Here is a 55,918-nt window from a genome sequence, read left to right on the forward strand (position 1 = left end):
GAAGGTCACCGCCCGCACTCCGCGGGCCGCGTTCCGCCTGATCTCCTCCGCCGCCAGCTCGATGTCCCACAGCGGGATCAGGCACAGCGGGATGAGCCGGCCGCCGCTGTCCCCGCACCACTCCTCGACCATCCAGTCGTTGTAGGCGCGCACACAGGCCAGTGCGACCTCCTTGTCGTGCGCCTCGGCGAAGGTCTGTCCGCAGAAGCGCGGGAAGGTCGGGAAGCAGAGGGACGCCTCGACGTGGTTGAGGTCCATGTCCCTGAGCCGTTCGGCGGGGTCCCAGCAGCCCGGCCGCATCTCCGCGCGCGTGATGCCCTCCAGGGTCATCTCGTCGCGGTCGAAGCCGACGGCGGCGATGTTGCGCTTGTACGGGAACTTCAGGTCCTCGTAGATCCACCAGTCGGTGGGCGGGCCGTCCGGGTCCATGGTGATCTGGTACTTGCCGCCGACGTAGGCGAGTTCGCCGATCCCGGCGGTGAGGGGCTTGGGGCCGCGGTCGCGGTACTTCTTCGGCAGCCAGGTCTCGAAGAGGTGCGCGGGTTCGATCACATGGTCGTCGACGCTGATGATGCGGGGCAGTTCGGTCATGGGTCCCCTCCGCGGAGATACGGATCTGATGCTCCGTCAGATAGCGCGCTGAGGGAAGGCTAGTCCCGCACCCCTGGACCGACAAGGCACCGAGCCCTACGCTCACCCCATTATCTGACTGACCGTCAGCTGAACAGGGGGCCGACGTGAACGACACCGCGCACGCGCTCAGCACCTCCCGCACCCTCTGGGACCTGCTCGTCCGCCGCGCCGACCACACCCCCGAGCGCCCCGTCCTGCTCCAGGACGACCGCTCGGTGAGCTTCGGCGCGCTGCGCGAGGGCGCCGAGCGGGCGGCGGCCGGTCTGTACGGCATGGGGGTGCGCCCCGGCACGGTCGTCGCCTGGCAGCTGCCCACCCGCATCGAGACGGCGGTGCTGTCCTTCGCGCTGGCCCGCCTGGGGGCCGTACAGACGCCGCTCATCCCGTTCCTGAGGGACCGCGAGGTCGGCTTCGCGCTGCGGGAGTCGCGGGCCGAGTACCTCGCCGTACCGGGCGAGTGGCGCGGCTTCGACCACACGGAGATGGCCCGCCGGCTCGGCGCGAAGGGGATCTTCGAGGCGTACGACGACCTGCCCGACGGCGATCCGTCCGTGCTGCCCCCGCCGCCGGCGCAGGGCACGGAGGTCCGCTGGATCTACTGGACCTCCGGCACTACCTCGGAGCCCAAGGGCGTCCTGCATACGGACCGTTCGCTGATCGCGGGCGGCTCCTGCCTGGCACACGCCCTGCGGCCCACCGCCGAAGACGTGGGGTCGATCGCGTTCCCGTACGCGCACATCGGCGGCCCCGACTACATGGTGATGCTGCTGCTGTACGGCTTCCCCGCGGTGCTGGTCGAGCAGTTCGCGCTGCCTCAGGCGCTGGCGGTGTACCGCAGGCACGGAGTGACGCTGGCCGGCGGGTCGACGGCGTTCTACTCGATGTTCCTGGCCGAGCAGCGGGGGCAGCCGGACACACCGGTCGTGCCCACCCTGCGGCTGCTCGCCGGCGGCGGGGCACCGAAACCGCCGGAGGTCTACCACGCCGTCGTACGCGAGATGGGGGTGCAGCTCACCCACGGCTACGGGATGACCGAGGTCCCGATGATCACGATGGGGGCGCCGGACGACACGCCCGAGAACCTGGCCACCACGGAGGGCCGCCCGCCGGACGGCATGGAGATACGGATCGTGGACGGGGAGGTGCGGCTGCGCGGGGAGGCCGTGTGCCAGGGCTATCTGGATCCGGCGCAGACGGCGGAGGCCTTCGACGCGGAGGGCTTTCTGCGCACCGGCGACCTCGGGCATCTGACGGAGAGCGGGCATCTGGTGCTCACCGGCCGCCTCAAGGACGTGATCATCCGCAAGGGCGAGAACATCTCGGCCAAGGAGATCGAGGACCTGCTGCACCGGCATCCGGCGGTCGCGGACGCGGCGGTGATCGGGCTGCCGGACGCCGAACGCGGTGAGCGGGTCTGCGCGGTGGTCGAACAGCCGCCGGGGGCCGACGCGCTGACCCTGGAGGCAGTGACGTCGCATCTGCGCGCGGAAGGGCTGTCCGTGCACAAGCTGCCGGAGCAGCTGGAGGTGGTGGACGCCCTTCCGCGGGGCGAGACGCTGCGCAAGGTGCTGAAGTACAAGCTGCGGGAACGCTATTCAGGCACGGTGAAGTAACGGGCGAAAGCGGGCACGATCTCCACCTCGCTCACCTTGCCGTCACCGTCCGTGTCGAGGGCGGCGGCCGCGGAGTGCGCGATGTTCTCCGGCACGCCGAGCACCTTCAGAACACGTGCGGTGTCCGTGACGGTGGCGGCTCCGTCGCCGTCGGTGTCCGCCACGGCGACGGCGGCGTGCAGGAACGGGCGGGCGATCTCGGCGAACCGGTCCGGGTTGTCGCGCAGTCGCTTGACCGCGCCGTTCACGAACTCCTCGCGGGTGATCCGCTGGTCACCGTCCCGGTCCGCAATCCCGGCCATGCCCTGCCAGAAGGCCTCGGCGCCGACGTACAGCGCCTGCCCCTTGTCGGACCGGGCCGCGGTGCCGAACTCCGCGAGCAGCGCCTTGGCCGCACCGCTGAAGTCCTCGCGGTCGATGTAACCGTTGCCGTCCTGGTCGAAGGTGGCGAACCGGGCCGCAATCCTGCGCTCGTACTCGCTGCTGACCATGTCTTTTCGGGCCGCCTCACGTCATCTCGGGGTGTATCTCGCACGGAGCGTACGACGTCGGGGGCGGTCCCGGAGCGGGAAACCGACGGTTGTGCCAAGACCGGGGGAATTCTGGAACAACGATGTGAACGACGTGGCAGAGGTCACGCCGAGAGGGGACGCGCCTCGTCGGACGTCGCGGACGGCAGATCCGCGTGCACGTCGAACAGCCTGCGCACACCCAGCGCACCGAGGACGCGGTTGACATGAGAGCCGTCGGCCGCCCCCTGAGCCGGAAGTATCAGACGGAGCCGTCCCTGGCAGGAGCGCAGCAGACGGCGGGCGGCGATGAGCACGCCGACACCACTGGAATCGCAGAACCAGACCTCGGAGAGGTCGAGGACGAGACTGTGGCGGCCCTCGGCCACCAGATCGTGCACCCGCTGACGCAGCACGGGTGACGTCACCAGGTCCAGCTCGCCCGACACCTGGAGCACGGCCCATCGGCCCTGCTCGCCGCCGGTCACATTGAACGCCACCACCATGCCCTTCGCTCGCCGAAACGGAAGCAACCCCTACGCTTCCTCGCAGCGCGGCTGCCCAGCGGCCGTTCCCTGAAACACCTCACTGAAAACGAAATCCGAACGAAAAAGGCTTGTTTCAGTCGCAATCGATCCTGTTCGATCAGGCCTGAGCGCATGGTGACGGGGTAGACGCGGCGTAAGTCCACTATCACCAGCGGCTTGTCGGGGAGCGCACATTGCCACAAAGGGGCGTGCGCTGTCGGACGTGCCGACTACATTCGAGGTGGCGACGGACACACGCTGGACACCGGGACGGAGCACGGGGAGGGGCCGTATGGCGAAGAAGGACGCACCGCCCCGCTGGGACCGCAAGATGCAGCAGCGCCTCGCCCGCGGTGAGGCCGCGGCCCTCGGTGAGCTCTACGACCGGTTCGCCTCCCTCGTGCACGGCCAGGCCCACCGCGTACTCGGCGACGAGCACGCCGCCGACGGCATCACCCGTGAGGTCTTCGCCCACCTCTGGGAGCACCCGGAGGCCTACGACCCCAAGCAGGGCCCCCTGCGCTCCTGGGTCGCCGCGCTGACCCACCGGCTCGCCGTGCAGCGGCTGCGTGCCACCGAGGCCGCCGTGCTCGCCGAGAGCGGCCACGACTCCTCCGAGGACCTGGAGCGCAAGGTCCGCCAGGCCTACGTCGCCGCCCGCGCCGACTACATCGTCCAGTCCATGCCGGCCCCGCTGCGCGCAGCCCTGGAGCGTGCCTACTTCCAGCGCCGCGACTACCGCCAGACCGCGACCGACCTCGGCGTCACCGAGGACGAGGCCCGCCGCAGGCTCCGCCTCGGCCTGCAACTGCTCTCCACGGCCCACGACGCCGGCACGCCCGGGGCGCCGCCGGGATACGGGGGTGCGGTGTGACGGAGGCGGACCGCTTCGGGGCGTACGACGAGCATGAGGGGTTCGGGGAGCAGGAGGACGACGGGAAGTACGAGGAGTACGGCGGACACGAGAGGTACGGCGGACACGAGGAACACGGCGAGCACGGCGATTCCGGCAACGGAAAGAAGGACGACCCGGACCCGCCCCACGGCACCCGGGACGGCGGCGCGCCCGAGGGGCCGGACGGCCCCGGCGACGGCGACGACCACACCCCCGGACCCGGCCGGCAGCCGCCCCGCATACCCATGCCGCGCGCCTCGGTCGAGGACAGCGGACGGCCGCTGCCCGCCCTCGACGACCTGCGGGCGGCCATGCCGGACCCCGCGCCCCTCGTACTGGAACACCACGTCCTGAAGTCCCTCCTCGGAGCGTGGGCGCTGGCCGCTTGCTCGGCCGAGGAGACAGCGGCCGTCGAGGACCACCTCGGCACCTGCGGAAGCTGCGCGGACGAGGCACGACGGCTGCGCGAGGCGGTCGGCCTGCTGCAGCGCCCGGACAGCCTCGACCTCGACCCCGGCCTGCGCACCCGCGTCCTGGCCGCCTGCCTCGACCGGCGGCCACCGCGCATCCCGGTTCCCGAGTGGGCGAGGCCGTACGACGCCGAGAGTGCGCGGCTCGACGCCCTGCTGCAGGACTTCGGGGACTCCGAGTGGCATGCGCCGGTACGGCTGCGCTGGTTCGACGGTGCGCAGGCCCTGAGCCGCCGCACCACCGTCGCGGGAGTCATCGCGCACCTGCTGGCGGTCGACGGGATCGTCGCGCTCGCCCTCGGGCTCGACGACCCGCTCGGCGACACCGACGCCGATGCTCCGACGCCCGCCGGCCGCACGGAGGCGTACTGGCGTGCCTCGCACTTCCCGCCGACCCGCTCGGTGCGGGGGCCCTGGCGGGAGCAGAGCCACGGCATCGTGCGGACGGTGTCCTTCACCGGCGGCGGCGCGGGGAAGCTGGCGGTGTCGTACGGCGACTTCGAGCTGCCGCTGCACGACGCGATGATCGACCGGGCGTTCGAGTGCTGGGTGCATGCGGAGGACATCGCGGACGCGGTGGACTACCCGTACGAGCCGCCGTCCCCGCGCCATCTCCACCGCATGATCGACCTCGCGGCGCGTGCGCTGCCGGGTGTGCTGGCCGAGCGGCGTCGGTCCGGTCTCGCCGCGCCCGCCCGCACGCCGCGGCGGCTCGTACCGGCCGGTGAGCCCGGCCGGACCCTGCGCCTGGAGATCGAGGGCTCCGGGGGCGGGGAGTGGCTGATTCCGCTCGACTCGCCGGCGGCGGTGGGCTCTGGGGAACACGAGGTGGCCCATGTCGCTCTGGACGGCGTCGAGTTCTGCCGACTGGCCGCGGGCCGTGTTCCTCCGGAGGAGGCGGCAGCGGGGCAGGTCGGTGACCGGGAGGCGATCAGGGACGTGCTGCTTGCGGCGGCGGCGTTGAGCCGGATGTAGGCGTCAGTCCGCGGGCAGTCGTGCCGCTGGGGCGGCACGGGTGGGCGCGGGCGGCACCCCGTCAACGCCGGGCTGCGCGACCACCCCCCGGCACGACTGCCCGCAGCTGAGTGCCTACGCGAACACCACCGTCCGCCGCCCGTTCAGCAGAATCCTCCGCTCCGCGTGCCACTTCACGGCCCGCGCCAGCGCCTGGCACTCCACATCCCGCCCGATACCGACCAGTTGCTCCGGCGTGACGCCATGGCCGACCCGCTCGACCTCCTGCTCGATGATCGGCCCCTCGTCGAGGTCGGCGGTGACGTAGTGCGCGGTCGCACCGATCAGCTTCACGCCCCGCGCATGCGCCTGGTGGTACGGCTTCGCGCCCTTGAAGCTCGGCAGGAAGGAATGATGGATGTTGATGATCCGCCCGCTCAGCTGCTTGCACAGGTCGTCGGAGAGGACCTGCATGTAGCGGGCCAGCACGACCAGCTCCACACCCTCCTCGCGCACGATCTGCAGCAGCCGCGCCTCGGCCTCGGCCTTGTTGTCCTTCGACACCGGAATGTGGTGGAAGGGAATGTCATAGGAAGCCACGAGCTCGGCGAAATCGGTGTGATTGGACACCACCGCCGCGATCTCCACCGGCAGCGCCCCGATCCGCGCCCGGAACAGCAGGTCGTTCAGGCAGTGCCCGAACTTGCTGACCATCAGCAGGACCCGCATCTTCTCCTCGGCCCGGTGGAGCTGCCAGTCCATCCGGAAGGAGTCACCGATCGCCGCGAAGCTGGCCCGCAGCTTGTCCACCGTCACCGGAGCGTCCGCCGAGAAGTGGACGCGCATGAAGAACAGTCCCGTGTCGTGGTCACCGAACTGCTGGCTGTCCTCGATGTTGCAGCCGGTCATGAACAGGTAGCTCGACACGGCGTGCACGATGCCCTGCTTGTCGGGGCAGGACAGCGTGAGGACGTACTGGTCGGCCGGGGCCGCGGCTCGGTTGGACTGCTCGTTCATGCAGGACAGGGTCCCACACCGGGCTCGGCACCAGGCAAGTCGTCCGGCGGCCGGACGAGCTACGCCGACCGCGTGAGTATCCGCAGCACCTCGAGCGTGCGCGGCGGCGCGTCCGGGTCCTCGCCGTCGCTCACCGCCATCCGCACATGGGCGTCCCGCGCGGCCCGCACCGCCTCCGGCCACGCCGGGTGCTCGACGTAGGAGGACACCGGCGCGTCCGGCCCGACCTGGTGCATGATCCGCAGCACCCGCAGTACGGCGGTGTCGACGAGCGCCGCCTCCTGCGAGTCGCGGAAGATCGTGCCGACGTACTTCTCGGCGGACCAGTGGTCGAGCCAGGTGTCCTCGACGAGCCGGTACACGGCGTCGGTGACGTCCCCGTACCCCTCGACGCCCGCCAGCCAGACGTCCCGCTGGAACGCCGGATCGGAAAGCATGTGCAGCGCGGAGCGCACATTGCTGCGCCAGCGCCACCACGGCATGTCGTTCAGAGGCATGTCGCCCATGGTGGATGAGCGACGCCCGCGGCGGGAAGAGTTCGCCGAACCTTGTACACCTTGCACACCTTGCACGGTCATCGATCGTACGTTCCTCGCCACGCGCCGTTCACCACCCCCCGCAATTCACCTTTACGTCACCAGGCGTTGACCAAGGGTCACTCCTGGGTTAGCAATGTGTCGGAATCGTGCGGGTGCATGACCGGCAGGCGACGCATCCGCAGCACCTTCCTCCCCGCCCTCCTCAGGCGGCCCGCCAGAGCCATCCGCACAGCGGGCGCCCTGGTGGTGTGCGCGTCGCTCGCCGCCGGTTGCGGGATCATCCCCGGCACCGGGGGAGCCGGGGACGACCCGATCACCGTCATGACGTGGGCGCCGCAGAAGACCAACGCCACCAACAAGCCCGGCATGCCGGCCCTCGCGCTCGCCTACGCCCGCCACGTCAACTCCCACGGCGGCATCAACGGCCGCAAGCTCCGGGTCCTGCTCTGCAACGACCACAACGACAGCGTGGACGCCGCCAAGTGCGCCCGCCGTGCGGTCAAGGAGAAGGCCGTCGCGGTCGTCGGCTCCTACAGCCAGTACGCCGACTCCTTCTTCCCGATCCTGGAAGGCGCGGGCATACCGTACATAGGGGGCTACGGCATCACGAACGGTGAGTTCACCAGCCCCCTGTCCTACCCCGTCAACGGGGGCCAGCCCGCGCTGCTGGCCGGCCTCGGCAGGGAGCTCGCCAGGACCTGCGGTCCGGTCGCGCTGGTCCGGCCCGACACCATCGCGGGCGACGAACTGCCCACCCTGATCAACTCGGGCCTGCAGGCGGGCGGCCACAGCACGGCGAGCGACCTGCGCGCCGCGGAGGACGCCACCGAGTACTCGACGCCCTCCGAGCGGGCGCTGGACCAGGTCACGACGGACCTGACGGAGACGGGCTGCGTGGTGCCCGCGCTCGGCGACCGCACCAGCACCTTCATGGACTCCTTCCGGCGCGCCCGTGAGAACTACCCCGAGGTGCGCACCGGCACCGTCCTCGGCAGCGTCGACCAGACGGTCATCGACGCGACCGGCGGCGCGTCGAGCCCGTACGAGGGGGCGTACATCACCGGCTGGTACCCGGTGGAGACCGACAAGCGCTGGGACGAGATGAAGAAGGTGATCCGCGAGCAGGCCTTCACCGACACCCGTATCGACCCCGCGGACGCCGGAGTGCAGACCACCTGGATCGCGTACACCGTCCTGGAGGCCGTGGTGAAGTCGCTCGGCGACAGCGACGTGACCGCCGACTCCGTACGACGCACCCTGGACGACGGTTTCAAGGTCACCACGGGCGGGCTCACGCCGACGCTGCAGTGGCAGTTCCAGGACGTGCTGGCCTCGGTGGGCTTCCCGCGCCTGGTCAACACCGACGTGACCCTGCAGGTCGTGCGGGAGGGCCAGCTGGTCGCGGCCAGGAAGGGCTTCATCGACGTGACGAAGACCCTGCAGGGCGCCGACGCGAACACCTGAGCCCGCGGTGGCGCCCCGCGCCGGTCTCACAGCTGGGTCGGGCGACGCTCGGTCAGGCCGTACGTCTTCGCGATCGCGTTCCACAGCTTGGCCGCCTCCGCCTTCTGTGTGCTGGCGGTGCCGCTCTCCCGGTTGCCGGCGGCGGTCTGGCCGGTGTTGCGGGCCTGGCCCTTCTTGCAGAGCTTGCCCCGCTGGCCGGCGACCTGGTCGGCCCACGCGGCGTAGTGGTTGTCGGCGGCGGCCGACGCCTTCCACGCCTCGTTGAGGGCGGTGGTCAGCGCTGCGTGGTTGGGCAGCTTGTCGACGGACAGCTCGGACAGCTGGGTGACCAGGCCGTTGCGTTGCCCGGCCGCGTCCCGCAGGTCCTTGGCCGCCTGGGCCAGGTTGCTGCAGGACTTCACGTCGTTGACCGCGTTGATCACCGTGGTCCGGCTGTCGCCGCTGTCGGCGAGCAGCTTGTCCAGGGCGATGGCCTGCTGTTCGGCGGGATCGACGGACGGCGAGGCGGATGTCTCGCCGGTCGCGGGCGCCGTGGCGGAGACGGTTTTGGGGTCCTTGTCCTCTTCGCCGCTCCCGGTGGCCAGCAGCGCGCCGGCGCCGATGCCCACCACGGCGATGCCGATGCCGCAGGCCGCGATGAGCGGCACGCGCGAGCCGGTACGGCCACCGCGGCCGCCGCCGTCCCGGGCCGCACGCCGGCCACCGGCCGGGCCGGGACCGTCGTACGACGGCTGCGCGACGTGGCCCGCCGGCTGCGGTTCCGGGAAGCGGGGCAGCTGCTGCGTCGCCGCGGCCGGGCTGTCGCCGCCCGGCCCGCTGCGGAAGAGGTTGTCGAACTCGGCGGGCGGCTGCCGGTCCCCGGACGGGGCACCGGGCGTCTGACCGGGCACGGGCGCGATGTACTGCGTGGCCTCGGCGTCCGGACCGGACGCCGACGGCAGCGGACCGGGCGCATTCCGGGCCCGCCCGAGGTACTGGGTCGTCTCGGACACCCCCTCGCCAGACCCTCCGGCCGGCATCTCCGGCGGCAACGCCCCCGGCCCGACCGGCGGCAGGTACTGCGTCGCCCCCTCGTTCCCGCCCGCGGCGACGGGCGGCAGATACTGCGTGGTCCCTTCGTTCCCGGGCGCGGACGCGACGGGCGGTATGTACTGGGTGGCGCCTTCGTCGGGGCCGGAGGCGGGCGGCAGGGGGGTGCGGGGGCCTGCGGGGGGCAGAGGGGCGCTCTGGCCCTGCGAAAGGGCGGGGCCGCCGGGGTTGGTGGGGGGCATGGGGGTGCCCTGACTTGCGGGTGGCAGCGAGGCGCCTGTGCCGCTCGTCGGCGTGGGGTACGCGTCCCCTCCGGCGCCGGGGGTCGGGTACGTGCCGTACGCACCCTGTGCGTCGGTGCCGTACGCCTGGCCCGGTGCCCCCTCGGGTGGGAGCGGGCCCGGCTGGGACGGTACGGCGGGCGAGGTGTCCGGTGTGGTCCAAGGGGCCGGCTCCGGTGCGCCCCACGGCTCCGCGGGCGGCGTCTGCCAGCCCTGGCCCGGCGGCGGGGCCGGGGCCTGGTGCTGGTCGGGGCCCCACGGCTGGCCCCAGGCCTGGCCGCCGGGCGGGGCCGACGCCGGGATCCGACCGCCGGGGGCAGCCTGCTGCGGGCCGGCAGGCCGGTCGGCGGGTCCGCCCGTCATGCCCGGCAGCAGCGGCTCGCCACCGTCGGAGGGCAGCACGATGCCTTCGTGCGCGGGCCGCGCCGAGGGCTCCTCGCCCTGTCCACTCTGCGTCACCGGGACTCCTACGAATGGGGGACCTTCGGAATCGTCGGCTCACGCTACCGGGTCCCCGGAGCCCGGTGCCACGCACCACAGGACCTGACCTCCTGCCCTGTGACCGCGGTAACAAAACCGGCCCGCGGCACGCTGCTTATGTCACCTCCTGCTCGCCGCCCCCTCGTTTCCCGCACGTTCACGCATGCGCAGGGCTCTTGTTCACGCTGCCGCCTGCAGCTCCAGCCGTGCCCCGAACTCCCGCACCACTGCCTCCTCCTGGAACGGCTCCAGCCGTTGCTGGAAGTCCTCCAGGTACTCGGCGCCCCGGTTGGAGCGCAGGGTCTCCAGGAGGTCCACGGCCTTCAGTCCCGTATGGCAGGCCTGCTCGATCTCACGCTGCTGCACCTGCGCTGCGGCGAGCAGCACATAGCCGATGGCGCGCCTGCGGGCCCGGGACTCGGGGTGCCCGTCGAGGGACTCCTGCGCGTAGCGCGCCGCCGCCTCGGCCTGGCCCAGGTCGCGGTGGCAGTGCGCCAGCTCGTCGGCGAGGTAGGCCTCGTCGAAGTGCGCGATCCACGCCGGGTCGTCCCCGGAGGCGGCGTCCGCCTGCTCCATGGCGCTCACCGCGCGCCCGGCCGCCGACTCGGCGGCCCGCGCATCGCCCATCAGTGCGTGCCCGCGTGCCTCCGCCGCGTGGAACATCGCCTCCGCGCGCGGGGTCACGCGCCCGCGCGCCCCCTCCTGCGCCGCACGCGCCAACTGCGCGATCTCGCGCGGGTTCCCGAGCTGCGCGGCGAGGTGGCTCATGGACGCGGCGAGCACATACCCGCCGTATCCACGGTCGCCGGCGGCCTGCGCCAGCCGCAGCGCCTGGATGTAGTAGCGCTGGGCGAGCCCGGGTTGCCCGGTGTCGACGGCCATGTACCCGGCGAGCTCCGTCAACCGCGCGACGGATGCGAAGAGTTCACGCCCGACGGCCTCCCGGTAGGAGCCGGCGAGCAGCCCGGAGACCACGCTGTTGAGGTAGTGCACGACGACCGGGCGTACATGCCCGCTGCCGTACTGGTGGTCCAGGTCGACCAGCGCCTGCGTCATCGCACGCACCGCGGCGACGTCGGACCGGCCCACGCGCGGTCCCGCCGCACGCGCCACCTGCGCGTCGGGCGCGGAGATCAGCCAGTCACGGCTCGGCTCGACCAGCGCGGAGGCGGCGACGGAGGAGCCGGACAGGAAGTCCCGGCGGCCCACGTCACTGCGCCACAGCTCACACACCTGCTCGATGGCTCCCAGTACCGTCGGCGAGAACTGGAGGCCGACGCCCGAGGCGAGGTTCTTGCCGTTGGCCATGCCGATCTCGTCGATCGTGACCGTACGGCCGAGTTTGCGGCCGAGCGCCTCGGCGATGATCGCCGGGGCCCGTCCGCGCGGCTGCTGTCCGCGCAGCCAACGGGCCACGGACGTCTTGTCGTAGCGCAGGTCGAGACCGTGCTCGGCGCCGCACATGTTGACCCGGCGGGCCAGCCCGGCGTTCGAGCAGCCCGCTTCCTGGATGAGCGCCTGCAGCCGTTCGTTCGGCTGCCGCGCAACGAGAGGCCTTGCGGCCATTGGCGTACCCCCTGTGGCTGCGGTGCCTGCCCACGCACCGAGTTGGTCGGTCTTCCCTGACCGGAACCGCCGTCTTCGTCAGAGACGGCACATTCCGGGCCGTGAAGATCAATGCCCCGCGGACATGCGCACAATGCGAGTCATGCGGGGAATACTGAGGATTGCCGGGGAACGGCGGATGCCATCCCCACCCCTGGCTACCCAGCTCCCACCGCGGATCCTCCCGCGCGCCCCCACACGTGCATCCATGCGCCCCGAACGCCGAACCAATGCTCCTCCCCCGCGCGCGGACTGGCCGTAACCCCAGGTTGGTACGGGAGTTGAGTGGAGCGTGGAAAAGACGATCCCGGCCACCGAAGCCGCCCAGATTCCGAAGCAGCGCGGGGAATCGCTGCTGGACACCGCCGTTCGCTACGCCGAGGAGCGCCACTGGGACGTGTTCCCGGGTACCTGGCTGGAAGCCGTCGACGGGGTGCAGCGCTGCTCCTGCGGTGACGTCGCGTGCGGTGCGCCCGGAGCGCATCCGACGCGCCCGGACTGGGAGACGCTGGCGACGGGCAGCGCGACCGTCGCACGCCGGATGTGGCAGAAGCAGCCGTATGCGTCGATCCTGCTGCCGACGGGCCGTACGTTCGACGCGATCTGCGTGCCGGAGACGGCCGGGTTTCTCGCGCTGGCCCGGATGGAGCGGATGGAGCTGACGCTCGGGCCGGTGACGTTGACGCCGGATCGGCGGATGCAGTTCTTTGTGCTGCCGGGTGCGTCGGTGAAGGTTCCGGACCTGGTGCGCAAGCTGGGGTGGTCGGTTTCCTCGCTCGATCTCGTGGCGTTGGGCGAGGGAGCGTGGGTGGCTGCGCCGCCTACGCGGTTCGGGTCGCGGGGGGCCGTGCAGTGGGCCTGCCGGCCTACGGCTGCGAATCGGTGGTTGCCGGATGCGGAAGAGTTGGTTTCGCCGTTGGCCTATGCGTGCGGTAGGGATCGGTAGCGGTTCGCCCAAGGAGCTGCTTGGTTGGTCTTTGTTCGGCGGCTGCGGGTTGTCTTTGGCTGGTCGCGCCCACGCGGCGGAGCCGCATATCGGCAGAGCCCCGCGCCCCTTGGGGCGTTGGTCCGCCGTAGGGTTTCTGCATGACCGAGGGAGCAAAGACGGGGACGGCCGCCGTGCGGGTGCGGGGGCTTTGGAAGCGGTTCGGGGAGCAGGTTGCTGTCGGGGGGATCGATCTGGAGCTGCCTGCGGGACGGTTCATCGGGCTTGTCGGGCCCAACGGGGCCGGAAAGACCACCACGCTGTCGATGGTGACCGGGCTGCTGCGGCCCGATCAGGGGAGCGTCGAGGTCGTGGGGCACGACGTGTGGCGGGACCCGGTGGAGGTGAAGGCCCGGATCGGGGTGCTGCCCGAGGGGCTGCGGCTGTTCGAGCGGCTGTCGGGGCGGGAACTCCTGGCGTACACGGGCCGGCTGCGCGGGCTGCCCGGCGCCGAGGTCGACAAGCGGGCCACCCAGCTGCTGGACGTCCTCGACCTGGCGGGCGCCCAGCACAAGCTGGTCGTCGACTACTCGACCGGTATGCGCAAGAAGATCGGGCTGGCGTCCGCGCTGCTGCACAATCCCGAAGTGCTCTTCCTCGACGAGCCGTTCGAGGGCGTCGACCCGGTGTCCGCGCAGACCATCCGGGGCGTGCTGGAGCGGTACACGGCCTCCGGCGCCACCGTCGTCTTCTCCTCGCATGTGATGGAGCTCGTGGAGTCGCTGTGCGACTGGGTGGCTGTCATGGCCGCCGGGCGGATCCGTGCCCACGGGCCGCTCGCCGAGGTCCGCGGCGATGCCGCCACCCTCCAGCAGGCCTTCCTCGAACTCGTCGGCGCGGGCGTTCGCGATGCCGGCTCCGACCTCGACTGGCTCGGCGGCGGCGCGCGATGAGCACCGTCACCGGCACTCTGGTCCAGCTGAAACTGTCCCTGCTGCGCAACGGGCTCCGGCAGTCCGCCGGCCGGCGCGCCGCCTACATCGCTTCGGCGGTCGTCACGCTGCTCTTCGCCGCGCTGCAACTGCTCGGTCTGGTCCTGCTGCGCGGCAACGCGCACGCCGACGCCGTGGTCGTCCTGCTGGTGGTGGTGCTGGCGCTGGGCTGGGCGGTGATGCCGCTGTTCTTCCCGGGCGGCGACGAGACCCTCGACCCGACCCGGCTGGTGATGCTGCCGCTGCGGCCCCGGCCGCTGGTGCGGGCGCTGCTGGCGGCCTCGCTGGTGGGGATCGGGCCGCTGTTCACGGTGTGCCTGTTCGCCGGTTCAGTGATCGCCGTGGCGCGGGGGGCGGCGGCGTACATCGTCGGTGTGGTCGCCGTCGGGCTGGCGCTGCTGGTGTGCGTGGCCCTCGCGCGGGCCGTCGCCACCGCCAACATCCGGCTGCTGACCAGCCGCAAGGGCCGCGATCTGGCGGTGCTGAGCGGGCTGGTCATCGCGGTCGGGGCGCAGGTCGTCAACTTCGGGGCGCAGCGCCTGGGTTCGTCCGGGCTCGGACAGCTCGCCCCGGCAGCCGACGTGCTGCGCTGGGTACCGCCCGCCTCGGCGATCGGGGCGGTGGACGCGGTCAGCGAGGGCTCGTACGGGATCGCGGCAGCCCAACTCGCGCTGTCCGTCGTGGCGTTGGTGGCACTGCTGGCGATGTGGGCGCAGCATCTGACCCGGCTGATGACCTCACCGGACGGGTCCACCCTCCAGGCCGCCGGCGACGCCACCGTCCGCGACCGGCCGTCGACGGGCCTCGCCCGGCTGCTGCCCGCCGGACGCACCGGCACCGCCATGGAGCGCAGCCTGCGCTATGTGTGGCGCGACCCCAAGACCAAGGCGGCCTGGGTGACCTCGCTGGCCATCGGGCTGATCGTGCCGGTGTTCAACGCGTTGCAGGGCACCGGCTCCATCTACTTCGCCTGCTTCGCCGCCGGCATGCTCGGCATCCAGATGTACAACCAGTTCGGCCAGGACACGTCCGCGTTCTGGATGGTGGCGATGACCATCTCCTCGACGCGTGACGCCTACGTCGAACTGCGCGCGCGGGCCCTCGCCCTGCTGGTGATCACGCTTCCGTACGCCGCGCTCGTCACCGTCCTGACGACGGCGATGCTCGGCGACTGGGCCCGGCTGCCCGAGGTGCTGGGGCTGTCCTTCGCCCTGCTCGGCGCGATGCTGGCGACCGGCGCCTGGACGTCGGCGCGCTTCCCGTACTCCATCCCGCAGGAGGGCTACAAGAACGTCGCCCCCGGGCAGGCCGGGCTCGCCTGGATCGCGATCTTCGGCGGGATGGTGGCCGCGGCCCTGCTGTGCGCCCCTGTCATCGCCGTGACGATCTGGATCAACACCAGCGCGGGCGGGGACGCGTGGAGCCGGCTGCTGCTGCCGGTGGGCACCGCCTACGGTGCGGCGATCGCGTATCTGGGGCTACGCCTGGCGGCGCCGCGTACGGCAGAACGGCTGCCGGAGATCCTGACGGCGGTCAGCAAGGGGTGACGGACCGGGGGTGCCCGACGCCGGGCACCCCCTGGCGAGCACCGTGCGCGTCAGGTGCCGAGTACGTCGTCCAGGAACGGCTCGATCGCTGCGCGCCATGCGTCCGGCTGGTCGTAGTGCACGAGGTGGCCGGCGTCGGCCACCTCCGCGTACTCGCCGCGGGGCAGGACGCGGACCATTTCCTGCGCCTCGGCCCGGCCGAGTTCGCCGTCGAGGCCGCGGACGACCAGGGCGGGGCACTGGACCTGGGCGAGTTCCTCCCAGTGCGCGTCGTAGACCCAGGTCTCGCGGGACTTCAGCATCTGGTCGGGTTCGAAGACGGGCCGCCAGCCGTCGGGCGACTCGTGCATCACCTCGGCGTAGAACTCGCCGCGGGCCGGGTTCGGCCGCTCCACCCAAGGGTCGTCCTCGCCGAACCACTTGCGGACGTCGGCGAGGGTGGCGAAGGGCACGGGCCAGGCCTTGAACCAGGCGGCCCACTCACGCTGCGAGGCCGCGCCCAGCGCGGAGGCCCGCATGTCGCAGATGATCAGCCCGCGCACCAGGTCGGGGCGTTTTGCGGCCAGCTGCCAGGCGGTCAGGGCGCCCATGGCGTGGCCGATGAGGACGGCCGGGGTGAGACCGAGCTGTTCGAGCGCGGCCTCGGCGTCGTCCACGTACGCCTCACGGGTGAAGGAGACCTGCGGGGACTTGTCGCTCTGGCCGTGGCCGCGCTGGTCGAGTGCGACGGCGCGGTGACGTTCGGAGAGCCAGCGGGCGGTGGAGGCCCAGTGCGAGGCGCGGGCCATCAGTCCGTGGAGTAAGAGCACTCCTGGTGAGGGGTCGCCGTCGGACGGTGCCGGATCGGGATCGGCCCCGGCCGGATCGAGGTCCGCCCTGGCCCGGTCCGGGTCCGCTTTGGGCGGGTCGCCGAACTCCCAGGCCGCGAGTCGTACGCCGCCCGCCCCGGTCACGTCGATGCGTCGCGCCATTGATGCTGGCACCCCCCAAGCTTCGCTCGGCCTGCCTGCCGTCGTAGGTACCGCCCGTGCCTGCCTGTCCTACCGGTACTGCTTGTACTACCGCACTCCTCGCGGCTCGCGCCGCCCATCCCCCCATGGGCTTCACCCGCACCCGAAGACTATCGAATAGCTTTTCGAGAACGGGCTTTCTGCGAGCAACACCCCTCCTTCGAGTGACGCCGCTCAAGGAATGATCCCCGCCGTCGAGGGGAGATGTTCTGCGGGGGGCGGACCGCTCGGGGAAACCGGTCCGTGAGGAATGACCCTGAGAGCTCGGGGCTCCGGGTCAGCACAGGGGAGGACAGGCCCCGGCGCCGCACGGCGCCGGGGCTCTCCACTCGACTCCGGCACATCCACCCGCCCCCTCCGGCCATACGCCCGGTCATATGCCTCACGCGACAGCCTCGCACGCGGAACGCCCGTGCGCTGCAATTCGGCACAGGGAGACCCGGATTCGACGAGATCGACGGCGCGAGGACCCAACTCCCCGCAAATTCCCGGTAGTTGAACGGTTGCCGCTCAGCGCTTGGCGACGAAGACGTGGGAGGCGACGTCCGACTCCAGTTCGGCAGCCTCGCCGCCGCTGCCCACCAGCACACCGCCGGCCGACTCCGTCACGCTCACCACCGAACCGGGCTGCACACCCGCCCGGCGCAGCGTGTACATCAGCTGCGCGTCCGTCTGGATCGGCTCACCGATCCGGCGGACGACCACGGTCTTGCCCTCCACGCCCGGGTCGAGGTCGGCCAGCGACACCATCCCCTCGTCCAGGAACGGGTCGGCGCCGTCCTTCTCGCCCAGCTCCTCCAGGCCCGGGATCGGGTTGCCGTACGGCGACTCGGTGGGGTGGCGCAGCAGCTCGAGCACCCGCCGCTCCACCGCCTCGCTCATCACGTGCTCCCAGCGACAGGCCTCCGCGTGCACCTGCTCCCACTCCAGGCCGATCACGTCGACGAGCAGACACTCGGCAAGCCGGTGCTTGCGCATCACGCGAGTCGCCAGCCGGCGGCCCTCGTCGGTGAGCTCCAGGTGCCGGTCGCTGGCCACGGACACCAGACCGTCACGCTCCATCCGCGCCACCGTCTGGCTCACCGTCGGCCCGCTCTGGTCGAGCCGCTCGGCGATCCGGGCGCGCATGGGGACCACGCCTTCCTCCTCGAGCTCGAGGATGGTGCGGAGATACATCTCCGTGGTGTCGATCAGTCCGGACATACGTGCCCCTCGATGAGATCTGCCGAAGGCTCGACGGCTCTCCGGCGCGTGCGCTGGCCCTGGCTTCAATTCTGCCGGATACCACCGACAACCGTGCCGCGCCGTTCAAACCAGACGGTTACATGCTGGTATGCGACGGCCGTGAGCACACCGTCGACGCCGCCGTCACCCCCGTATTGACATCCCACTGGTCCAGACCGCACCGTGATCCGCGACACCGGCACGCACAGCAGCGCAGCGAAGGAGCTCGCATGGGCGACAGCAAGCTGGCCGACCAGTACCTCGACGCCGCGATCGGCCTGCTGCACCGCATCCGCGACGAGGAGGCCGAGCCGATCGCGGCCGCCGGCACGCTCCTCGCCGACACCGTCGCCGCCGGCGGCCGCCTCTTCGCCTTCGGCGCCGGGCACTCCTCCCTCGCCGCCCAGGACATCGTCTACCGAGCCGGCGGACTCGCCCTGATGAACCTACTGGCCGTACCCGGAGTCGTCGGCGTCGACGTCATGCCCGCCACCCTCGGCTCCGCCCTCGAGCGCGTCGACGGCCTCGCCACCGCCGTCCTCGACTCCTCCCCGCTCCGCGCCGGTGACGCCCTGGTGATCATCTCCCTGTCCGGCCGCAACGCCCTCCCCGTGGAGATGGCCATGCACGCCCGCACCCTCGGCGCGAAGGTCATCGGCGTGACCTCCGTGGCCTACACCGCCCGGACGACGTCCCGCCACGCGTCCGGCACCTACCTGAAGGACCACTGCGACATCGTGCTGGACTCGAAGATCGCGGTCGGCGACGCCGAACTCACCCTCGACACCGTCCCCGCCCCCTTCGCCCCCGCCTCCACCGTCGTGACCACCGCCCTCCTCCAGGCCGTCATGGCCACGGCAGCCGGCACCCTCGCCGACCGCGGCATCGAACCCCCACTGCTGCGCTCCGGCAACGTCGACGGCGGCCACGACTGGAACGCCCGCGTGCTGGAGCAGTACGGGGACCGGATCTTCTACCAGCACTAGGACAGCACTAGGGCCTGTCGTCCGGCGGCAGCAGCCCCGCCAGGTCCAGCGCCGTCGCGATCCGTACAGCTACATCCTCGGCGTACGCCGTGTCCGACCGCTCGAACGCGCTCCGCCCGCTCCCCCGCAGGAACGTCACGACACCCAGCGTCCGCGCCCGGCTGCGCAACACCGCGCACAACGCGTGCACCGCATCGGCCGGCCACTGCCGGGACACCGCCCACGCGCGCGCCTGCTCGGCCGCCACACTGCCGACACTGGCCCGCACCGTGCCGATCCGCTCCACACACTGCAACGCCGGATGCCCCTCGGCATACCGCACCGGCAACCCCGCCGCACCGGCCGGCAGACTCGGCCCCGGCGCACCCGACGGCGTGGCGGCCACCCGCACCAGCCGCACCTGCCCCGCGGGCTCCGTGTCGGACAGCGCACCGCCCGCCACCCGGTCGATCAACGCATGGTCGGCGAAACCGGCCAGCGCGAAATCGAGATGGACGGTCGCCGCCTCCGCCGGGTCCTCACACTCGGCGGCCGCACGGACCGCCCGGTGCAGCTGATTGCTGCGGAACCGCAGCAGCGCCGCCTCCTGCTCACCCTGCTTCGCCTCCGTCACGTCCTGGAACAGCCAACCCACCCCGAGCGGCACCGGCTCCTCCGCGAGCGGCGAGGCCAGCCGCAGAAACCCACTGCGCCAGCAGCGCCGCTTGTCGCCCTCCGGCGTGCGCACGCTCACCCAGATCTCGGCCGGCGCCGGCGGCGCACCCTCCGCCAGGACGTGCGTGAAGGCACTCTCCAACTCCTCCACACCCTGCGCGAGCAACTCACCGAGCGGCCGCCCCAGCACGGACGTACGCCCCGTGCCCAGCGCGCGGGCCGCATGCGCGTTCACCACCGCCGGCCGCAGATCGGCGTCGACGAGGACCACACCCCAGCTCGCATCCTCGAACAGGGCCTCGCTCAGCGCGATGGACCGCTCCAGGTCGATCTGCGCGTGCACCTCACTGAACGCGCAGTACACCCCCGCGGGCTTCCCGTCCGGCCCGCGGACGGCCGCGGACTGCGTCCGGACGAGCACCCGCCCGCCGTCCTTCGTCAGCAGCGCGAACTCGTGCACCTGACGGCCGGGCGCGTCCATGGCGGACATCAGCCGCCCCTCGACCTCCTCGGCGTCGGCGCTGCGCACCGCCCACCCGGCGAAGCCCTGCCGCCCGACGGCCTCCTCCGCCGACCACCCGAGAATCCGCTCGGCCTCACGGTTCCAGTGCGTCACGACCCCGTCGGCGTCGAAAGCGCACAGCGCCGCATCCATGCCGTCCAGCAGGGCGGCAAGCAGATCCGAACCACCCGAACCCTCCGGGCCGTCCGGGCCGTCCGGCCCGGGCTCGTCCGGTCCCAGTTCGTCCGTGGTCCCACTACGCCGGGAAGCACTCACCTGGACCCCCTGCAGGCTGCGTCCGCACGTACGGCACGTCGCTTCGCTCACTTGCAATCATTCAACTCGAACGTGATGCAGCCCACACCTGGTTCCCGCAAGATTGCAGGAATCGTTGTGCGGCGGAAACCGGACGACAACCCACCGCTAACACCCGGTGACCGACAGTCGAAGATCGACCCACTCGTCCCGCTCACCGTCCAGCACATACCGCTCGACCTCGACGAACCCACGAGCCCCCGCGAACCGCAACCCGTCCTCATTGACCGCCAGCACGCACGTCTCGACCGCATCGGCACCCAGGACGCGCGCGTGCGCCAGCCCGTTCTCGTAGAGCAACGTCCCGATCCCCCGCCCCCGCCACTCGGGCAGCACCCGCGCGATCACGGTCACCACCCCCGTCTCCCCCTCCGGCGGCCGCACGGTCGAACACCCCACGAGCACATCACCGACGTACGCGTTCTCCAGCCGATAGCGCCCACTGCGCTCCCGCACCTCATCGAGAGAGAGCGCGGCCGGCGGCACGATCACGTTGTGCACATGCCGCCACTCCTCGAGCATGGCCTCGCCCTCGACGGCCTCGATCCGCACCCCGGAGACCGGCCCCCGCCGCGCACACACCTCGATCTCGATCTTCATACGAGGATCCGCGAGCCCGCACACCATCATCGTGGCCGCCGGCCGCACCTCCCCGAAACACCGGCGCAGCACCGGCCAGCACGGCTCGAATTCCTCCCGCTCGGGCAGCAGATACCGCACCCGCACCACATCGGCGAACGTGCACCCCGCCTCCGCCAACGCGGCACCTATGTTCCGCAGACACTGCTCGGCCTGCTCCACCACATCGTCCGAGATGGTCATGCTCGCGTAGTCGAACCCGGTCGTCCCCGACACATGCACCCAGTCCCCGTCGACCACGGCCCGGGCATACCCGATCCGCTCCTCGAACACCGACCCACTGAGCACCACCCGCCGCTTTGTCATGCACGGAACGCTACGTCGCCATGGAGGGATACGTCTCACAGTCGACGATCACTCTCAGCCTCACGGATTGGACTTTCGGCAGTGTCGAGCGGCCTCCGATGTCCGTACCGTCGCCTCCGTGGACAGTACGGTGATCAAAGGTGGGGCGCCTGTTTCCCGAGGGGCTCCGGATCCGGGGAGCCTTCTGACCGCGGCCGCGGTGACGTTCGCCGGTCTGAGCATGGTGAACCTGTGGTGGGCTGTCCCCGCTGCGGTCGCCGCATTTCTGGCGGGACGGCGGCCCGGACGGACCCGTTCGACGATGCTCGCTCTGGGCGCGCTTGTCTCGGTCGGTGTGGTGGCGCTGTCCGTCGTACCTGGCTGGCTGCCGCGGGGGAGCCGGTTTGTGGCGGTGGTTGTGGTCGCCACGATGCTTCCCTGGTTCGCAGGCCGGTTCTGGCGGCAGTACCAGGAGCTCGTCCGGGCCGGTTGGGAGCGGGCCGAGCAATTGCAGCGTGAGCAGCGGCTGGTCGCCGACGAGGCCCGGCTGCGCGAGCGGGCCCGCATCGCTCAGGACATGCATGACGTGCTCGGTCATGACCTCAGCCTGATCGCGCTGTCGGCCGGTGCCCTGAAACTCGCGCCTGGGCTCGACGAACACCATCGACAGGCCGCAGGAGACATCAGAGCGAGAGCTGCGGCTGCGGTGGAACGGCTCGGAGAGGTGATCGGTGTCCTGCGCGAGGAGACCGAAGACGCGCCGACACGGCCGTCCGGGTCCGGTCTCGCGCATCTGACCGCCGAGGCGTCCGCGTCCGGGCTCATGGTCGAACTGCACGTCGACGGCGAGGCCGACGGTCTCCCCACGGTGGCCGAACGGGCTGCTCACCGCGTTGTACAGGAGGCACTGACCAACATCGCCAAGCACGCGCCCGGAGCAAAGGCGACCATCCACGTGACACATACGCCCACAGAGACAAAGGTCGTAGTGGAGAACGGCCCGCCCTCCAGCACGGCCACTATCCAACCGCCGGGCGGAGGACGTGGCCTCATCGGCCTCGACGAACGGGTGCGGTTGGCCGGCGGCTCTTTCGAGTACGGTCCGAGCGAGGGAGGCTTCGCGGTCCTCGCACGCATTCCGCGCACTCCCCCATCACAGCTCCCCCCACCCACCACACCCCCGACCTCACCACCAGGCAGCGAACTGCTGCCAGGACATCGCCGTGCCCGGCGCCGCGTCCGCCGGGCCCTGCTTGCCACGGTCATGCTGCCCCTGTTGACAGGCGCCTTGCTGAGCGGAGCGCTCACGGGGTGGGAGATGCTGACGGCGTCGCAGTCGGTCCTGGAGCCGGGCGACTACGCCCGCCTGCGCGTGGGGCAGGATCGCTCCGAGCTGGAGCGTCTCCTGCCCAACCGCCAGACGAGCCACCGCCCCCTGGCTCCGGAACCGAGAGGACACGGCACGACGTGCGAGTACTACGCCATGACGGCCGACCGCTTCGACGATCGTTCCGGAGACGCCTACCGGCTCTGCTTCCGGGACAGCACACTGGTGTCCCTGGACGCCCTCACCCCATGAGCGTCCGATGATCCGGGTGCTGATCGCCGACGACGAAGCGATGATCCGTGCGGGAGTGCGGGCCGTTCTTTCCACCGATCCGGACATCGACGTCGTCGCCGAGGCCGTCGACGGGCACGACGCCGTGGAACTGGTTCGGCGCCACCGCCCCACGGTGGCCGTACTCGACATCCGCATGCCGGGGATCAACGGCATAGAGGCGGTGGCCGAAATCCGCAGAACAGCGCCGGCCACAAGCGTCATCATGCTGACGACGTTCGGTGAGGACGACTACATCCTCCAGGCTCTCGGCGGTGGCGCAGCCGGCTTCCTGATCAAGTCGGGCGAGCCCGAGGAACTGATCGCGGGAGTCCGGGCCGTGGCCGAGGGAGCCGCCTACCTGTCACCGAAAGTCGCGGCCCGAGTCGTCGCGCACCTCGCGGCGACCGGCGCGGGCACCCTCGCCGGCCGGCGCTCCGCTGCCCGCGACCGGGTCCACTCCCTCACTGCTCGGGAACGGGAAGTACTCGCCTTCCTCGGCAGCGGACTGTCCAACGGGCAGATCGCCCGACGGCTGCACGTGGTGGAAGGGACGGTCAAAGCCCATGTGAGTTCCATCCTGGCGCGTCTCGGCGTGGACAACCGAGCTGCTGCTGCGGTCGTGGCTCACGAGGCCGGGATCGTAGCTCCGCCAGCGCCTCCCCAACCGTGACACCAGCAGCTCAGCAAGTGGCAAGAACACGAGCAGCACGGCCGCCACCACCGCGCCGCCGAGAATCGCACCGGCCAGCACATCGTGCGGGTAGTGCACCCCCACGAGGACGCGCAACAGCGCCGCCACCCCGGCCAGCGGCAGCGTGACCACAGCGAGGCGCGGCCACAACAAGGCCAGCCCGACAGCCAGTCCGACGGCCAAGGTGGCGTGATTGCTCGGGAACGACCAGTCCCCTGCACGAGGGCATTCCGCAATCACGTCGACCCCTGAACGCAGCGCACGGCAAGGCCGCTCCTCGTCCACCACCAGCTTCACCGCTTCGCTGACTGCATACGCCGCCACGGTGCCGACGCCGGTCAACACGGTTCCGGCAGCCCCGCGTGCGTCGTGCCGGCGGATCCCGCTCCACCACATCCATGCCAGCAACACCCCGAGGATCACCAGAGTGCCCTCACCTGCTGCTTCCAGGACCGCGTCCAGCCACGACGGCGCGTCCGCCACCGTCCTGGTCACCGAACGGTACACAGACACCGATGCTCCGCCCGTAACCTCAACCGTGTCGGCCTCGCCCAGCCCACCCGGGGAAAGCCAGGCAACCACACCCGCCGCGACACCCAGCATCCCGACTGTGGTCAATAACCGACCGGCCCGGGTCATCTCTCGCTGTTCTCGTTCCATGGGCCGAACGTAGAAGCGGGGACAGCCCCGAAACCCGAGCCCATCGGCAACCCCCGATCTTGACGATCGTCAGGGTTGACGTCTAAGAGCCACCCGGCTACCCAAACTCAGTAGCAGCAAGATCGGCCACAGATTCGAGGAATCCGGCGAATTCGCACGAAGAGGCGACTTCCAGCAGATCGAGCCCTCAGGGAGATCTTGGTCACTAGCGTCGCCTTCACACACGAGAAGGGAGGTCACTCGCTCCTCGGCCGCAAGGTCGTCGAGTGACCAGCCCCAGTCATCACGATCCTGAGGATCAGGGAGGTGCGCCCGATGACTACGTTTTCTGCAGGCGAGCAGACCCACCAGGCTGTGCTTCCTCAGCAGCCTGCTCTGGAATCCGTGGGAGCAGACACCCCTGGGAGCAGGGACGAAACGGCTCACGGACACCCCGCCACCGTACGGGGCACCGGCAGGGAACATGGGCGAGGGGAGACCGGCGGGCAAGGCACCCGAGCCCGTCGGCGTCACGCCAAGAGCGCCGCCACGGCGGCGAACGCGGCAGAGATCGGGAGCGGTGACGCTCCCCCGCACGACCAGTCGTATGAAGGCGGCATGGGCGCGAGCAGAGTCTTCGTACTCTCCAAGGACGGGCAGCCCCTCATGCCCTGCCATCCCGCCCGCGCCCGCGAACTGCTGCGCAAGGGCCGGGCCGTAGTCGCCCGGCAAGTGCCCTTCACCATCCGATTGAAGGACCGCACACGCGCCGAGTCGGAAGTCGACGGCGTGCAGTTACGCATCGACCCTGGCTCCAAGGGCACAGGCCTCGCCCTCACGGACGAGAAAAAGGAGACCGGCGAAGACGGCGCCATCGCCACCATCCGACGCGGACTGATCTCGGTCGAACTCCAGCACCGCAGCGACCAGATCCGCGCCTGCATGCAGCAACGTGCCGGATACCGACGGCGCAGGCGCTCGGCCAACTGCCGCTACCGATCACCCCGCTCACACAACCGCGTCCACCCAGCAGGATGGCTGCCACTCTCTGTACGCCACCGCGTCGACACCACCCTCTCCATCGCCAGCCGCCTGTGCCGATACGCACCCGTCACCGAAATCCACCTCGAACGGGTCTCCTTCGACACCCACTCCATGAGCGCGGGCAAGCCGCTCAGAGGAACCGAGTACCAGCAAGGCCCCCTCGCCGGAACCAACGCTCGCGCGTACCTGCAAGCCAAATGGAATAACGCCTGCGCATACTGCGGTGCCACCGGCGTGTCCCTGAACATCGAGCACGTCAGGCCTCGCAGCCGGGGAGGTTCCAGCCGGATATCCAACCTGGTCCTCGCCTGCGTCCCCTGCAACCAGACCAAGGGCAGCAAAGCCGTGGAGGTCTTCCTGGCCGACCGACCCGACCGCCTCGCCAAGATCCGCCAACAGATCAAAGCACCGCTCGGTGACGCCGCTGCCATGAACGCGACCGGCTCGCAGCTCACCGAAGCACTCAGCACGCTCGGCAGACCCGTACACACCTGGTCGGGAAGGCTCACCAAGGCCAACCGCAGCGCCATGGGCCTCGCCAAGACCCACACCATGGACGCTCTGTCCATCGGGCCTCTTGATCACGAGAGCGGCGACCGGATCGTACGGTTCCCCAAACAGGTCCTGGTTGCCAAGGCCACAGGACGGGGCTCCTACGCCCGCACCACTCCCGACCGCTACGGCTTCCCCCGCCTGCGGCGGTCCCGCACCAAGCAGCACTTCAGGTATGTCACCGGCGACCTCGTACGGGCGGTCGTGCCCTCAGGCAAGTGGGCAGGCACGTGGACCGGCCGGATCTCGGTCCGCGCCAGGGGCCAGCACAGCCTCGCAACGCCGTCGGGCCGGATCAACGTCTCCCACTGGAATCTGCGGCTCCTCCAGCGGGGCGACGGATACGGCTACAGCATCCGCCCCGAGCCAGCGCCGTCAACATCTCGGAAATTCGGTTGATTGGCGATCGACCGGTTCGTAGTGTGTTGCCCACGTACGAAAGGAGGTGATCCGGTACATGTATGAAACCCGGACGCGCGAGGTGGCTGCGGGCTAGCGGCCCGCCACCACACCCAGTGCGGTGCCGGACCGGCACGTGCGAGCTACGTGCAGCCGGCCTAATCCAACGCAGTCACCCGACCCGCGAGTCGCCGGTACGTCCGGCCGGCTCCTCCGCTGGAGGAACCAGACTCGCGGGTCGTCTGCGTTTTCAAGCGCCCCGGACGGGGTCAGTGGGCGATGTCCGCGTAGCCCTCGATCGCGCGCGGGTCGCGGGGACCCGGGCCGATGTAGCGGGCGGAGGGGCGGACCAGGCGGCCGGTGCGCTTCTGTTCGAGGATGTGGGCGGACCAGCCGGCCGTGCGGGCGCAGGTGAACATCGAGGTGAACATGTGCGCGGGGACCTCGGCGAAGTCCAGGACGATGGCCGCCCAGAACTCCACGTTGGTGGCCAGGACGCGGTCCGGGCGGCGGTTGTGGAGTTCTTCGAGGGCTGCTTTCTCGAGGGCCTCCGCGACCTCGTAGCGGGGAGCGCCCAGCTCGCGGGCCGTGCGGCGGAGGACTCGGGCGCGTGGGTCCTCGGCGCGGTAGACGCGGTGGCCGAAGCCCATGAGGCGTTCGCCCTTGTCGAGGGCCTGCTTGACGTATGCCTCGGCGTCGCCGGTGCGCTCGATCTCCTCGATCATGCCGAGGACGCGGGAGGGGGCGCCGCCGTGCAGCGGGCCGGACATGGCTCCTACGGCGCCGGAGAGGGCCGCGGCCACGTCGGCGCCGGTGGAGGCGATCACGCGTGCGGTGAAGGTGGAGGCGTTCATGCCGTGTTCGGCTGCCGATGTCCAGTAGGCGTCGACCGCCGCCACGTGCTTGGGGTCGGGCTCGCCGCGCCAGCGGATCATGAAGCGTTCGACGACGGAGTGGGCCTTGTCGATCTCGCTCTGCGGGACCATGGGCAGGCCCTGGCCGCGGGCGGACTGGGCGACGTAGGAGAGGGCCATGACGGCGGCTCGTGCCAGGTCCTCGCGGGCCTGTTCGGCGTCGATGTCGAGGAGGGGTTTCAGGCCCCAGACGGGGGCGAGCATGGCGAGTGCCGACTGGACGTCGACGCGGATGTCGCCGGAGTGGACGGGGATGGGGAAGGGCTCGGCGGGCGGCAGGCCGGGGTTGAAGGCGCCGCCGACGAGCAGGCCCCAGACGTTGCCGAACGAGACGTGACCGACCAGGTCCTCGATGTCGACGCCGCGGTACCTGAGGGCGCCGCCCTCCTTGTCGGGTTCGGCGATCTCCGTCTCGAACGCGACGACTCCCTCGAGCCCGGGTACGAAGTCGGACATCAGGCGGCTCCTCGTGATGTGTGGGACGGGTGGTGTTGTGGTTGTGAAGGGTTGAGCTTTGGGGCTGGTGGGGGTGGTGGGACTTTGGGGATGGTGAGGGGGCGGTCTTCAGCGTGTGGGTGGTGCTGGTGCGGCGACCATGAGCTGGTGCGGGTGTGGTGATCGCCCGGTGGATCCGCGGTCGTGTGCGTGGCTTGCGATGACTCGCGGTCCTGGGCGGTCACTGGGGTGATGCCCGGCTGGCGGTCACCCAACCGGGGCGGCCTCTCAGCACGATATCTCCGAGTGCCACCCTTGGGGAGAGTTTGCGGCACTCAGTGCCAGTCAGTGACGAAGGCCACCGCCCGCCGTGCATACGGCAAGATGATCGCGTGACCGACGAAGCCACCGTTCCCGCCGCGCACCCCGATCCTGCCGCCATGCGCAAGCACTACCGGGCCGAGGGTCTCGCCGAGACCGATCTGGCCGCAACGCCCTTCGAGCAGTTCGCGCGCTGGTTCAGGCAGGCCGCGACGGAGGGCCACATCTTCGAGCCGAACGCCATGGTCGTCTCCACGGCCGACGCGGAGGGGCGGCCCAGTTCTCGTACGGTGCTGCTGAAGCACTTCGACGAGACCGGTTTCGTCTTCTACACGAACTACGACTCCCGCAAGGCCCGCGACCTTGCCGAGAACCCGTACGTCTCGCTGCTCTTTCCGTGGTATCCGATGGCCCGGCAGGTGATCGTCACCGGCATTGCGCGGCGTACCGGGCGGGACGAGACGGCGGCGTATTTCCGTACCCGGCCGCATGGGTCGCAGCTCGGGGCGTGGGCGAGTGCGCAGTCCTCGGTGATCGCGACCCGTGCGGATCTCGAGGCCGCGTACGCCGAGCTGGCGGCCCGCTATCCGGACGGTGAGCAGGTGCCGGTGCCGCCGCACTGGGGTGGTTTCCGGGTGGCCGCGCAGGCGGTGGAGTTCTGGCAGGGGCGGGAGAACCGGTTGCACGACCGGTTGCGGTATGTGGCGCAGGCGGACGGCAGCTGGCGGGTGGAGCGGCTCAGTCCGTGACGGGCTCAGGGCGTGACGGGGCTCAGTCCGTTGCAGGGCTCAGTGCGTCGTCCAGGAGTGTCGCCCACTGGGTCACCACGCCTTCGCGGCGCTGGGCGTCGTCGGTGAGGAGGTTGGCCAGGCCCAGGCCGCGGGCCATGTCGAGGAGGCCCTGGACGGTTTCGCGGACGCCGGGGCGGGATTCGTCGGCGGCGAGGAGGTCCACGGCTATGCGGTGGGTTTCGCGGCCGACGCGGGCTTCGAGTTCGGTGACGCGGGGGCGCAGCTGGTCCTCGTTGGAGGCGGCGACCCAGAGGTGGAGGGCGGCGCGGAACAGCGGCCCTGTGTAGAGGTCGACGAGGGCTGCGACGACGGCGCGGCGGTCGCCGGCGGCGCCTTGGGGGAACAGGGCGCGCAGGGCGAGGGAGCGTTCCTCTGCGACGTATTCGACGGCGGCGGTGAAGAGGTCCTCGCGGGTGGGGAAGTGGTGTTGGGCGGCGCCGCGGGAGACTCCGGCGCGTTCGGCGACGACGGCGACGGTGGAGCCGGCCCAGCCGTGTTCGGCGAGGCAGGCGACGGCGGCTTCCAGGAGCCGTTGCCTGGTGGCGCGGCTGCGGTCCTGCTTGGGAGCGCGGTCGGCGCGGTCGGCGGTGGTCACCGTGGTGATGGTGTTGACCGAGTTCACAGCACCCATGGGGGATCCCGTCGTTCGAGGAAGGCTGTCATGCCTTCGCGGGCGTCGGCGGAGGCGAACATGCGGGCCGAGAGTGCGGTCAGGTGGGCCGCGTCCCGGTCGAATGTCTCCAGCACCCTAGCTGTGAGCAGGCGTTTCGTCTCGGTCAGGGCCTGGGGGGCTGCTTTGCGCAGGCCGTCCAGGACGGGGGCCAGTACGTCGTCCACGTCGTTGCCGGTCGCTGTCAGCAGGCCGATGCGGGCGGCCTCGGTGGCGTCGAAGCGTTCGCCGGTGAGGTAGTGGCGGGCGAGGGCGCGGGGGTCGGTGCGGGGCAGGAGGGTGAGGGAGATGACGGCGGGGGCGACGCCGATCCGTACCTCGGTGAACGCGAAGGTGGCCGCGTCGGACGCGGCGGCGATGTCGCAGGCGGCGAGCAGACCGAGTCCGCCCGCTCGTACGTGTCCGGTGACTCGGGCGACGACGGGTTTGGGCAGTTCCACGATCTGCCGGAGCAGGCCGACCAGTGTGTCGGGGTGGGGCGGGTCGCGCAGGTCGGCACCGGCGCAGAAGGTGGTGCCGGTGTGGGTGAGGACGACGGCGCGGATGTCGCTGTCCTTGCCGCAGTCGGTGAGGGTGTCGGCGAGTTCGTCGACGAGCGCTGCCGAGAGGGCGTTGCGGTTGGCCGGGGAGTCGAGGGTGAGGGTCTCGACTCCCCGCGTGCGGGTGCGGCCGATCAGTGTCACGTGGTCTCCCGGAGCTGCCGGCGCAGGATCTTGCCGGAGGCGGCGCGGGGCACGGCGTCGATGAAGGTGACCTGACGGACACGTTTGTAGGGGGCGACGCGTTCGGCGACGTACATCATGACCTCTCCTTCGGAGAGGTCGGGTGCGGACGGCTGGCGGACCACGTACGCGCGCGGGATTTCGTTTCCGTCCTCGTTGTAGACGCCGATGACGGCGGCGTCGGCGATGCCCGGGTGGGTGAGGAGCAGGGCTTCGAGTTCGGCGGGGGCCACCTGGAAGCCCTTGTACTTGATGAGTTCCTTGACGCGGTCGACGACGAAGAGCCAGCCGTCTGCGTCGACGTGTCCGATGTCGCCGGTGTGCAGCCAGCCGTCGGTGTCGATCATCGCGGAGGTGGCGTCGGGGTGGCCCAGGTAGCCCTTCATGACCTGAGGGCCGCGGATGAGGATCTCGCCGGCCTCGCCGACGCCGAGGTCCTTGTCGGGGTCGTCGAGGGAGACGATGCGCATCTCGGTGCCGGCGATGAGGCGGCCGACGGTTCCGGGCGGGGCGTCGTGCATGGCGTCGAGGGGGACGACGTGCGTGCCGGGGGACAGTTCCGTCATGCCGTAGGCCTGGCCGACGGGCGGCAGGTTCAGGCGGCGCGAGCAGGCGGCGGCGAGGTTGGCGTCCAGGGGGGCGGCGGCGCTGATGACGTACTTCAGGGACGACAGGTCGTACTGCGCGACCGCCGGGTGTTTGGCGAGGGCGAGGACTATGGGCGGGGCGACGTACAGGCCGGTGATGCGGTGGTTCTGGATGGCGGCGAGGAACTGTTCCAGGTCGAAGCGGGGCAGGACGACGACGGTGGCGCCCACCCTCAGGGGGGCGTTCATCAGGGCTGTCAGCCCGTAGATGTGGAAGAAGGGCAGGACGGCGAGGACGCGGTCGCCGGGGCCGGCGGAGATGGCCGGTTCGAGCTGGGCGAGGTTGGTGGCGATCTGGCGGTGGGTGAGCATCACGCCCTTGGGGGTGCCCGTGGTGCCAGACGAGTACGGGAGGGCGGCGACGTCCGCCACGGGGTCGATGTCGATCTGCGGTTCGGGTGCCGTGGACGCGAGCATGTCGATCAGCGAGCGGTGGCCGGGCGCGCTGTCGCAGACGAAGATCTCCCGTACGCCGCTTGCGAGTTCGGCGGCCCGGCGCGCGGTGTCCAGCAGCGGTGAGACGGTGACGATCCAGCGGGCGGCCGAGTCGCGGAGCTGCTTGGCGAACTCCTCGGGCGTAGCGAGCGGGTGGACGGTCGTGACGGAGGCACCCGCTCGCGTGGCGGCGTAGAAGGCGGTCGGGAAGGCGATGGTGTTCGGGCTGTGCAGGGCGAGGACGTCGCCCTTGCGGACGCCGGCCTCGGCGAGCGCGGCGGCGATCCGCCGGTGGAAGCGGTCCACCTGCTCGTAGGAGAGGGTGGTGCCGTCGGTGCCGTCGATGAGCGCGGGCGCGTCACCGAACTCGGCGGCCCGGCCGAGCACGGCCTCGTGGATGGGCAGTTCGACGGGTGGGACGTCTGCGTACTCGCTGCGGAACATCGGTTCCTCCTCGCACAACGCTGTGCCGGATCAGTACGACTTGGGCAGGCCCAGGGTCTGGTGGGAGACGTAGTTGAGAATCATCTCCCGGCTCACCGGTGCTATACGAGCCACGCGTGCGGCCGTTATCAACGATGCGAGCCCGAATTCGCGCGTGAGGCCGTTTCCGCCGAGGGTGTGCACGGCCTGGTCGACGGCCTTCACGCAGGCCTCCCCGGCCGCGTACTTGGCCATGTTGGCGGCCTCTCCCGCGCCCATGTCGTCCCCGGTGTCGTACAGGTGGGCCGCCTTCTGCATCATCAGGCGGGCCAGTTCGAGGTCGATGTGCGCCTGGGCGAGGGGGTGGGCGATGGCCTGGTGGGCGCCGATGGGCGTGTTCCAGACGCTGCGGTCACGGGCGTACTCGATGGCTTTCGCGAGGGCGTAGCGGCCCATGCCGATCGCGAAGGCGGCCGTCATGATGCGTTCGGGGTTGAGGCCGGCGAAGAGTTGCAGCAGGCCGGCGTCCTCGTCGCCGACGAGTGCGTCGGCGGGCAGTCGTACGTCGTCCAGGACCAGCTCGAACTGCTTCTCCGCGGCGTTCAGTTCCATGTCGATGGGGTGCCGGGTGAAGCCGGGCGCGTCGCGCGGGACGATGAAGAGGCAGGGCTTGAGGCGGCCGGTGCGGGAGTCTTCTGTGCGGCCGACTATGAGGGTGGCGTCGGCTGTGTCGACGCCGGAGATGAAGACTTTGCGGCCGGTGAGGAGCCAGTCGGGGCCGTCTTTGCGTGCCGTGGTGGTGATGCGGTGGCTGTTGGAGCCGGCGTCGGGTTCGGTGATGCCGAAGGCCATGGTGCGGGTGCCTTCGGCGATGCCGGGGAGCCATTGTTGTTTCTGGTCGTCGGTGCCGAAGCGGGCGATGACCGTGCCGCAGATGGCGGGGGAGACGACGAGCATGAGGAGGGGGCAGCCGGCTGAGCCGAGCTCTTCGAGGACTATGGAGAGTTCTGTGATGCCGCCGCCTCCGCCCCCGTACTCCTCGGGGAGGTTGACGCCCAAGTAGCCGAGTTTTCCGGCTTCTGACCAGAGTTCGTGGGGGTGGCGGCCTTCCTTGATGACGGTGGTGAGGTATTCGCGGCCGTAGCGGTTGCCGAGGGCGGCTACTGCGGCTCGTAGGGCCTTGTGGTCTTCGGGTTCGATCGTGGGGGTCATGTGCGTCCTCCGGGTGCGGGTTGTTTGTGGCTGGTCGCGCAGTTCCCCGCGCCCTTTCAGGTCTCCTGCACTACCGCCAGTAGTGCGCCGACCTGTACTTGGTCGCCCGGGGCGGCGTGAAGGGCCACGAGGGTGCCCGTGGTCGGGGCCGAGATCTTGTGTTGCATCTTCATCGCCTCCAGCCACAACAGGGGCTCTCCGGCCCGTACAGCTGCTCCTACGGACAGGCCCTCGGCGACGCGGACGACCGTGCCGGGCATGGGGGCCAGGAGGGAGCCCGGGGCGTGCTGGGCCGTGGGGTCGGGGAAGCGGGGGAGGGCTGTGAGGGCGGTGGAACCCACGTACACCTGGTCGCCGTACGTCGCCACCTCGAACTTCCTTCGTACGCCGTCCACTTCGAGTACGACGAGAGCGGCGTCGGCGTGCACGACCCGTACGCCGTCGGCTGTCAGGCCGCCTGCGCGTGTGTGGCGGTAGCGGGCCTCGTGTTCCTCGCCGGCCATCAGGTACCGCTTGATCTGCGGCTGTGAGGGCACGTTGCGCCAGCCGGCGAAGCGGGAGCGGCCGTGGGCGTCGGCGAGGGCGGCGGCCAGGGGGGCGTACGGGTCGGGGGTGGGGTCGGTGAGGTCGGGGAGGTGGCGGTCGTAGAAGCCCGTGTCCATGCGGGCGGTGGTGAACTCCTTGTGCCGCAGGGAGCGGATCAGGAGGTCGCGGTTGGTGGTCGGGCCGTGGATGACGGTTCGTTCCAGGGCGCCGGCGAGTTTGCGGAGGGCCTCCGCGCGCGTGGGGGCGTGGGCGACTGCCTTGGCGAGCATGGGGTCGTAGTGGATGCCGATGTCGTCGCCGTCGGTGTAGCCGGTGTCCAGGCGGATGCCTTCGGGGGTGGTGAGGCGGTGCAGGGTGCCGGTCTGGGGGGCCCAGTCGCGGGCCGGGTCCTCGGCGTAGAGGCGGGCCTCTACGGCGTGGCCACGCGCGCGTGGGGGGTGGTTTTCGAGGGCGTGACCCTCGGCGACGCGGAGTTGGAGGACGACCAGGTCGATGTCGAACACAGCTTCCGTGACGGGGTGTTCGACCTGGAGGCGGGTGTTCATCTCCAGGAAGTGGGCCTTGCCGTCGGCGACCAGGAACTCGACGGTGCCGGCGCCGGCGTAGCCGACGGCGCGGGCGGCGCGTACGGCGGTGTCGTACAGCTCCTGGGTGAGTTCGTCGGTGAGGCCGGGGGCCGGTGCCTCCTCGATCACCTTCTGGTGGCGGCGCTGGAGGGAGCAGTCGCGGGTGCCGAGCACCCACACCGTGCCGTGCGTGTCGGCGAGGATCTGCACCTCGACGTGGCGGCCGTTCTCCACGTACGGCTCGACGAACACCTCGCCGTCGCCGAAGGCGCTCGCTGCCTCGGCGCGGGCGCCCTCCAGCGCGGCGGGCAGGTCGTCGAGCCGGCGCACGATCCGCATTCCGCGCCCTCCGCCCCCCGCGGCCGCCTTGACCAGCACCGGCAGGTCGTCCGCGGTGACGTCACCCGAGGGCGCCAGCCCCAGCAGCTGTTTGGCACGTGTCTTGGACGCCATCGCCTCGATGGCGTGCGGGGGCGGGCCGATCCACACCAGACCTGCGTCGAGTACGGCTCGGGCGAAGTCGGCGTTCTCGGAGAGGAAGCCGTAGCCGGGGTGGACGGCGTCGGCGCCGGCCGCGACGGCCGCCTTCACGATCAGGTCGCCGCGCAGATACGTGTCGGCGGGCGCCGCGCCCGGCAGCCGTACGGCCGTGTCGGCCACGCGCGCGTGGAGGGCGTTTTCGTCGGCGTCCGAGTGCACGGCGACCGTCCGGATTCCCAACTCGCGGCAGGTGCGGAAGATCCGGCAGGCGATCTCGCCCCGGTTGGCGACGAGCAGAGTGGAAATCATGGACCTCACATCCGGAAGACGCCGAAGCCGCCGCGTACGCCCTCGTAGGGCGCCGTGTGGATGGCGGACAGGCACAGGCCGAGGACGGTGCGGGTGTCGCGGGGGTCGATGACGCCGTCGTCGTAGAGGCGGCCGGACAGGAACATCGGCAGGGACTCGGACTCGATCTGCTGCTCGACCATGGCCCTCAGCGCGGCGTCGCCCTCCTCGTCGTACGGCTGCCCCTTCGCGGCGGCCGACTGGCGGGCCACGATCGAGAGCACGCCGGCGAGCTGTTGCGGGCCCATGACGGCGGACTTGGCGCTGGGCCAGGCGAAGAGGAAGCGGGGGTCGTAGGCGCGTCCGCACATGCCGTAGTGGCCGGCGCCGTAGGACGCGCCCATGAGGACGGAGAGGTGGGGGACCTTCGAATTGCTCACCGCGTTGATCATCATCGCGCCGTGTTTGATGATGCCGCCCTGCTCGTACTGGCTGCCGACCATGTAGCCGGTGGTGTTGTGCAGGAAGAGCAGGGGGATGTCGCGCTGGTTGGCGAGCTGGATGAACTGGGCGGCCTTCTGGGACTCCTCGCTGAACAGGACCCCTTGGGCGTTGGCCAGCACGCCTATGGGATAGCCGTGCAGGGTCGCCCAGCCGGTGGCCAGGCTGGTGCCGTAGCGCGGCTTGAACTCGTCGAAGTCGGAGGCGTCGACGATGCGGGCGATCACCTCGCGCGGGTCGAAGGGGGTCTTCAGGTCGCCGGGGACGATGCCGAGGAGTTCGTCCTCGTCGTACTTGGGGGGTGCGGCCGGGCCCGGATCGTCGTACGCCTTGCGGTGGTTGAGGCGGGCGACCACGCGCCGGGCCTGACGGAGCGCGTCCTGCTCGTCGACGGCGAAGTAGTCCGCGAGGCCCGACACGCGCGCGTGCATGTCGGCTCCGCCCAGGGACTCGTCGTCGCTCTCCTCGCCGGTGGCCATCTTCACCAGCGGCGGGCCGCCGAGGAACACCTTCGCGCGTTCCTTGACCATGATCACGTGGTCGGACATGCCGGGGATGTACGCGCCGCCCGCGGTCGAGTTGCCGAAGACCACGGCAACGGTGGGGATGCCGGCGGCCGAGAGGCGGGTGAGGTCGCGGAAGATGGCGCCGCCCGGGATGAAGATCTCCTTCTGTGAGGGCAGGTCGGCGCCGCCGGACTCGACCAGGCTGATGCAGGGCAGCTGGTTGGCGAGGGCGATGTCGTTGGCGCGCAGGGCCTTCTTCAGGCTCCAGGGGTTGCTGGCGCCGCCGCGCACGGTCGGGTCGTTGGCGGTGATCAGGCACTCGACGCCCTCGACGACCCCGATGCCGGTCACCAGGGAGGCTCCGACCGTGTATTCGCTGCCCCAGGCGGCCAGCGGCGACAGCTCCAGGAACGGTGTGTCGGGGTCGAGGAGCAGCTCGATGCGCTCCCGGGCGAGGAGCTTGCCGCGCCGCCGGTGCCGTTCGACGTACTTCTCACCGCCGCCCGCGAGGGCCTTGGCGTGTTCGGCGTCGAGGTCGGTGAGCTTGGCGAGCATCGCGTCGCGGTTGGCGCGGTAGTCGGGGCCGGTGGTGTCCAGGGCGGAGGGCAGGACGGTCACAGCAGGGCCTCCGGGATGTCCAGGTGGCGGGAGCGCAGCCATTCGCCGAGGGCCTTGGCCTGCGGGTCGAAGCGGTGCTGGGCGGCGACGCCGGCGCCGAGGATGCCTTCGACGACGAAGTTGAGGGCGCGGAGGTCGGGGAGGCTGTGCCGCGTGACCGGCAGGGTGCGGCTCTCGGGGATCAGCTCGCGGAAGCGGTCCACCGTCAGCTCGTGCGCGAGCCAGCGCCAGGCCTCGTCCGTACGGGCCCACACGCCCACGTTGGCGTTGCCGCCCTTGTCGCCGCTGCGGGCACCGGCGACGAGACCGAGGGGGGCGCGGCGGGTCGGCCCTGGCGGCAGGGGCTCCGGCAGGGGCGGTTCGGGCACGTCGTCGAGTACGAGGGTCTCGGCGGCCGGGGCCACAGGAACCCGGCGCCCGTCATTGAGGACGGCCACATGGTCGACGGCGCCATGGGGGACGTACACATCCTCGAAGACCCCATAGGGCGCGCCCTTCCCAGGTGGCGCCAGCACATGGAAGCCGGGGTAACTGGCCAGCGCCAGCTCGACGGCGGCCCCGCTCAGCGCCCGCCCGACCGCATCCTGCTCCGGGTCCCGTACGACGAGCCGGAGCAGGGCGCTCGCGGTCTCCTCGGTGTCCGCGTCGGGCCGGTCGGTGCGGGCCAGTTCCCAGCGCACCTCGGTGACCTTGCCGAGGGCCGCCTCCATCTGCTCCCGCACGAGTGCGGCCTTCGCCTCGATGTCGAGGCCCGTGAGGACGAAGACGACCTCGTTGCGGAAGCCGCCGAGCCGGTTCAGGCCGACCTTGAGGGTCGGGGGCGGCGCCTCTCCGCGGACGCCCTCGATGCGGACGCGGTCCGGTCCGTCCTGCGTCAGCCGTACGGTGTCCAGCCGGGCGGTGACGTCGGGCCCCGCGTACCGCGCGCCGCCGGTCTCGTACAGGAGCTGGGCGGTCACCGTACCGACGTCGACGAAACCGCCGGTGCCGGGGTGCTTGGTGATGACGGCGGTGCCGTCGGGGTGGATCTCGGCGAGGGGGAAGCCGGGCCGGTGGACGTCGCCGTCGCGGAAGAAGGAGTAGTTCCCGCCGGTGGCCTGCGTGCCGCATTCCAGGACATGCCCGGTGACGACGGCACCCGCGAGCCGGTCGTACTCCCCCGGCTGCCAGCCGAAGTGGGCGGCGGCGGGCCCGGTGACCAGGGCCGCGTCCGTCACCCGCCCGGTCACCACGATGTCCGCGCCCTCGCGCAGGCAGGCCGTGATGCCGAAGCCGCCGAGGTAGGCGTGGGCGGCGAGGCTTCCGGGGTACCGGGCGGTGAGGTCGTCGCCCTCGACGTGCGCGACGCGTACGGGGATGCCGAGGTGGTCGGCCAGCTCCCGTACGTTGTCGGCGAGTCCGGCCGGGTTGAGGCCGCCGGCGTTGGTGACGATCCGGACTCCGCGCTCGTGGGCGAGGCCGAGGCATTCCTCGAGCTGGCGGAGGAAGGTGCGGGCGTATCCGGCGGTCGGGTCCTTGAGTCGGTCGCGGCCCAGGATGAGCATGGTCAGCTCGGCGAGGTAGTCGCCGGTCAGGACGTCCAGTTCGCCGCCGGTGAGCATCTCGCGCATGGCGTCGAAGCGGTCGCCGTAGAAGCCGGAGGCGTTGCCGATGCGGAGGATCATCCGACGACTCCCTTCGGCGGGCGGCCGGTGCCGGGCGGGCCCGCGAAGGCCTGGGCGATGTCCAGCCAGCGGTCGGCGTCCGGGCCCTCGGCGCGCAGGGCCAGGTCGGCGCGGTGGGCGCGCTGGGTGACCAGGAGGCAGAAGTCGAGGGCGGGGCCGGTGAGACGTTGCGGGGCGTCTTCGGGGCCGTACACCCACAACTCGCCGGAGGGGCTGCGGAGTTCCACCCGGACGGGATCGGTGGGGGCCGGGAGCCCGTGCACGCCGAAGGCGAAGTCGCGGGTGCGGACGCCGAGCCAGGCGATGTGGCGGATGCGGTCGGTGGGGGCGCGGGTGACACCGAGGGCGTCCGCCACGTCCAGCCCGTGCGCCCAGGTCTCCATGAGGCGGGCGGTGGCGAGGGAGGCGGCCGACATCGGGGGGCCGTACCAGGGGAAGCGGGCGCCCGGCGGGGCCTTGCGGAGCGCCTCGTCCAGAGCGGTGCGGCCCTCGCGCCAGCGCGACAGCAGTTCGGCGGGCGGGAGTCGGGCGGCCTCCTCGGCACCCTGGTCGACGAAGGTGTCGGGCGCGGCGAGGGCCTGTTCGACCAGGTCTCGGAAACCGTCCTCGTCCGTGACGGCGAGGAGCGCCGAGCGGTCGGTCCAGGCGAGGTGCGCGATCTGGTGGGCGATGGTCCAGCCGGGGGCGGGGGTCGGAAGCGTCCAGCGCTCCGGGCTCGACTCGGCCACCAGCCGGTCGAGTTCGTCGCTTTCCGCACGCAGGTCGTCGAGCACGGGCGTCGGGTCGGCCATGGGGAGGAGCATGGCAGCGGCCCAGGAAACAAGCAAGCGTGCTTGCATTATTTAGTTTTCCACAGCCATCGCTGCTGCTGCTTACGTGTAGCTACTCTCGGTGATCAGTGGTCGACCCGCCCCCTTCGTGCTCCCCCGCCCCACCTGCGTCCGCACCGCCCCCATGCTCGCCGCGATGACGAGCGCGACCGCGGCGGCCTCCATGGCGGTGAGGGCCTGGTCGAGGACGAGGAAGCCGGCCGTCGCCGCGAGGGCCGGTTCCAGGCTCATCATGATGGCGAAGGTGGGAGCGGGCAGGCGGCGCAGTGCGAGGAGTTCGAGGGTGTAGGGGAGGACGGAGGAGAGAAGCGCCACCGACGCGCCCAGGCCGAGCGTCACCGGGTCGACGAGTTTCGCCCCGGACTCGGCGATGCCCAGCGGCAGGAACAGCAGGGCCCCCACCGCCATCGCCAGGGCGAGTCCGTCGGCCTGCGGGAAGCGGCGGCCCGTACGGGCGCTGAAGACGATGTACGCCGCCCACATCGCGCCCGCGCCCAGCGCGAACGCCGCCCCCACCGGGTCGAGGTCGCCGAAGCCGCCGCCGCTGAGCAGGACGACACCGGCGAGGGCCAGCCCGGCCCACACCAGGTTGAGCGCCCGGCGTGACGCCAGGACGGACAGGGCGAGGGGGCCGAGGACTTCCAGCGTGACGGCCGGGCCCAGCGGGATACGGGCGACCGACTGGTAGAAGAGGCCGTTCATCGCGGCCATCGTGATGCCGAAGACGATCACCGTGCCCCAGTCGGTACGGGAGTGACCGCGCAGGCGCGGGCGGCAGACCAGCAGCAGGACCACCGCCGCCACCAGCAGCCGCAGCGCCACCACGCCGAGCGCACCGGCCCGCGGCATCAGGGTGACCGCCAGGGCGCCGCCGAACTGCACCGAGATCCCACCGGCGAGCACCAGTCCGACGGGACCGAGTGAGCCCCAGCGGCGCGCGATGCCGTTCGTCGACGCGGGTGCGACCCGAGCGGGGGTGGGCGAAGGCGTGGTGGTGGCGTCGGGGGTGCTCACGGGCGGTCCAGGGGCTCGACTCGGGGTTCGTTCATCATGATGTACTGCCGAGTCCAGGGTAGTGGACTACGTCAGGTGTGTGAACCCATTATGGGACTGTCCCGGAGTCAGGGCCCGGACGCCTCCAACGCCTCCGCCAACACCTCGGCCAGGTGCTGCCCCCGCACCCCGGCCAGCTGCTCCAGCTGCGTACGGCAGGAGAATCCGTCCGCCAACACTGCCGCCTCCTCCCCCGCGCCCCGCACCGCCGGCAGCAACTGCTCCTCCGCGCACGCCACCGACACCTCGAAGTGCCCTTTCTCGAAACCGAAGTTGCCCGCAAGGCCACAGCAGCCGCCGCTCAGTTCCCCGGAGAGCCCCGCGGCCTCGCGCAGTCGGCGGTCGGCCGCGTCCCCCAGTACCGCGTGCTGATGGCAGTGGGTCTGCCCCACCGCCGCCCGGTCGACCCGGGGCGGCCTCCAGCCGGGGGCGAGTCGCTCAAGGGCCTCCGCGAAGGTCAGGACGCGGTCGGCCAGGCGGCGGGCGCGCGGATCGTCGTGCAGCAGCTCGGGGAGGTCCGCGCGGAGGGCAGCCGCGCAGCTGGGCTCGAGGACGACGACGGTGGCGTCGGTCTCCAGCACCGGCTCCATCAGGTCGAGCGTGCGGCGCAGCACCGCACGGGCACGGTCGAGCTGCCCCGTGGAGACGTACGTCAGCCCGCAGCAGACGCGGCCCCTGCCCCGCAGGAGGGACACCGGGTCGAGGGCGACCGTCACACCGTCCCCCACCGGCGCCCTCCTGAAGTGCACCGTCGGCGGCAGTGCCACCCGCAGCCCCGCCGCCTCCAGCACGCGTACGGCCGCCTGCCCCACGGACGGCGAGAGGTGCTCGGTGAAGGTGTCCGGCCACAGGATGACCAGGTCGCCGTCCACGGCCTTGTCCCGCCGCTCCCACCACCGGCTGAACGTCCGCGTCGCCAACCGCGGAATCTCCCGCTCCGGCGCGATCCCGCCGAGCCGCTTCGCCGCCCACGCCAACGGCCGTACGGCAGCCAGGGCGTTGACCACCGGCGCCGTACGCGTGCGTGCCACCGCGCGCAGCCACACCGGCAGCCGGCCCATGCTGTAGTGCGCGGCCGGTCGCCGTCGGCCCTCGTAGTGGTGGTGCAGGAACTCCGCCTTGTACGTGGCCATGTCGACCTCGACCGGGCAGTCGGACCGGCATCCCTTGCAGGACAGGCACAGGTCCAGCGCGTCCCGCACCTCCTCCGACCGCCACCCGTCGGTCACCAGTTCCCCGGCGAGCATCTCGTGCAGCAGCCGGGCACGCCCGCGCGTGGAGTGCTCCTCCTCGCCGGTCGCCCGGAAGGACGGGCACATGACAGCGGAGCCGGTCGCCGACGTCGTACGGCATTTGGCGACCCCGACGCACCGCCGTACGGCCGCCGAGAAGTCCCCGCCGTCGGCCGGATAGCCGAAAGCCACGTCGACCGGCCGGCGGGGCAGGACGGCGAACCGGAGGTTGGCGTCCAGCGGCGCGGGACGCACCAGCATCCCGGGGTTGAGCAGGTCGTCCGGGTCCCACACACCCTTCGCCCGTTCGAAGAGATCGACCATCTCCTCGCCGTACATCTTCGGCAGCAGCTCCGCCCGCGCCTGCCCGTCCCCGTGTTCCCCGGACAACGAGCCCCCGTGCGCCACGACGACCTCGGCGAGCTCCTCCGAAAAGCGCCGGAAGCGGCCGATGCCCGCCTCCGTCAACAGGTCGAAGTCGATACGGACGTGGATGCAGCCGTCCCCGAAGTGCCCGTACGGCGTGCCGCGCAGCCCGTGGGCGGCCAGCAGCGCCCGGAAGTCCCGCAGATACGCCCCGAGCCGTTCCGGCGGCACCGCGCAGTCCTCCCAGCCGGGCCAGGCCTCGCTCCCGTCCGGCATACGGGTCGCCGTACCGCTCGCGTCCTCCCGGATGCGCCACAGCGCCCGCTGTCCGGCCGGATCGGTCACCACCGTCGAATCGACGACATCGGCCGCCCGCACGATCGCCTCCGCACGCGTGCGTGCCTCCGCCTCCGACTCCCCGTCGGTCTCCACGAACAGCCAGGCCCCGCCGCGGGGCAGGTCGGCGGCCGAGGGCACCAGGTCGGCGGCCATGCCCTCCACCGTCAGCGGCCGGTACGGCAGCAGCCCGGCAGCCGCCTGGGCCGCCGCGCTCTCGTCGGCGTACGCCAGCACGGCCAGCGCACGCGCGCGTGGCGCCTCCACCAGCCCTACGACCGCCTCCGTGAGCACCCCGAGCGTGCCCTCGGAGCCGCACAGGAAGCGGGCGACATCAGCGTCCTTCTCGGGCAGCAGCGCGTCCAGCGCGTACCCGGAGATACGGCGCGGCAGCTCGGGGAAGCCGGTGCGCAGCAGCGCCAACTCACCCTCCACCAGCTCCCGCAGCCCGTCCGGGGCCCCGGCCCACCCCTGTCCCGGCCGCAACCGCTCCCCGCGCGCGGTGACCACCGACAGCTCCCGCACGCTGTCCGCGGTGGTCCCCCATGCCACCGAGTGGGAACCGCAGGAGTTGTTGCCGATCATGCCGCCGAGCGTGCAGCGGCTGTGCGTCGAGGGGTCGGGGCCGAAGCGCAGGCCGTGCGGGGCGGCGGCCTCCTGGAGGCGGTCCAGGACGAGCCCCGGCTGGACGACGGCGGTGCGCGCCTCGGGGTCCAGGGACACCAGCCGGTTCATGTGCCGGGTGAAGTCCAGCACCACGCCCGTGCCCGTGGCCTGCCCCGCGATCGACGTGCCCCCGCCCCGCGGCACGACCGGAACTCCGTGCTCCCGGCACACCGACAGCACCGCCGCCACGTCGTCCGCGTCACGCGGGGCGACGACACCCAGCGGGACACGCCGATAGTTGGAGGCGTCCATGGTCGTCAACGCCCGGGACGTGACGTCGAACCCGATGTCGCCCCGAACGGCACTGCGCAGCGCCGATTCCAGATCCCGCATGTGTCCAGCAAACCAAAACGCCGTCTCACCCGACGGACGAGGTTTCGCCGAGGTTTCCTGCACCGGCTAACCTCCAGACGTGGCTGAGATCCAGATTCCCTCTGACATCAAGCCCGCGGACGGACGTTTCGGCGCGGGTCCCTCCAAGGTGCGGACGGAGGCGCTGGACGCCCTCGCCGCCACCGGCACCTCCCTCATGGGCACCTCCCACCGCCAGGCCCCCGTCAAGAACCTGGTCGGCCAGGTGCGCGAGGGCATCCGCGAGCTGTTCCAGCTGCCCGACGGCTACGAGGTGATCCTCGGCAACGGCGGCTCCACCGCGTTCTGGGACATCGCGACGCACGGCCTGATCGAGAACAGGTCGCAGCACCTCACGTTCGGTGAGTTCAGCTCCAAGTTCGCCAAGGCCGCCAAGCTCGCCCCGTGGCTCGCCGAGCCGGACGTCATCTCCACCGACCCGGGCACGCACCCCGAGCCGGTCGCCGCGGCGGGCGTCGACGTCTACGCCTTCACCCACAACGAGACCTCCACCGGCGTCGCCATGCCGATCAAGCGCGTGGAGGGAGCCGACGAGGGCGCCCTGGTGCTCGTGGACGCCACCTCCGGCGCCGGCGGCCTGCCGGTCGACATCGCCGAGACCGACGTCTACTACTTCGCCCCGCAGAAGTCCTTCGCCTCCGACGGCGGCCTGTGGATCGGCGTCTTCTCCCCGGCGGCGATCGAGCGTGCCGAGCGCGTTCACGCGTCCGGCCGCCACATCCCGGAGTTCTTCTCGCTCCCCACGGCGATCGACAACTCCCGCAAGAACCAGACGTACAACACCCCGGCCCTCGCCACCCTCTTTCTGCTGAACCAGCAGCTTGAGTGGATCAACGGCCAGGGCGGCCTCGACTGGGCGGTGCGCCGTACGGCCACCTCCGCCCGCACGCTGTACGGCTGGGCCGAGGACATCAAGTACGCCAACCCGTTCGTCACCGACCCGGCCAAGCGCTCCCAGGTCATCGGCACGATCGACTTCACCGACGAGGTGGACGCCGCGGCCGTCGCCAAGGTCCTGCGCGCCAACGGCATCGTCGACACCGAGCCCTACCGCAAGCTCGGCCGCAACCAGCTTCGCGTCGCGATGTTCCCGGCGATCGAGCCGGCGGACGTCGAAGCGCTGACGAAGTGCATCGACTACGTGATCGAGAAGCTGTAGCGGTTTCCCGTACGACGACGAGGGGCGCCCGGAACTCTCCGGGCGCCCCTCGTCGTTGATCCGTCAGCGGTTCAGCTTCTGGAACCGCCGGACGGCAAGCGGCAGGAAGATCACCGTCAGGATCACCGGCCACACCCCCGCCATCAGCAGCGCGTTCTGCTCGACCCAGGAGTCGCCGCCGCCGATCGGCGTGCCGAACAGCTCGCGTGTGGCCGCGGCCGTGGACGAGATCGGGTTCCAGGCCGCCACCCAGCCCAGCCAGTCGGGCATCAGCTGGGGCGCGACGAAGATGCTGGAGATCATCGTCAGCGGGAAGGCCACCGCGAACAGTCCGCCCGCCGCCTCGGGGTTGGGCACGATCAGTCCGAGCCACACCCCGATCCAGATGAGCGCGAACCGCAGCCACAGCAGCAGCCCGAACGCGGCGAGGAAACCCCACCCGCCGTCCGGCCGCCAGCCCATGGCCAGCGCCGTCAGCATCATGATCCCCAACTCGGCGCAGGCCACGAGCAGATCGGTCACCCCGCGCCCGGCGACCACCGCGGAGGAGGCCATCGGCATCGAGCGGAACCGGTCGATGACGCCCTTGGTGGAGTCGTACACCACGACCGTGGCGGTGTTGATGAAGCCGAACGCCATGGTCATCACGAACATGCCCGGCATCAGGAAGTCCTGGTAGTCCCCGCCGCCGGGCACCTTCATCGCGCTGCCGAAGACATAGCCGTACAGCAGCACGGAAAGGATCGGGAAGCCCAGCTGCCAGGCGATGTTGACGGGCTGGCGCTGGTAGTGGGTCAGGCCGCGCCGGACGATGTTCCAGCAGTCGGCGAGCAGCCAGTACGTACGCCCGCGGGTGGCCGGGCCGGTCAGGTCCACGGCGCTCATGCGGCGGCCTCCTTCTCGGTGCGGTGTCCGGTCAGGCGCAGGAACACGTCGTCGAGGCTGGGTCTGCGCAGCCCGATGTCCTCGACGCGGACGCCCTCGTCCTGGAGCGTGCGGGCCACGTCCGTCAGCGCGGACACCCGGTCGGTGACCGGTGCGTGCACCCTCAACTCGGTCTCGTCGGCCTCGGGTTCGCCGTCCGAGACCCGGGCGACCACCTTCACCACCCGGGGGATCTCGGACCGCTCGGCGACGACGACCTCGATACGGTCGCCGCCGACCCGGTTCTTCAGCCCGTCCGGCGTGTCGTCGGCGATGGCCCGCCCCTGGTCGATGACGGTGATGTGCGAGGCGAGCTTGTCGGCCTCCTCCAGGTACTGCGTCGTCAGCAGCACCGTCGTCCCACTCGCCACCAGCGCCCGCACCGACTCCCAGACCTCACCGCGGCTGCGGGGATCCAGGCCCGTCGTCGGCTCGTCGAGGAAGAGGACCGCCGGGGCCAGGATCATCGAGGCGGCGAGGTCGAGGCGGCGCCGCATGCCGCCGCTGTAGCCGCCGACGCCCTTGTCGGCGGCGTCGGTCAGGTCGAACTGCTCCAGCAGTTCGGTGGCGCGCGCCCGGGCCCGCTTGCCGCCGAGGTGGAACAGCCGGCCGAACATCTCCAGGTTCTGCCGCCCCGTGAGCACCTCGTCCACCGCCGCGTACTGCCCGGTGAGCCCGATCCTCGCCCGCACCTCGCGCGACTGCCGGGCCACGTCGAGTCCGGCCACCGTCGCGCGCCCGCCGTCCAGCCGGACGAGCGTGGAGAGGATGCGTACGGCGGTGGTCTTGCCGGCGCCGTTCGGCCCGAGCAGTCCGTGTACGGTGCCCTCGCGCACGGCCAGGTCGAAGCCGTCGAGGGCGCGTTTCTCGCCGTAGCGCTTCTCCAGGCCCTCGGCCCGGACCGCGTATCCGTCCATGGTTGTCCCTTCCGATACCCGCACCAACCGAGTACACCGTACCCGATTTCGCGTACGACGTACTCAGTTTTTCTTCCGGGACATAAGCTGAGGTCATGACGAGCGGCAAGAGCGGCACCGGCGGGCGCACCGGCGCCACGGAGACCAGCGGAAGCGGCGATATCGTCCGCACCCTCGAACTCCTGTGGGACACCGGCCGACGGCCCAGTCGCGGTCCCAAACCGGGGCTGACCCTGGACCGGATCGTGGAAGCGGCCGTCCGGATCGCGGACACGGAGGGCCTGGACGCCGTGTCCATGCGCCGTATCGCCGCCGAACTCGGCACCGGCGCGATGTCGTTGTACCGCTACGTCCCCGGCAAGGCCGAGCTGCTCGACCTGATGCTGGACCGTGTCCAGCGCCCCTCCGAGAACCCCGCCGACCTCGGCGACGGCACCTGGCGTTCCGCACTGGAGGCCCTGGGCCGCGCCACCCTCGCCCTCTACCGCCGCCACCCCTGGCTGCTCCACGTCAACCAGGCCCGCCCGATCCTCGGCCCCAGCGCCCTCGACGGCATGGAGAAGGTCCTCTCCCGCATCAAGCCCATGGGCCTGACCGACCCGGAGCTGGTCTCGGCGATCATCATGGTCGACTCGTACGTCGTCGGCGCCGCGCGCACCCAGGTGTACCAGGAGGAGGCCGAGCACCGGTCGGGCCTGACGGACGCCGAGTTCTGGCAGGCACAGGTGCCCGTACTGGAGAAGGTCATGGCCACGGGCCGCTACCCGATCATGGCCTCCCTCGCGGACGACACCTGGAGCGCCGACTTCGACCACTTCGAGTTCGGCCTGCAGCGCATCCTCGACGGCCTGGAGGTACTGGTCGCACAGCGGGGCGGCGCGCAGCCCGAGCCCTAGCCCTTGCGCCGCATCACCCGGAAGCCGAGCAGGACGGCGCAGGCGACGGCCACCGCGAGCGCCCCGGTCCGGGCCGAGAAGCCCCCGCCCTCGTCCCCGCCACCGGCGCTCGGACTTCCCTTGTCGGACGGCGATTTGGACTCCGAGGACGCCCCGGGCACATCCTCCGGCTCCACCGAACTCCCCTCCCCCTCACTGCCGTACATGAGCTTCGTCCCGTCGGCGGAGTAGGTGACGGATTCCCCCTGCCCCAGGAACGGCACGCTGAGCCGCCCGGTCCGCTTGATCTGCCCGCCGTTCCAGTCGTACGCGATACCGCCGAAGTAGCTGCGTACGGCAAGTTGTTCGCCGTCCGGGGACAGCGCGGCGTCGGTGGCCTCCAGTTCGGGGACGGCGGCGATGGGCTTGAAGACGTTCGTTCCGGAGGAGGACAGCTTCGCCGGCCCCTCGTACAGGTGCCCGCCCTCCTCCTTCTTGTCGATGACGTAGACCCGCCCGGTCTTCGGATGCACGACGAGCGACTCGGCGTCGCGGGCGCCGTCGGAGTACTTCACGACGTACTGCGTGGCCCGCACGGTCCGGTCCTGGAGCTCCTTGGGCTCGGGCAGCTGGTAGATCCAGACGTGGTCCCAGGTGCCGCCGAGGTTGTCGCCGATGTCGCCGACGTAGATCTGGTTGCCGGGGCCGATCGAGACGGCCTCGACGTCCCGGGGCGTTCCGACACCGGTCAGGGTGAGCGTGGCGACGGTCTCACCGGTCGAGCTGTCCACGGCGTACAGATAGGCACCGTCGTCACTGTCGTTGTGGGTCCAGTAGATGCCCGGGTGCTGACGCGATGCAGCCAGCCCGCTGGACTCGGTGATACGCGGGTCCTTGATCGTGAACCCCTCGTCCCCGTCGGCGGCAGAGGCGGACGGCACGGCGAGCGCGCCCATGAGCAGGGCAGCGGCGAGAACGGCGAAGGATCGGCGCATGCCCCAAGCCTGCCACCCTGCACGCCTGTTCTGGGGGCGTGGCAGGCCTCACACCCCACCGGCCCCGCCGATCATCCATCATGAGCGGATGCTCAGGTTCATGCCCGTAGGCGACTCCATGACCATCGGCAGCGCGGGCGAACACACCTGGCGCTACCGTATGTGGCGCCACCTGTGCGCGACGTACGGCGGCCCGTTCACCCTCGTCGGCCCACGCGAGACGCTGTACGACAAGGCCGCCGACGCCCCCACCTCGTACGCCTACGCCGAACCGGACTTCCCCCGCTCCCACCTGGCCGGCTGGGGCGAGGGCTGGATGCACATGGCCCCCCTGATCGGCGACGCGATACGCGCAAGCCGCGCGGACGTCCTCCTGGTCTCCCTCGGCCTGATCGACCTGGGCTTCTACACGAACGCGGAGCAGACGGCGGAGAACGTCCGCGCCTTCGTCACCGGGGCGCGGACGGGCAACGCGCGCGTGCGGATGGTCGTCCTGCCGGTGATCCCGAACGTCCGGGCGATGTCGGACGCCCCCTTCGCCGCGCAGGTGACGTCCTTCAACGAACTCCTCGCGAAGACGGTGGCCGACCTGGACGAGCCCCGCTCCCCACTGCTGCTGGCCTCGACCCCGCCGTCGTACGACATCCACACGGACACATACGACGGAACGCACCCCAACACCAACGGCGAACACAAGATCGCGGCGGCGTTCGCGGACGCGATGTATCAGGGCTGGGACCTGGGCGGCCCCTACGAGGTCTGACCCGCACGGACGACCCCCACCGCTCACCGGGGCCTGCTGTCCAGGCAGCAACGGACGAAGTCCTGAACGACGGGGTTGGTGTCGTCGGCGGGGGCCCAGGCGACGGCGACCTGACTGGGGCTGACGCCGGTGACCGGGCGGTAGGTGATGCCGGGGCGGGCGTAGTAGCGCCCGGCGGATTCGGGGGCGAGGGCGATGCCGTAGCCGTTGGCGATCGCGCTGAGCCATTCGTCGGGCTGGTCGGTGACGGCGCCGACGCGGACGGGGTGACCGTCGCGTTCATCGGTGGCCAGCCAGTACTCCCGCCATCGCCCTGCTTCCGGCGGAGCTGCCACGAACGGCTCGTCCCACAGGTCCCGGAAGGGAATCACGTCGCGCGCAGCGAAGGGATGCGCCGTCGGCAGCACGACACACCGAGGCTCGGTGAACAGCACCGCCACCCGCAGCACATCCTGGCCGGGGAAGGGCAGCCGCACCAAGGCGGCGTCGACGTCCCCGTCGGCGAGCCCGGCGGACGGATTCGACCAGGCAGCCTGCCGCATGTCGGCCCGCCAGCCCGGCCGGCGCCGGGAGAACTCCGCGACGATGTGCTGGGTCGCCTCGTTGGCGGCGCTGGCCAGGAAACCGACCCGCAGTACACGAGCCGCCCGGCTGGCCGTGCTCTTCGTCTCCCGCAGTATCCGATCCCACTCGGCCAACAGCACAGGCACCCGCTCCGCCAGCACCCGCCCCGGCTCGGTGAGCGCCATTCCCGCCCTCGACCGAGTGAACAGCGGCACTCCGACCCGAGCCTCCAGTTGCTTGATCTGCTTCGTCAGCGCCGGCTGGGACACGAACAGCCGCTCCGCCGCACGCGTCAGACTCCCCTCCTCCGCCACGGCGACGAAGCAGCGCAGCAGCCGGGTGTCGACATCCATACCCAAAGGTTATAGACGCAGGTATTGGACGCCAAGGACACATTCCGGTGAGGCTTGACGTAGCGATCGGGTCGTGCCTCGCCCACGCTCACCACCTGCTCAACCGAGAGGGAAGGCACATGTTCACCGCCTACCTACTGATCACCCTCATCACGATCGCGGCCAACGCCGGAATCGCCGTCGCGGACCTCTCGAGGGCCAGGTTCGTCCTCGCCAACTCGGCCGAGGTAGGCGTCCCGGAATCCTGGCTCCCCTGGCTTGCGGCGCTCAAGGCATCCGGAGCCGCCGGCCTCCTCCTCGGCCTCCTGGGTGCCCGATCCCTCGGCATAGCCGCCGCCCTGGGACTCACCCTCTTCTGCATCGGCGCCATCGCCGCACACATCCGCGCCCGCGTGTACTACAACATCGCGTTCCCGGCCGCCTTCTTGGCCCTGGCCACCGCATCCCTCACCCTGGCGGCCATCGCACGATAACCGCCCCACAATTGGCCGCTTTGCGCCACCAACAGCTCACCTCACCTGGGCTTTCCGCGCCCCAAAGTGAGCCAAAGCGGCCAATTACTGGTCCGACACCCTCCGCACCCCCGTCCCACCCACCACCCACCGGCCGGGCCGTGTCGCAGACGTGGTGTACGGCGGTCGCCCACCGGTGGGGGGAATCCGCGGATGTGACACATCTGCCGGATGTGTCACACTCTCGGCCGGTACACCACGCCCGTGGACGTGGCCACCGGCCGCAAGCCGCCGCCCCCACCCGGCGTCCCGCCACCCCGCCGACGCGCCCGCCAACCCCGGCCACCCGCCAACGGGCCTGACCCGCAAACATGCCTGGCCACCCGCCTTTCCGGGCCGCCCGCTCGCTTCTCACCCGTGCTGGAACGAGCCGAGTCAAGGGTCGGCCGCAGGCCGATCGGCGCAGCCGACGCGGAGCGCCAGCGGAGCGCCCTTTACTCGGCTCGCGGAAGCACGACACTGGCCAAGAAGCGGGCGGCCCCCACGGTCATCGTCGGACGCCGGACACCCGTCCCACCACTTCCCGCAACAGCGCCACATCCACGAACGGCACGTCAGCCGTCGGCACGACCTCCAGCCCAACGGCCACGTAACTCCCGTCAGCGTCGGCATTGAAGTCCGTACAGCACATCATTTCCGACGCGACCCGTTCAGCGAGCGTCCCCCTGATCCGAACGGCGTCGAAGTGGATACCGGCGTGACAGAGAGCGTGCCCTTTAACGGGGATCCACGAGTGGATCCGCGAGGAGTACGTTTCGGCGTTCATGACGCAAACGATCCACTCCACTCACATACTGTGACCAGGGTTACGCAACGTCGGTGCGGGGCTGTGCAGTTGGGGAGGTCTGTGTGCACTCCAGTGAACGGGGCTCGGGGAACCTGGAGATGTCCGGCTCGTTGCTGCGGTTCTTCCGGGAGCGGGCCGGGGTGACTCAGGAAGGGCTGGGCAGGCACGTCGGCGTACACGCCCACCTGCTCGACGTACGCGATCAAGGCGCTGCACCGGCACGGGGCGCTGCGCGGCGGCCTGCTGGCGGTGCGCCGGCTGTTGCGCTGTACGCCCGAGCGGGCGCGGCGGCGGGGCGGGTCGGACCCGGTGCCGCGGGCCGGGAAAGGTGACTCCTTGCCTAGAGCGCACTCCACGCCGTTAGCGTGCACACCATGAAGTACACGCAGCTCGGACGCACCGGACTCAAGGTCAGCCGACTGGTCCTCGGCACGATGAACTTCGGACCGCAGACGGACGAAGCGGACAGTCACGCGATCATGGACGCGGCGCTGGACGCGGGGATCAACTTCTTCGACACGGCCAACGTCTACGGCTGGGGCGAGAACAAGGGCCGTACGGAACGCATCATCGGGAACTGGTTCGCCAAGGGCGGCGACCGGCGCGACAAGGTCGTCCTCGCCACCAAGGTGTACGGGAACATGGCCCCGGACGACAACGAGCCGTGGCCCAACCACAACAAGCTCTCCGCGCTCAACATCCGCCGGGCCGTGGACGCCAGCCTGAAGCGGCTGCAGACCGACTACATCGACGTCTACCAGTTCCACCACATCGACCGGGCCACACCCTTCGAGGAGATCTGGCAGGCCATCGACGTCCTCGTCCAGCAGGGGAAGATCCTGTACGTCGGCTCCTCCAACTTCCCCGGCTACAAGATCGCCCAGGCCAACGAGATCGCCGCCCGCCGCGGCGGCACCATCGGCCTCGTCAGCGAGCAGTGCCTCTACAACCTCTTCGAGCGCCGCGCCGAGATGGAGGTCATCCCGGCCGCGCAGGACTACGGCCTCGGTCTCATCCCCTGGTCGCCGCTGCACGGCGGCCTGCTGGGCGGCGTGATCAAGAAGGAGGTCGAGGGCGGCCGACGCGCCTCCGGGCGGGCCGCCGACACCCTCGCCGACCCGGCCGCACGCGCGCAGATCCAGGCGTACGAGGACCTGCTCGACAAGCACGGCCTGGAGCCCGGCGAGGCCGCCCTGGCCTGGCTGCTCACCCGCCCCGGCGTGACCGGCCCGATCGTCGGCCCGCGCACCGCGGAGCAGCTGACGTCGGCCCTGCGTGCCGTGGAGCTGGAGCTGTCGGAGGAACTGCTGACCGGGCTGGACGAGATCTTCCCGGGCCCGGGGCCGTCTCCAGAGGCCTTCGCCTGGTAGGCACAGGCAGCACCCGATGCGCCTGGTAGGCACCGGCACCACCCGAGCGGAGCGGTGCGGCGGCGGCTAACTCCCAAACGCCGCCGCCACCGCAACCACCACAAACATCAGCACAAGCGCACCGGCCATGATCCGGTTCCGGGTTTTCGGGTCCACGTATCGAGACTAACCGGCGCCACCAAGCCGCCAGCGGGCGACCGCCTCGTACCGGGGCTGCTCGGCCGGCACCCCGGACTTCGGCAGGTTGCTGCGCACCAGGACCAGCTCGTCCACCGTCCAGGTACGGCTCCCGAACCCGGCCAGCGCGTCGACGTACGCCCGCACGTTCACCCCGTACCGGCTGCGGGCCACCGTCAGGTGGGCCTTGTAGCGGCGGTGCTCCCCCATCGGCACACCCGCTTTCCGCGCGGCCGCCTCGGTGCGGTCGGCCAGCAGCCCCAGCGTCACCAGGTCACCCTCGGCGCCCGCCCACAGCGCCCGCCCGTGCCCGAACTGCCCGCCACCGCGCAGGGCCAGCGGGAAGGCCGGCGTGCGGTGCGCGGCCCGCTCCAGCCGCTCCGACAGTTCCGGTACGAGGTCGTCCTCGACCTCTCCGTAGAACGCAAGCGTGAAATGCCACCCGGGCCGCCCGGTCCAGCGCAGCCCGTCCGCGCCGGGCAGCTTCTTCAGCTCGGCCACTTCCGAGGCGAGCTCATGGATGACCTCGTCGGGCGGCAGCACAGCGGCGAAGAGTCTCATGAGCCCAGTCTGCCCCCGCAGCACTCGGAGAGGTCTCCGCCGATCACGCCGCCGCAGCCAGCTCCTCCCGCTTCTCCTGCTCCCCCCGCGGAACGAACCGCACCCGCGGATGCCCGGCGTTCCACCCCACCGACAGCCGCAGGCCGCCCGCACGGGCCAGGATCAGGCCGATGGCAATGGCGGCGAGGGCGGCAACCGCACCGCCGGCCGCAAGGCCGACCCTCGCGCCGTACGTGTCCGTGATCCAGCCGACGATCGGCGCGCCCACCGGCGAACCGCCCAGGAACACCATCATGTACAGGGCCATGACGCGCCCCCGCATCGCCGGATCCGTGGCCATCTGGATGCCGGTGTTGGCGGTGACGTTGACCGTCATGCCGAAGAGGCCGAGCGGGATCATCAGCAAGGCGAAGAGCCACAACGACGGGGTCACCGCGGCCACGATCTCCACCGTGCCGAAGACCAGCGCCGCCGCGGCCAGGAGCCGCAGCCGAGCCGTGCCCCGCCGGGCCGCCAGCAGCGCACCCGTCACCGAGCCGACCGCCATCAGCGTGTTGAACAGGCTGTACGTGCCCGCGCCGACGTGGAAGACCTCGTCCGCGAACGCCGACAGGTAGACCGGGAAGTTGAAGGCGAACGTCCCTATGAAGCCGACCAGCACGATCGGCCAGACCAGCTCGGGGCGGCCGGCGACGTAGGCCAGGCCCTCGCGCAGCTGTCCCTTGCCGCGCGGGGCGCGCCGGACGGGGTGCAGTTCGCGGGCGCGCATCAGCAGCAGGCCGGCGATGGGCGCGACGAAGGACAGACCGTTGAGGAGGAACGCCCAGCCGGTGCCCACGCCGGTGATCAGGAGGCCCGCGACGGCGGGGCCGATCATGCGGGCGGACTGGAAGTTGGCGGAGTTGAGGCTGACCGCGTTCTGGAGCTGGTCGGGGCCGACCATCTCGGAGACGAAGGACTGCCGGGCCGGGTTGTCGACGACCGTGGCGAGGCCGACGGCGAAGGCGGCGACGTAGACGTGCCAGACCTCGACATGGCCGGTGATCGTGAGAAACGCCAGCGCCAGGCCCGTCACCGCCATCGCGGTCTGGGTCACCAGCAGGGTGGGGCGCTTGGGGAGGCGGTCGACGAGGACTCCGCCGTAGAGGCCGAAGAGCAGCATCGGCAGGAACTGGAGCGCCGTCGTGACGCCTACGGCCGTCGCGGAGCCGGTGAGGCTGAGGACCAGCCAGTCCTGGGCGATGCGCTGCATCCAGGTGCCGGTGTTGGAGACGACCTGGCCGATGAAGAAGAGACGGTAGTTGCGGATCTTCAGCGAGCTGAACATCGAGGACTTGCGGATGCTGCGGGTGCCCTCGACGGGGTCTTCGGGGGTGTCGTGGGTGGTCGGTGCGGGGGCGGAGTGTGCTCCGGGTCCCGTACTCAAAGGGGTTCGCCTCCTCCAGTGGTGCGGTTACAGATGCGCGAGCTTCTCCAGTACGGGGGCGGCGGCGCGCAGTTTCGCCCACTCGTCCTCGTCGAGGTCCTCGACCAGCGAGGCCAGGAACGCGTTGCGCTTGCGGCGGCTCTCCTCGAGCATCGCCTCGGCGCGCTCGGTCTGCGTGACGACCTTCTGGCGCCGGTCCTCGGGATGCGGCTCCAGCCGGACCAGCCCCTTGGCCTCGAGCAGCGCCACGATGCGGGTCATCGACGGCGGCTGCACATGTTCCTTGCGGGCGAGCTCGCCCGGGGTGGCCGTACCGCAGCGGGCCAGGGTGCCCAGCACCGACATCTCGGTGGGGCTCAGCGACTCGTCGACCCGCTGGTGCTTGAGCCGACGGGACAGCCGCATCACGGCGGAGCGAAGAGAGTTCACGGCGGCCGCGTCGTCGCCATGGGTAAGGTCCGGCATGTTCTTTAGGGTAACTCATTACCCTAACTAAAGACCAGTGGTGACACGCACAGGTGCCCGTGATCCCCGCCACTGAAACCGGATCATCACCCGTACGAGTGAGCCGCTTCCGGAAAGTGACGCACCACTGGGTCGCCTTGCAACCCTCGTGTCCATGGGGACCAGTGTGCTCAGCCTGCGGATCGACGGGGAGCTGCTCGAACGGCTCCGGGACCATGCGGCGAAAAGAGGAATGAGCGTCCAGGACTATGTGATCCGGACGCTCATTCGGGACGACTTCGACGAGCGCTTCAAGTCGGCGGTCGAAGAGACGGAGAGGTTCTACGGGGTCACCTGACGCCCCCGTGCGGCATCAGGTCAGGCCCAGTGCCGGCATCAGGTAGTAGAAGGCGAACACCGCCGCCACCGCGTACATCGCCGCCGGGACCTCCCGGCCCCGTCCGGCCGCGAGGCGCAGGACGACGAAGGTGATGAAGCCCATGCCGATGCCGTTGGTGATCGAGTAGGTGAACGGCATCATCAGCATCGTCACGAAGGCCGGAACGGCGATCGTGTAGTCCGCCCAGTCGATCTCCTTGACCGAACCGGCCAGGATCAGGAAGCCGACCGCGACGAGCGCGGGGGTGGCCGCCTGGGACGGGACCATCGTGGCGACCGGGGTCAGGAACAGCGCCACGGCGAACAGCGAGCCGGTGATCACGTTCGCGAAGCCGGTCCGGGCGCCCTCGCCGACGCCGGCCGTGGACTCCACGAAGCAGGTGGTGGCCGATGAGGAGCTGGCGCCGCCCGCGGAGACCGCGATGCCGTCGATGAAGAGGACCTTGTTGATGCCGGGCATCTGGCCCTGGGCGTCGGTCAGCTTGGCCTCGTCGCTGACGCCCATGATCGTGCCCATGGCGTCGAAGAACGTCGACAGCAGGACCGTGAAGACGAACAGGGTGCCGGTCAGCACGCCGACCTTGGCGAAGCCGCCGAACAGGCTGACCTCGCCGATCAGGCCGAAGTCGGGGGTGGCGACCGGGTTGCCGGGCCACGTCGGAGTGGTCAGGCCCCAGGAGGGGATGTCCGCGACGGCGTTGATGATCACCGCGAGGACGGTCATCGCGACGATCGAGATCAGGATCGCGCCGGACACCTTGCGCACGATCAGCGCCAGCGTGAGCAGCACGCCGAGGATGAAGACCAGGACCGGCCAGCCGTTGAGGTGACCGGTGGCGCCGAGCTGGAGCGGGACCGTGGTCTGGGCGACGTCCGGGATACGGGAGACGAAGCCGGCGTCGACGAGGCCGATCAGCATGATGAACAGGCCGATACCGATGGCGATGGCCTTGCGCAGACCGTGGGGCACGGCGTTCATCACGCGCTCACGCAGGCCCGTGGCGACCAGCAGCATCACGACGAAACCGGCGAGCACCACCATGCCCATGGCGTCCGGCCAGGACATCCGCGGGGCGAG

49 protein-coding genes and 2 pseudogenes (2 of these 51 cut by a window edge) are annotated in these 55,918 nt (G+C 70.9%); 19 read left to right on the plus strand and 32 right to left on the minus strand.

Going from position 1 to position 55,918, the window contains the following annotated elements; genetic code table 11:
• A protein-coding gene (locus ACFVJQ_RS17730) for an amidohydrolase family protein (protein WP_385784860.1) crosses the window boundary here: on the minus strand, positions 1 to 591 show its 5' end (the start). It extends 603 nt beyond the left edge of the window; the window shows 591 of its 1,194 coding nt (coding positions 1-591); it begins with the start codon at positions 589 to 591; its stop codon lies beyond the left edge, outside the window.
• 146 nt (positions 592 to 737) lie between these two features.
• On the opposite strand from ACFVJQ_RS17730, the gene ACFVJQ_RS17735 reads away from it, so the two are divergent.
• Positions 738 to 2,246 (plus strand): class I adenylate-forming enzyme family protein, encoded by a 1,509-nt coding sequence (locus tag ACFVJQ_RS17735; RefSeq protein ID WP_385784863.1) that lies wholly within the window; start codon positions 738 to 740, stop codon positions 2,244 to 2,246.
• On the opposite strand, the gene ACFVJQ_RS17740 is transcribed toward ACFVJQ_RS17735, so the two are convergent.
• Together ACFVJQ_RS17740 and ACFVJQ_RS17745 are read right to left on the minus strand one after the other, a co-directional pair.
• Positions 2,225 to 2,737: an EF-hand domain-containing protein gene (locus ACFVJQ_RS17740; RefSeq protein ID WP_385511029.1), complete on the minus strand. Its 513-nt coding sequence runs from the start codon at positions 2,735 to 2,737 to the stop codon at positions 2,225 to 2,227. The genes ACFVJQ_RS17735 and ACFVJQ_RS17740 overlap by 22 nt on opposite strands.
• Positions 2,738 to 2,880: 143 nt before the next feature.
• Complete coding sequence (locus ACFVJQ_RS17745; protein WP_129797461.1) at positions 2,881 to 3,261, minus strand: STAS domain-containing protein; 381 nt, start codon at positions 3,259 to 3,261, stop codon at positions 2,881 to 2,883.
• Positions 3,262 to 3,574: 313 nt separating this feature from the next.
• Here ACFVJQ_RS17745 and ACFVJQ_RS17750 point away from each other — a divergent pair, with 313 nt between their 5' ends.
• Together ACFVJQ_RS17750 and ACFVJQ_RS17755 are read left to right on the plus strand one after the other, a co-directional pair.
• Positions 3,575 to 4,156, plus strand: coding sequence for a sigma-70 family RNA polymerase sigma factor (locus ACFVJQ_RS17750; RefSeq protein WP_385784867.1), 582 nt, complete (start codon positions 3,575 to 3,577; stop codon positions 4,154 to 4,156).
• Positions 4,153 to 5,622: a zf-HC2 domain-containing protein gene (locus ACFVJQ_RS17755; protein WP_385784870.1), complete on the plus strand. Its 1,470-nt coding sequence runs from the start codon at positions 4,153 to 4,155 to the stop codon at positions 5,620 to 5,622. Before ACFVJQ_RS17750 ends, ACFVJQ_RS17755 begins: the two co-directional genes overlap by 4 nt.
• Before the next feature lie 114 nt (positions 5,623 to 5,736).
• Here the strand turns inward: ACFVJQ_RS17755 and purU are convergent, their stop codons facing one another.
• Both purU and ACFVJQ_RS17765 read right to left on the minus strand, forming a co-directional pair.
• Positions 5,737 to 6,618, minus strand: a complete 882-nt coding sequence (purU, locus tag ACFVJQ_RS17760) for a formyltetrahydrofolate deformylase (protein ID WP_385511031.1) — start codon at positions 6,616 to 6,618, stop codon at positions 5,737 to 5,739.
• A 59-nt stretch (positions 6,619 to 6,677) separates the two neighbouring features.
• Positions 6,678 to 7,196, minus strand: a complete 519-nt coding sequence (locus ACFVJQ_RS17765; protein ID WP_385784873.1) for a hypothetical protein — start codon at positions 7,194 to 7,196, stop codon at positions 6,678 to 6,680.
• 117 nt (positions 7,197 to 7,313) lie between these two features.
• Between ACFVJQ_RS17765 and ACFVJQ_RS17770 the strand changes: the two genes are divergently transcribed.
• Complete coding sequence (locus ACFVJQ_RS17770; RefSeq protein WP_385511032.1) at positions 7,314 to 8,621, plus strand: ABC transporter substrate-binding protein; 1,308 nt, start codon at positions 7,314 to 7,316, stop codon at positions 8,619 to 8,621.
• A gap of 26 nt (positions 8,622 to 8,647) precedes the next feature.
• On the opposite strand, the gene ACFVJQ_RS17775 is transcribed toward ACFVJQ_RS17770, so the two are convergent.
• Together ACFVJQ_RS17775 and ACFVJQ_RS17780 are read right to left on the minus strand one after the other, a co-directional pair.
• Positions 8,648 to 10,390, minus strand: coding sequence for a hypothetical protein (locus ACFVJQ_RS17775; RefSeq protein ID WP_385511033.1), 1,743 nt, complete (start codon positions 10,388 to 10,390; stop codon positions 8,648 to 8,650).
• 201 nt (positions 10,391 to 10,591) lie between these two features.
• Complete coding sequence (locus tag ACFVJQ_RS17780) at positions 10,592 to 11,977, minus strand: transcriptional regulator (protein WP_385511035.1); 1,386 nt, start codon at positions 11,975 to 11,977, stop codon at positions 10,592 to 10,594.
• A gap of 331 nt (positions 11,978 to 12,308) precedes the next feature.
• On the opposite strand from ACFVJQ_RS17780, the gene ACFVJQ_RS17785 reads away from it, so the two are divergent.
• From ACFVJQ_RS17785 to ACFVJQ_RS17795, 3 genes are all read left to right on the plus strand, one after another.
• Positions 12,309 to 12,962, plus strand: coding sequence for a bifunctional DNA primase/polymerase (locus tag ACFVJQ_RS17785; protein WP_385784878.1), 654 nt, complete (start codon positions 12,309 to 12,311; stop codon positions 12,960 to 12,962).
• Positions 12,963 to 13,102: 140 nt separating this feature from the next.
• Positions 13,103 to 13,894 (plus strand): ABC transporter ATP-binding protein, encoded by a 792-nt coding sequence (locus ACFVJQ_RS17790; protein ID WP_385511037.1) that lies wholly within the window; start codon positions 13,103 to 13,105, stop codon positions 13,892 to 13,894.
• Positions 13,891 to 15,480, plus strand: a complete 1,590-nt coding sequence (locus tag ACFVJQ_RS17795) for a transporter (RefSeq protein ID WP_385784881.1) — start codon at positions 13,891 to 13,893, stop codon at positions 15,478 to 15,480. The genes ACFVJQ_RS17790 and ACFVJQ_RS17795 overlap by 4 nt, the downstream gene beginning before the upstream one ends.
• A 50-nt stretch (positions 15,481 to 15,530) precedes the next feature.
• Here ACFVJQ_RS17795 and ACFVJQ_RS17800 read toward each other — a convergent pair whose 3' ends face one another.
• Both ACFVJQ_RS17800 and ACFVJQ_RS17805 read right to left on the minus strand, forming a co-directional pair.
• A complete protein-coding gene (locus ACFVJQ_RS17800; RefSeq protein ID WP_129796319.1) occupies positions 15,531 to 16,451 on the minus strand; it encodes an alpha/beta fold hydrolase in 921 nt (306 codons plus the stop codon).
• A 549-nt stretch (positions 16,452 to 17,000) separates the two neighbouring features.
• Positions 17,001 to 17,693, minus strand: a complete 693-nt coding sequence (locus ACFVJQ_RS17805) for a metal-dependent transcriptional regulator (RefSeq protein WP_129796318.1) — start codon at positions 17,691 to 17,693, stop codon at positions 17,001 to 17,003.
• 251 nt (positions 17,694 to 17,944) lie between these two features.
• Between ACFVJQ_RS17805 and ACFVJQ_RS17810 the strand changes: the two genes are divergently transcribed.
• On the plus strand, positions 17,945 to 18,700 hold the full coding sequence (locus ACFVJQ_RS17810) for an SIS domain-containing protein (protein ID WP_385784886.1): 756 nt from the start codon (positions 17,945 to 17,947) through the stop codon (positions 18,698 to 18,700).
• Between the two features lie 7 nt (positions 18,701 to 18,707).
• Here ACFVJQ_RS17810 and ACFVJQ_RS17815 read toward each other — a convergent pair whose 3' ends face one another.
• Both ACFVJQ_RS17815 and ACFVJQ_RS17820 read right to left on the minus strand, forming a co-directional pair.
• Positions 18,708 to 20,132: a PAS domain-containing protein gene (locus ACFVJQ_RS17815; protein WP_385784890.1), complete on the minus strand. Its 1,425-nt coding sequence runs from the start codon at positions 20,130 to 20,132 to the stop codon at positions 18,708 to 18,710.
• Between the two features lie 147 nt (positions 20,133 to 20,279).
• Positions 20,280 to 21,116 carry a GNAT family N-acetyltransferase gene (locus ACFVJQ_RS17820; RefSeq protein WP_385784893.1) on the minus strand — a complete coding sequence of 279 codons (837 nt, stop codon included), beginning with the start codon at positions 21,114 to 21,116 and terminating at the stop codon, positions 20,280 to 20,282.
• 220 nt (positions 21,117 to 21,336) lie between these two features.
• Here ACFVJQ_RS17820 and ACFVJQ_RS17825 point away from each other — a divergent pair, with 220 nt between their 5' ends.
• Together ACFVJQ_RS17825 and ACFVJQ_RS17830 are read left to right on the plus strand one after the other, a co-directional pair.
• Positions 21,337 to 22,674, plus strand: coding sequence for a sensor histidine kinase (locus ACFVJQ_RS17825; RefSeq protein ID WP_385785124.1), 1,338 nt, complete (start codon positions 21,337 to 21,339; stop codon positions 22,672 to 22,674).
• Between the two features lie 7 nt (positions 22,675 to 22,681).
• Positions 22,682 to 23,365, plus strand: coding sequence for a response regulator (locus ACFVJQ_RS17830; RefSeq protein ID WP_385511046.1), 684 nt, complete (start codon positions 22,682 to 22,684; stop codon positions 23,363 to 23,365).
• Between the two features lie 39 nt (positions 23,366 to 23,404).
• On the opposite strand, the pseudogene ACFVJQ_RS17835 reads toward ACFVJQ_RS17830, so the two are convergent.
• Positions 23,405 to 24,046, minus strand: a pseudogene (locus tag ACFVJQ_RS17835) (phosphatase PAP2 family protein); the annotation flags it as partial.
• A gap of 597 nt (positions 24,047 to 24,643) precedes the next feature.
• On the opposite strand from ACFVJQ_RS17835, the gene iscB reads away from it, so the two are divergent.
• Positions 24,644 to 26,020 carry an RNA-guided endonuclease IscB gene (gene iscB / locus ACFVJQ_RS17840; RefSeq protein ID WP_385511048.1) on the plus strand — a complete coding sequence of 459 codons (1,377 nt, stop codon included), beginning with the start codon at positions 24,644 to 24,646 and terminating at the stop codon, positions 26,018 to 26,020.
• 269 nt (positions 26,021 to 26,289) lie between these two features.
• On the opposite strand, the gene ACFVJQ_RS17845 is transcribed toward iscB, so the two are convergent.
• A complete protein-coding gene (locus ACFVJQ_RS17845; RefSeq protein ID WP_385784896.1) occupies positions 26,290 to 27,390 on the minus strand; it encodes a citrate synthase 2 in 1,101 nt (366 codons plus the stop codon).
• Between the two features lie 419 nt (positions 27,391 to 27,809).
• Here ACFVJQ_RS17845 and pdxH point away from each other — a divergent pair, with 419 nt between their 5' ends.
• The gene (gene pdxH / locus ACFVJQ_RS17850) at positions 27,810 to 28,439 is read left to right on the plus strand and encodes a pyridoxamine 5'-phosphate oxidase (RefSeq protein WP_385511267.1); all 630 of its coding nucleotides are present in this window, start codon (positions 27,810 to 27,812) and stop codon (positions 28,437 to 28,439) included.
• Between the two features lie 22 nt (positions 28,440 to 28,461).
• Here pdxH and ACFVJQ_RS17855 read toward each other — a convergent pair whose 3' ends face one another.
• The 10 genes from ACFVJQ_RS17855 to ACFVJQ_RS17900 all read right to left on the minus strand — a co-directional run bounded on the left by ACFVJQ_RS17855 (position 28,462) and on the right by ACFVJQ_RS17900 (position 42,575).
• Positions 28,462 to 29,112: a TetR/AcrR family transcriptional regulator gene (locus ACFVJQ_RS17855; protein WP_385511050.1), complete on the minus strand. Its 651-nt coding sequence runs from the start codon at positions 29,110 to 29,112 to the stop codon at positions 28,462 to 28,464.
• Positions 29,100 to 29,834, minus strand: coding sequence for an enoyl-CoA hydratase family protein (locus ACFVJQ_RS17860; protein WP_385784899.1), 735 nt, complete (start codon positions 29,832 to 29,834; stop codon positions 29,100 to 29,102). Before ACFVJQ_RS17860 ends, ACFVJQ_RS17855 begins: the two co-directional genes overlap by 13 nt.
• Complete coding sequence (locus tag ACFVJQ_RS17865; RefSeq protein WP_385784902.1) at positions 29,831 to 31,399, minus strand: 4-coumarate--CoA ligase family protein; 1,569 nt, start codon at positions 31,397 to 31,399, stop codon at positions 29,831 to 29,833. Before ACFVJQ_RS17865 ends, ACFVJQ_RS17860 begins: the two co-directional genes overlap by 4 nt.
• Before the next feature lie 30 nt (positions 31,400 to 31,429).
• Positions 31,430 to 32,590, minus strand: coding sequence for an acyl-CoA dehydrogenase family protein (locus tag ACFVJQ_RS17870; RefSeq protein ID WP_385784905.1), 1,161 nt, complete (start codon positions 32,588 to 32,590; stop codon positions 31,430 to 31,432).
• Positions 32,591 to 32,646: 56 nt separating this feature from the next.
• Entirely contained in the window at positions 32,647 to 34,491 is a 1,845-nt protein-coding gene (locus ACFVJQ_RS17875; protein WP_385784908.1) for a biotin carboxylase N-terminal domain-containing protein, read from the minus strand.
• Between the two features lie 5 nt (positions 34,492 to 34,496).
• A complete protein-coding gene (locus ACFVJQ_RS17880; RefSeq protein WP_385784911.1) occupies positions 34,497 to 36,095 on the minus strand; it encodes an acyl-CoA carboxylase subunit beta in 1,599 nt (532 codons plus the stop codon).
• Entirely contained in the window at positions 36,092 to 37,759 is a 1,668-nt protein-coding gene (locus ACFVJQ_RS17885; protein ID WP_385784914.1) for an acyclic terpene utilization AtuA family protein, read from the minus strand. The genes ACFVJQ_RS17880 and ACFVJQ_RS17885 overlap by 4 nt, the downstream gene beginning before the upstream one ends.
• Positions 37,756 to 38,550, minus strand: coding sequence for a TIGR03084 family metal-binding protein (locus ACFVJQ_RS17890; protein WP_385511058.1), 795 nt, complete (start codon positions 38,548 to 38,550; stop codon positions 37,756 to 37,758). Before ACFVJQ_RS17890 ends, ACFVJQ_RS17885 begins: the two co-directional genes overlap by 4 nt.
• 81 nt (positions 38,551 to 38,631) lie before the next feature.
• Entirely contained in the window at positions 38,632 to 39,603 is a 972-nt protein-coding gene (locus ACFVJQ_RS17895) for a DMT family transporter (protein WP_385784917.1), read from the minus strand.
• Between the two features lie 107 nt (positions 39,604 to 39,710).
• Complete coding sequence (locus ACFVJQ_RS17900; RefSeq protein ID WP_385784919.1) at positions 39,711 to 42,575, minus strand: FAD-binding and (Fe-S)-binding domain-containing protein; 2,865 nt, start codon at positions 42,573 to 42,575, stop codon at positions 39,711 to 39,713.
• 79 nt (positions 42,576 to 42,654) lie between these two features.
• On the opposite strand from ACFVJQ_RS17900, the gene serC reads away from it, so the two are divergent.
• The gene (gene serC / locus ACFVJQ_RS17905) at positions 42,655 to 43,773 is read left to right on the plus strand and encodes a phosphoserine transaminase (protein ID WP_224735572.1); all 1,119 of its coding nucleotides are present in this window, start codon (positions 42,655 to 42,657) and stop codon (positions 43,771 to 43,773) included.
• A gap of 63 nt (positions 43,774 to 43,836) precedes the next feature.
• On the opposite strand, the gene ACFVJQ_RS17910 is transcribed toward serC, so the two are convergent.
• Together ACFVJQ_RS17910 and ACFVJQ_RS17915 are read right to left on the minus strand one after the other, a co-directional pair.
• Positions 43,837 to 44,658: an ABC transporter permease gene (locus ACFVJQ_RS17910; protein WP_385511062.1), complete on the minus strand. Its 822-nt coding sequence runs from the start codon at positions 44,656 to 44,658 to the stop codon at positions 43,837 to 43,839.
• Positions 44,655 to 45,614 carry an ATP-binding cassette domain-containing protein gene (locus ACFVJQ_RS17915; RefSeq protein WP_224735570.1) on the minus strand — a complete coding sequence of 320 codons (960 nt, stop codon included), beginning with the start codon at positions 45,612 to 45,614 and terminating at the stop codon, positions 44,655 to 44,657. The genes ACFVJQ_RS17910 and ACFVJQ_RS17915 overlap by 4 nt, the downstream gene beginning before the upstream one ends.
• Positions 45,615 to 45,709: 95 nt before the next feature.
• Between ACFVJQ_RS17915 and ACFVJQ_RS17920 the strand changes: the two genes are divergently transcribed.
• On the plus strand, positions 45,710 to 46,510 hold the full coding sequence (locus ACFVJQ_RS17920) for a TetR/AcrR family transcriptional regulator (RefSeq protein WP_385511063.1): 801 nt from the start codon (positions 45,710 to 45,712) through the stop codon (positions 46,508 to 46,510).
• Here ACFVJQ_RS17920 and ACFVJQ_RS17925 read toward each other — a convergent pair.
• Positions 46,507 to 47,484: a WD40 repeat domain-containing protein gene (locus tag ACFVJQ_RS17925; RefSeq protein ID WP_385511064.1), complete on the minus strand. Its 978-nt coding sequence runs from the start codon at positions 47,482 to 47,484 to the stop codon at positions 46,507 to 46,509. The two genes, ACFVJQ_RS17920 and ACFVJQ_RS17925, sit on opposite strands and share 4 nt — an antisense overlap.
• Positions 47,485 to 47,572: 88 nt before the next feature.
• Here ACFVJQ_RS17925 and ACFVJQ_RS17930 point away from each other — a divergent pair, with 88 nt between their 5' ends.
• Entirely contained in the window at positions 47,573 to 48,247 is a 675-nt protein-coding gene (locus ACFVJQ_RS17930) for a GDSL-type esterase/lipase family protein (protein WP_385511065.1), read from the plus strand.
• A gap of 23 nt (positions 48,248 to 48,270) precedes the next feature.
• Here ACFVJQ_RS17930 and ACFVJQ_RS17935 read toward each other — a convergent pair whose 3' ends face one another.
• A complete protein-coding gene (locus ACFVJQ_RS17935) occupies positions 48,271 to 49,164 on the minus strand; it encodes a LysR family transcriptional regulator (RefSeq protein ID WP_385511066.1) in 894 nt (297 codons plus the stop codon).
• 119 nt (positions 49,165 to 49,283) lie between these two features.
• On the opposite strand from ACFVJQ_RS17935, the gene ACFVJQ_RS17940 reads away from it, so the two are divergent.
• Entirely contained in the window at positions 49,284 to 49,637 is a 354-nt protein-coding gene (locus ACFVJQ_RS17940; protein WP_385511068.1) for a DoxX family protein, read from the plus strand.
• Between the two features lie 526 nt (positions 49,638 to 50,163).
• On the opposite strand, the gene ACFVJQ_RS17945 is transcribed toward ACFVJQ_RS17940, so the two are convergent.
• The gene (locus tag ACFVJQ_RS17945; RefSeq protein ID WP_385784926.1) at positions 50,164 to 50,442 is read right to left on the minus strand and encodes a hypothetical protein; all 279 of its coding nucleotides are present in this window, start codon (positions 50,440 to 50,442) and stop codon (positions 50,164 to 50,166) included.
• Positions 50,443 to 50,646: 204 nt separating this feature from the next.
• Here ACFVJQ_RS17945 and yidD point away from each other — a divergent pair.
• Positions 50,647 to 50,841 (plus strand): annotated as a pseudogene (gene yidD / locus ACFVJQ_RS17950) (membrane protein insertion efficiency factor YidD); the annotation flags it as partial.
• Positions 50,838 to 51,833: an aldo/keto reductase gene (locus ACFVJQ_RS17955; RefSeq protein ID WP_385511071.1), complete on the plus strand. Its 996-nt coding sequence runs from the start codon at positions 50,838 to 50,840 to the stop codon at positions 51,831 to 51,833. The pseudogene yidD and the gene ACFVJQ_RS17955, both read left to right, overlap by 4 nt.
• A gap of 165 nt (positions 51,834 to 51,998) precedes the next feature.
• Here ACFVJQ_RS17955 and thpR read toward each other — a convergent pair whose 3' ends face one another.
• The 3 genes from thpR to ACFVJQ_RS17970 are packed head-to-tail and all read right to left on the minus strand — an operon-like array spanning position 51,999 to position 54,462.
• On the minus strand, positions 51,999 to 52,571 hold the full coding sequence (gene thpR, locus ACFVJQ_RS17960) for an RNA 2',3'-cyclic phosphodiesterase (RefSeq protein WP_385511072.1): 573 nt from the start codon (positions 52,569 to 52,571) through the stop codon (positions 51,999 to 52,001).
• A gap of 43 nt (positions 52,572 to 52,614) precedes the next feature.
• The gene (locus ACFVJQ_RS17965) at positions 52,615 to 53,997 is read right to left on the minus strand and encodes an MFS transporter (RefSeq protein WP_385511074.1); all 1,383 of its coding nucleotides are present in this window, start codon (positions 53,995 to 53,997) and stop codon (positions 52,615 to 52,617) included.
• A 27-nt stretch (positions 53,998 to 54,024) separates the two neighbouring features.
• Positions 54,025 to 54,462, minus strand: a complete 438-nt coding sequence (locus tag ACFVJQ_RS17970) for a MarR family winged helix-turn-helix transcriptional regulator (RefSeq protein WP_129803609.1) — start codon at positions 54,460 to 54,462, stop codon at positions 54,025 to 54,027.
• Positions 54,463 to 54,610: 148 nt separating this feature from the next.
• Between ACFVJQ_RS17970 and ACFVJQ_RS17975 the strand changes: the two genes are divergently transcribed.
• Positions 54,611 to 54,799, plus strand: coding sequence for a ribbon-helix-helix protein, CopG family (locus ACFVJQ_RS17975; RefSeq protein ID WP_129803610.1), 189 nt, complete (start codon positions 54,611 to 54,613; stop codon positions 54,797 to 54,799).
• Positions 54,800 to 54,814: 15 nt separating this feature from the next.
• Here the strand turns inward: ACFVJQ_RS17975 and ACFVJQ_RS17980 are convergent, their stop codons facing one another.
• Positions 54,815 to 55,918, minus strand: the 3' portion of a protein-coding gene (locus tag ACFVJQ_RS17980) for an NCS2 family permease (protein WP_385511075.1). It continues 348 nt past the right edge of the window; only the last 1,104 of its 1,452 coding nucleotides appear in the window; its start codon lies beyond the right edge, outside the window; its stop codon occupies positions 54,815 to 54,817.

The sequence above is a fragment of the Streptomyces sp. NPDC127197 genome (genome assembly GCF_042672405.1).
In the GTDB taxonomy this organism is placed as follows: domain Bacteria; phylum Actinomycetota; class Actinomycetes; order Streptomycetales; family Streptomycetaceae; genus Streptomyces; species Streptomyces flavusporus.

Excerpts from the sequence above, each read along its gene's own strand:
- ACFVJQ_RS17740 (WP_385511029.1), bottom strand. The coding sequence starts at position 2,737 with ATGGTCAGCAGCGAGTACGAGCGCAGGATTGCGGCCCGGTTCGCCACC.
- ACFVJQ_RS17745 (WP_129797461.1), bottom strand. The coding sequence starts at position 3,261 with ATGGTGGTGGCGTTCAATGTGACCGGCGGCGAGCAGGGCCGATGGGCC.
- ACFVJQ_RS17750 (WP_385784867.1), top strand. The coding sequence starts at position 3,575 with ATGGCGAAGAAGGACGCACCGCCCCGCTGGGACCGCAAGATGCAGCAG.
- purU (WP_385511031.1), bottom strand. The coding sequence starts at position 6,618 with ATGAACGAGCAGTCCAACCGAGCCGCGGCCCCGGCCGACCAGTACGTC.
- ACFVJQ_RS17765 (WP_385784873.1), bottom strand. The coding sequence starts at position 7,196 with ATGACCGTGCAAGGTGTGCAAGGTGTACAAGGTTCGGCGAACTCTTCC.
- ACFVJQ_RS17770 (WP_385511032.1), top strand. The coding sequence starts at position 7,314 with ATGACCGGCAGGCGACGCATCCGCAGCACCTTCCTCCCCGCCCTCCTC.
- ACFVJQ_RS17780 (WP_385511035.1), bottom strand. The coding sequence starts at position 11,977 with ATGGCCGCAAGGCCTCTCGTTGCGCGGCAGCCGAACGAACGGCTGCAG.
- ACFVJQ_RS17790 (WP_385511037.1), top strand. The coding sequence starts at position 13,103 with ATGACCGAGGGAGCAAAGACGGGGACGGCCGCCGTGCGGGTGCGGGGG.
- ACFVJQ_RS17795 (WP_385784881.1), top strand. The coding sequence starts at position 13,891 with ATGAGCACCGTCACCGGCACTCTGGTCCAGCTGAAACTGTCCCTGCTG.
- ACFVJQ_RS17800 (WP_129796319.1), bottom strand. The coding sequence starts at position 16,451 with ATGGCGCGACGCATCGACGTGACCGGGGCGGGCGGCGTACGACTCGCG.
- ACFVJQ_RS17805 (WP_129796318.1), bottom strand. The coding sequence starts at position 17,693 with ATGTCCGGACTGATCGACACCACGGAGATGTATCTCCGCACCATCCTC.
- ACFVJQ_RS17810 (WP_385784886.1), top strand. The coding sequence starts at position 17,945 with ATGGGCGACAGCAAGCTGGCCGACCAGTACCTCGACGCCGCGATCGGC.
- ACFVJQ_RS17820 (WP_385784893.1), bottom strand. The coding sequence starts at position 21,116 with ATGACAAAGCGGCGGGTGGTGCTCAGTGGGTCGGTGTTCGAGGAGCGG.
- ACFVJQ_RS17825 (WP_385785124.1), top strand. The coding sequence starts at position 21,337 with ATGGTGAACCTGTGGTGGGCTGTCCCCGCTGCGGTCGCCGCATTTCTG.
- ACFVJQ_RS17830 (WP_385511046.1), top strand. The coding sequence starts at position 22,682 with ATGATCCGGGTGCTGATCGCCGACGACGAAGCGATGATCCGTGCGGGA.
- iscB (WP_385511048.1), top strand. The coding sequence starts at position 24,644 with ATGGGCGCGAGCAGAGTCTTCGTACTCTCCAAGGACGGGCAGCCCCTC.
- ACFVJQ_RS17845 (WP_385784896.1), bottom strand. The coding sequence starts at position 27,390 with ATGTCCGACTTCGTACCCGGGCTCGAGGGAGTCGTCGCGTTCGAGACG.
- pdxH (WP_385511267.1), top strand. The coding sequence starts at position 27,810 with ATGCGCAAGCACTACCGGGCCGAGGGTCTCGCCGAGACCGATCTGGCC.
- ACFVJQ_RS17855 (WP_385511050.1), bottom strand. The coding sequence starts at position 29,112 with ATGGGTGCTGTGAACTCGGTCAACACCATCACCACGGTGACCACCGCC.
- ACFVJQ_RS17865 (WP_385784902.1), bottom strand. The coding sequence starts at position 31,399 with ATGTTCCGCAGCGAGTACGCAGACGTCCCACCCGTCGAACTGCCCATC.
- ACFVJQ_RS17870 (WP_385784905.1), bottom strand. The coding sequence starts at position 32,590 with ATGACCCCCACGATCGAACCCGAAGACCACAAGGCCCTACGAGCCGCA.
- ACFVJQ_RS17875 (WP_385784908.1), bottom strand. The coding sequence starts at position 34,491 with ATGATTTCCACTCTGCTCGTCGCCAACCGGGGCGAGATCGCCTGCCGG.
- ACFVJQ_RS17885 (WP_385784914.1), bottom strand. The coding sequence starts at position 37,759 with ATGATCCTCCGCATCGGCAACGCCTCCGGCTTCTACGGCGACCGCTTC.
- ACFVJQ_RS17890 (WP_385511058.1), bottom strand. The coding sequence starts at position 38,550 with ATGGCCGACCCGACGCCCGTGCTCGACGACCTGCGTGCGGAAAGCGAC.
- ACFVJQ_RS17900 (WP_385784919.1), bottom strand. The coding sequence starts at position 42,575 with ATGCGGGATCTGGAATCGGCGCTGCGCAGTGCCGTTCGGGGCGACATC.
- ACFVJQ_RS17910 (WP_385511062.1), bottom strand. The coding sequence starts at position 44,658 with ATGAGCGCCGTGGACCTGACCGGCCCGGCCACCCGCGGGCGTACGTAC.
- ACFVJQ_RS17915 (WP_224735570.1), bottom strand. The coding sequence starts at position 45,614 with ATGGACGGATACGCGGTCCGGGCCGAGGGCCTGGAGAAGCGCTACGGC.
- ACFVJQ_RS17920 (WP_385511063.1), top strand. The coding sequence starts at position 45,710 with ATGACGAGCGGCAAGAGCGGCACCGGCGGGCGCACCGGCGCCACGGAG.
- ACFVJQ_RS17925 (WP_385511064.1), bottom strand. The coding sequence starts at position 47,484 with ATGCGCCGATCCTTCGCCGTTCTCGCCGCTGCCCTGCTCATGGGCGCG.
- ACFVJQ_RS17930 (WP_385511065.1), top strand. The coding sequence starts at position 47,573 with ATGCTCAGGTTCATGCCCGTAGGCGACTCCATGACCATCGGCAGCGCG.
- ACFVJQ_RS17935 (WP_385511066.1), bottom strand. The coding sequence starts at position 49,164 with ATGGATGTCGACACCCGGCTGCTGCGCTGCTTCGTCGCCGTGGCGGAG.
- ACFVJQ_RS17940 (WP_385511068.1), top strand. The coding sequence starts at position 49,284 with ATGTTCACCGCCTACCTACTGATCACCCTCATCACGATCGCGGCCAAC.
- ACFVJQ_RS17945 (WP_385784926.1), bottom strand. The coding sequence starts at position 50,442 with ATGAACGCCGAAACGTACTCCTCGCGGATCCACTCGTGGATCCCCGTT.
- ACFVJQ_RS17955 (WP_385511071.1), top strand. The coding sequence starts at position 50,838 with ATGAAGTACACGCAGCTCGGACGCACCGGACTCAAGGTCAGCCGACTG.
- thpR (WP_385511072.1), bottom strand. The coding sequence starts at position 52,571 with ATGAGACTCTTCGCCGCTGTGCTGCCGCCCGACGAGGTCATCCATGAG.
- ACFVJQ_RS17970 (WP_129803609.1), bottom strand. The coding sequence starts at position 54,462 with ATGCCGGACCTTACCCATGGCGACGACGCGGCCGCCGTGAACTCTCTT.